The organism is Pseudomonas spirodelae, from assembly GCF_034653255.1.
GTDB classification, from domain to species: Bacteria; Pseudomonadota; Gammaproteobacteria; order Pseudomonadales; family Pseudomonadaceae; genus Aquipseudomonas; species Aquipseudomonas spirodelae.
On the sequence record NZ_JAYEET010000058.1, the window covers coordinates 1 to 55,969 of the forward strand.

Annotated in this window: 54 protein-coding genes and 1 tRNA gene (1 of these 55 cut by a window edge); 41 read left to right on the forward strand and 14 right to left on the reverse strand. The window is 58.6% G+C overall.

Translation table 11 applies throughout. From position 1 onward, the window contains the following. The coding region (locus tag SOP97_RS19770; protein WP_322950554.1) for an IS66 family transposase at window positions 1-430 on the forward strand (430 nt) is incomplete at its 5' end. Window positions 431-874: 444 nt separating this feature from the next. Here SOP97_RS19770 and SOP97_RS19775 read toward each other — a convergent pair. The 3 genes from SOP97_RS19775 to SOP97_RS19785 form a co-directional block, all read right to left on the reverse strand. Next, entirely contained in the window at window positions 875-1,867 is a 993-nt protein-coding gene (locus SOP97_RS19775; protein ID WP_322950555.1) for a hypothetical protein, read from the reverse strand. A gap of 100 nt (window positions 1,868-1,967) precedes the next feature. Further along, a complete protein-coding gene (locus SOP97_RS19780) occupies window positions 1,968-3,176 on the reverse strand; it encodes a tyrosine-type recombinase/integrase (protein ID WP_322950556.1) in 1,209 nt (402 codons plus the stop codon). 207 nt (window positions 3,177-3,383) lie between these two features. After that, window positions 3,384-3,468, reverse strand: a tRNA-Leu gene (locus SOP97_RS19785). 111 nt (window positions 3,469-3,579) lie between these two features. Here SOP97_RS19785 and queA point away from each other — a divergent pair. The 6 genes from queA to SOP97_RS19815 all read left to right on the forward strand — a co-directional run bounded on the left by queA (window position 3,580) and on the right by SOP97_RS19815 (window position 9,632). Continuing rightward, the gene (gene queA / locus SOP97_RS19790; RefSeq protein ID WP_322950557.1) at window positions 3,580-4,629 is read left to right on the forward strand and encodes a tRNA preQ1(34) S-adenosylmethionine ribosyltransferase-isomerase QueA; all 1,050 of its coding nucleotides are present in this window, start codon (window positions 3,580-3,582) and stop codon (window positions 4,627-4,629) included. A gap of 14 nt (window positions 4,630-4,643) precedes the next feature. Then, the gene (gene tgt / locus SOP97_RS19795) at window positions 4,644-5,759 is read left to right on the forward strand and encodes a tRNA guanosine(34) transglycosylase Tgt (protein WP_274087003.1); all 1,116 of its coding nucleotides are present in this window, start codon (window positions 4,644-4,646) and stop codon (window positions 5,757-5,759) included. A gap of 39 nt (window positions 5,760-5,798) precedes the next feature. Further along, window positions 5,799-6,134, forward strand: coding sequence for a preprotein translocase subunit YajC (gene yajC, locus SOP97_RS19800; protein ID WP_090248652.1), 336 nt, complete (start codon window positions 5,799-5,801; stop codon window positions 6,132-6,134). Window positions 6,135-6,196: 62 nt separating this feature from the next. Next, window positions 6,197-8,065 carry a protein translocase subunit SecD gene (gene secD, locus SOP97_RS19805; RefSeq protein ID WP_322950558.1) on the forward strand — a complete coding sequence of 623 codons (1,869 nt, stop codon included), beginning with the start codon at window positions 6,197-6,199 and terminating at the stop codon, window positions 8,063-8,065. A 9-nt stretch (window positions 8,066-8,074) separates the two neighbouring features. Then, the gene (gene secF, locus SOP97_RS19810) at window positions 8,075-8,980 is read left to right on the forward strand and encodes a protein translocase subunit SecF (RefSeq protein WP_274086976.1); all 906 of its coding nucleotides are present in this window, start codon (window positions 8,075-8,077) and stop codon (window positions 8,978-8,980) included. Window positions 8,981-9,104: 124 nt separating this feature from the next. Then, window positions 9,105-9,632 (forward strand): glycine zipper 2TM domain-containing protein, encoded by a 528-nt coding sequence (locus SOP97_RS19815; protein ID WP_322950559.1) that lies wholly within the window; start codon window positions 9,105-9,107, stop codon window positions 9,630-9,632. Between the two features lie 52 nt (window positions 9,633-9,684). Here the strand turns inward: SOP97_RS19815 and suhB are convergent, their stop codons facing one another. Next, complete coding sequence (gene suhB, locus SOP97_RS19820) at window positions 9,685-10,500, reverse strand: type III secretion system regulator SuhB (RefSeq protein ID WP_274086974.1); 816 nt, start codon at window positions 10,498-10,500, stop codon at window positions 9,685-9,687. Window positions 10,501-10,644: 144 nt separating this feature from the next. Here suhB and trmJ point away from each other — a divergent pair, with 144 nt between their 5' ends. The 20 genes from trmJ (at window position 10,645) to SOP97_RS19920 (ending at window position 28,390) form a co-directional block, all read left to right on the forward strand. Continuing rightward, a complete protein-coding gene (gene trmJ, locus SOP97_RS19825) occupies window positions 10,645-11,424 on the forward strand; it encodes a tRNA (cytosine(32)/uridine(32)-2'-O)-methyltransferase TrmJ (RefSeq protein ID WP_322950560.1) in 780 nt (259 codons plus the stop codon). After that, window positions 11,417-12,193 carry a serine O-acetyltransferase gene (gene cysE / locus SOP97_RS19830; protein WP_322950561.1) on the forward strand — a complete coding sequence of 259 codons (777 nt, stop codon included), beginning with the start codon at window positions 11,417-11,419 and terminating at the stop codon, window positions 12,191-12,193. The genes trmJ and cysE overlap by 8 nt, the downstream gene beginning before the upstream one ends. A gap of 139 nt (window positions 12,194-12,332) precedes the next feature. Then, window positions 12,333-12,824: a Fe-S cluster assembly transcriptional regulator IscR gene (gene iscR, locus SOP97_RS19835; protein WP_274086971.1), complete on the forward strand. Its 492-nt coding sequence runs from the start codon at window positions 12,333-12,335 to the stop codon at window positions 12,822-12,824. A 48-nt stretch (window positions 12,825-12,872) separates the two neighbouring features. Beyond that, window positions 12,873-14,087: an IscS subfamily cysteine desulfurase gene (locus SOP97_RS19840; protein ID WP_322950562.1), complete on the forward strand. Its 1,215-nt coding sequence runs from the start codon at window positions 12,873-12,875 to the stop codon at window positions 14,085-14,087. Between the two features lie 47 nt (window positions 14,088-14,134). Further along, a complete protein-coding gene (gene iscU, locus SOP97_RS19845; RefSeq protein ID WP_090239371.1) occupies window positions 14,135-14,521 on the forward strand; it encodes a Fe-S cluster assembly scaffold IscU in 387 nt (128 codons plus the stop codon). 12 nt (window positions 14,522-14,533) lie between these two features. Continuing rightward, entirely contained in the window at window positions 14,534-14,857 is a 324-nt protein-coding gene (iscA, locus tag SOP97_RS19850) for an iron-sulfur cluster assembly protein IscA (protein WP_274086969.1), read from the forward strand. A 7-nt stretch (window positions 14,858-14,864) separates the two neighbouring features. Then, a complete protein-coding gene (gene hscB, locus SOP97_RS19855; protein WP_322950563.1) occupies window positions 14,865-15,386 on the forward strand; it encodes a co-chaperone HscB in 522 nt (173 codons plus the stop codon). Between the two features lie 40 nt (window positions 15,387-15,426). After that, window positions 15,427-17,292 carry a Fe-S protein assembly chaperone HscA gene (gene hscA / locus SOP97_RS19860; protein WP_322950564.1) on the forward strand — a complete coding sequence of 622 codons (1,866 nt, stop codon included), beginning with the start codon at window positions 15,427-15,429 and terminating at the stop codon, window positions 17,290-17,292. Window positions 17,293-17,294: 2 nt separating this feature from the next. Continuing rightward, window positions 17,295-17,636: an ISC system 2Fe-2S type ferredoxin gene (fdx, locus tag SOP97_RS19865; protein ID WP_322950565.1), complete on the forward strand. Its 342-nt coding sequence runs from the start codon at window positions 17,295-17,297 to the stop codon at window positions 17,634-17,636. 14 nt (window positions 17,637-17,650) lie between these two features. Then, window positions 17,651-17,851, forward strand: coding sequence for a Fe-S cluster assembly protein IscX (gene iscX, locus SOP97_RS19870; RefSeq protein WP_274086965.1), 201 nt, complete (start codon window positions 17,651-17,653; stop codon window positions 17,849-17,851). A gap of 92 nt (window positions 17,852-17,943) precedes the next feature. Next, on the forward strand, window positions 17,944-18,375 hold the full coding sequence (ndk, locus tag SOP97_RS19875) for a nucleoside-diphosphate kinase (protein ID WP_274086964.1): 432 nt from the start codon (window positions 17,944-17,946) through the stop codon (window positions 18,373-18,375). Between the two features lie 23 nt (window positions 18,376-18,398). Next, on the forward strand, window positions 18,399-19,547 hold the full coding sequence (gene rlmN, locus SOP97_RS19880; protein ID WP_322950566.1) for a dual-specificity RNA methyltransferase RlmN: 1,149 nt from the start codon (window positions 18,399-18,401) through the stop codon (window positions 19,545-19,547). Between the two features lie 13 nt (window positions 19,548-19,560). Continuing rightward, the gene (pilW, locus tag SOP97_RS19885; RefSeq protein WP_274086962.1) at window positions 19,561-20,319 is read left to right on the forward strand and encodes a type IV pilus biogenesis/stability protein PilW; all 759 of its coding nucleotides are present in this window, start codon (window positions 19,561-19,563) and stop codon (window positions 20,317-20,319) included. Next, window positions 20,319-21,299 carry a RodZ family helix-turn-helix domain-containing protein gene (locus SOP97_RS19890; protein WP_322950567.1) on the forward strand — a complete coding sequence of 327 codons (981 nt, stop codon included), beginning with the start codon at window positions 20,319-20,321 and terminating at the stop codon, window positions 21,297-21,299. Before pilW ends, SOP97_RS19890 begins: the two co-directional genes overlap by 1 nt. Window position 21,300: 1 nt before the next feature. Beyond that, the gene (ispG, locus tag SOP97_RS19895; protein ID WP_274086960.1) at window positions 21,301-22,410 is read left to right on the forward strand and encodes a flavodoxin-dependent (E)-4-hydroxy-3-methylbut-2-enyl-diphosphate synthase; all 1,110 of its coding nucleotides are present in this window, start codon (window positions 21,301-21,303) and stop codon (window positions 22,408-22,410) included. A gap of 18 nt (window positions 22,411-22,428) precedes the next feature. After that, entirely contained in the window at window positions 22,429-23,718 is a 1,290-nt protein-coding gene (gene hisS, locus SOP97_RS19900) for a histidine--tRNA ligase (protein WP_322950568.1), read from the forward strand. 100 nt (window positions 23,719-23,818) lie between these two features. Further along, window positions 23,819-24,400 carry a tetratricopeptide repeat protein gene (locus SOP97_RS19905; protein WP_322950594.1) on the forward strand — a complete coding sequence of 194 codons (582 nt, stop codon included), beginning with the start codon at window positions 23,819-23,821 and terminating at the stop codon, window positions 24,398-24,400. Next, window positions 24,393-25,544 carry an outer membrane protein assembly factor BamB gene (bamB, locus tag SOP97_RS19910; protein ID WP_322950595.1) on the forward strand — a complete coding sequence of 384 codons (1,152 nt, stop codon included), beginning with the start codon at window positions 24,393-24,395 and terminating at the stop codon, window positions 25,542-25,544. The genes SOP97_RS19905 and bamB overlap by 8 nt, the downstream gene beginning before the upstream one ends. Window positions 25,545-25,669: 125 nt before the next feature. Further along, window positions 25,670-27,142, forward strand: coding sequence for a ribosome biogenesis GTPase Der (gene der / locus SOP97_RS19915; RefSeq protein WP_274086958.1), 1,473 nt, complete (start codon window positions 25,670-25,672; stop codon window positions 27,140-27,142). A gap of 99 nt (window positions 27,143-27,241) precedes the next feature. Further along, complete coding sequence (locus SOP97_RS19920; RefSeq protein WP_322950569.1) at window positions 27,242-28,390, forward strand: pyridoxal phosphate-dependent aminotransferase; 1,149 nt, start codon at window positions 27,242-27,244, stop codon at window positions 28,388-28,390. A 144-nt stretch (window positions 28,391-28,534) separates the two neighbouring features. Here SOP97_RS19920 and SOP97_RS19925 read toward each other — a convergent pair whose 3' ends face one another. From SOP97_RS19925 to xseA, 5 genes are all read right to left on the reverse strand, one after another. Further along, window positions 28,535-29,821: an OprD family porin gene (locus tag SOP97_RS19925; protein WP_322950570.1), complete on the reverse strand. Its 1,287-nt coding sequence runs from the start codon at window positions 29,819-29,821 to the stop codon at window positions 28,535-28,537. A 257-nt stretch (window positions 29,822-30,078) separates the two neighbouring features. Continuing rightward, window positions 30,079-31,749 (reverse strand): 2-isopropylmalate synthase, encoded by a 1,671-nt coding sequence (gene leuA / locus SOP97_RS19930; RefSeq protein WP_274086955.1) that lies wholly within the window; start codon window positions 31,747-31,749, stop codon window positions 30,079-30,081. Window positions 31,750-32,067: 318 nt separating this feature from the next. Beyond that, window positions 32,068-33,324: a mechanosensitive ion channel family protein gene (locus SOP97_RS19935; protein WP_274086954.1), complete on the reverse strand. Its 1,257-nt coding sequence runs from the start codon at window positions 33,322-33,324 to the stop codon at window positions 32,068-32,070. Between the two features lie 103 nt (window positions 33,325-33,427). Then, window positions 33,428-34,252 carry a peptidoglycan DD-metalloendopeptidase family protein gene (locus SOP97_RS19940; protein ID WP_322950571.1) on the reverse strand — a complete coding sequence of 275 codons (825 nt, stop codon included), beginning with the start codon at window positions 34,250-34,252 and terminating at the stop codon, window positions 33,428-33,430. Window positions 34,253-34,303: 51 nt separating this feature from the next. Beyond that, a complete protein-coding gene (gene xseA / locus SOP97_RS19945) occupies window positions 34,304-35,683 on the reverse strand; it encodes an exodeoxyribonuclease VII large subunit (RefSeq protein WP_322950596.1) in 1,380 nt (459 codons plus the stop codon). Between the two features lie 114 nt (window positions 35,684-35,797). Between xseA and SOP97_RS19950 the strand changes: the two genes are divergently transcribed. The 5 genes from SOP97_RS19950 (at window position 35,798) to tadA (ending at window position 41,648) form a co-directional block, all read left to right on the forward strand. Beyond that, window positions 35,798-36,349, forward strand: coding sequence for a sugar ABC transporter ATPase (locus SOP97_RS19950; RefSeq protein ID WP_322950572.1), 552 nt, complete (start codon window positions 35,798-35,800; stop codon window positions 36,347-36,349). Window positions 36,350-36,466: 117 nt separating this feature from the next. Further along, on the forward strand, window positions 36,467-37,936 hold the full coding sequence (gene guaB, locus SOP97_RS19955) for an IMP dehydrogenase (protein ID WP_322950573.1): 1,470 nt from the start codon (window positions 36,467-36,469) through the stop codon (window positions 37,934-37,936). A gap of 92 nt (window positions 37,937-38,028) precedes the next feature. Then, window positions 38,029-39,609 (forward strand): glutamine-hydrolyzing GMP synthase, encoded by a 1,581-nt coding sequence (guaA, locus tag SOP97_RS19960; protein ID WP_322950574.1) that lies wholly within the window; start codon window positions 38,029-38,031, stop codon window positions 39,607-39,609. 189 nt (window positions 39,610-39,798) lie between these two features. Continuing rightward, complete coding sequence (locus SOP97_RS19965; protein WP_322950575.1) at window positions 39,799-41,166, forward strand: multicopper oxidase family protein; 1,368 nt, start codon at window positions 39,799-39,801, stop codon at window positions 41,164-41,166. After that, window positions 41,166-41,648: a tRNA adenosine(34) deaminase TadA gene (gene tadA / locus SOP97_RS19970; protein ID WP_322950576.1), complete on the forward strand. Its 483-nt coding sequence runs from the start codon at window positions 41,166-41,168 to the stop codon at window positions 41,646-41,648. The genes SOP97_RS19965 and tadA overlap by 1 nt, the downstream gene beginning before the upstream one ends. On the opposite strand, the gene mltF is transcribed toward tadA, so the two are convergent. After that, window positions 41,645-43,105, reverse strand: a complete 1,461-nt coding sequence (gene mltF, locus SOP97_RS19975) for a membrane-bound lytic murein transglycosylase MltF (protein ID WP_274086947.1) — start codon at window positions 43,103-43,105, stop codon at window positions 41,645-41,647. The two genes, tadA and mltF, sit on opposite strands and share 4 nt — an antisense overlap. A gap of 212 nt (window positions 43,106-43,317) precedes the next feature. Here mltF and purL point away from each other — a divergent pair, with 212 nt between their 5' ends. The 3 genes from purL (at window position 43,318) to SOP97_RS19990 (ending at window position 47,966) form a co-directional block, all read left to right on the forward strand. Continuing rightward, entirely contained in the window at window positions 43,318-47,214 is a 3,897-nt protein-coding gene (gene purL, locus SOP97_RS19980) for a phosphoribosylformylglycinamidine synthase (protein ID WP_322950577.1), read from the forward strand. Between the two features lie 18 nt (window positions 47,215-47,232). Then, window positions 47,233-47,502 carry a CDGSH iron-sulfur domain-containing protein gene (locus SOP97_RS19985; RefSeq protein ID WP_322950578.1) on the forward strand — a complete coding sequence of 90 codons (270 nt, stop codon included), beginning with the start codon at window positions 47,233-47,235 and terminating at the stop codon, window positions 47,500-47,502. 146 nt (window positions 47,503-47,648) lie between these two features. Then, window positions 47,649-47,966 (forward strand): YqfO family protein, encoded by a 318-nt coding sequence (locus tag SOP97_RS19990; protein WP_322950579.1) that lies wholly within the window; start codon window positions 47,649-47,651, stop codon window positions 47,964-47,966. A gap of 41 nt (window positions 47,967-48,007) precedes the next feature. On the opposite strand, the gene SOP97_RS19995 is transcribed toward SOP97_RS19990, so the two are convergent. Both SOP97_RS19995 and SOP97_RS20000 read right to left on the reverse strand, forming a co-directional pair. Next, on the reverse strand, window positions 48,008-48,511 hold the full coding sequence (locus SOP97_RS19995; RefSeq protein ID WP_274086944.1) for a L,D-transpeptidase family protein: 504 nt from the start codon (window positions 48,509-48,511) through the stop codon (window positions 48,008-48,010). Window positions 48,512-48,526: 15 nt separating this feature from the next. Next, the gene (locus tag SOP97_RS20000; protein ID WP_274086943.1) at window positions 48,527-49,084 is read right to left on the reverse strand and encodes an NUDIX hydrolase; all 558 of its coding nucleotides are present in this window, start codon (window positions 49,082-49,084) and stop codon (window positions 48,527-48,529) included. Window positions 49,085-49,255: 171 nt separating this feature from the next. Here SOP97_RS20000 and SOP97_RS20005 point away from each other — a divergent pair, with 171 nt between their 5' ends. From SOP97_RS20005 to SOP97_RS20025, 5 genes are read left to right on the forward strand one after another with little or no spacing between them, the layout of a single operon-like run. Continuing rightward, window positions 49,256-49,861: a CoA pyrophosphatase gene (locus tag SOP97_RS20005; protein WP_322950580.1), complete on the forward strand. Its 606-nt coding sequence runs from the start codon at window positions 49,256-49,258 to the stop codon at window positions 49,859-49,861. A 21-nt stretch (window positions 49,862-49,882) separates the two neighbouring features. After that, on the forward strand, window positions 49,883-50,407 hold the full coding sequence (locus tag SOP97_RS20010; protein WP_274086941.1) for a gamma carbonic anhydrase family protein: 525 nt from the start codon (window positions 49,883-49,885) through the stop codon (window positions 50,405-50,407). After that, entirely contained in the window at window positions 50,407-50,595 is a 189-nt protein-coding gene (locus SOP97_RS20015; RefSeq protein ID WP_274086940.1) for a DUF1289 domain-containing protein, read from the forward strand. The genes SOP97_RS20010 and SOP97_RS20015 overlap by 1 nt, the downstream gene beginning before the upstream one ends. Before the next feature lie 34 nt (window positions 50,596-50,629). Further along, on the forward strand, window positions 50,630-51,811 hold the full coding sequence (gene purT / locus SOP97_RS20020; protein ID WP_322950581.1) for a formate-dependent phosphoribosylglycinamide formyltransferase: 1,182 nt from the start codon (window positions 50,630-50,632) through the stop codon (window positions 51,809-51,811). Next, a complete protein-coding gene (locus tag SOP97_RS20025; RefSeq protein WP_322950582.1) occupies window positions 51,808-52,548 on the forward strand; it encodes an SGNH/GDSL hydrolase family protein in 741 nt (246 codons plus the stop codon). Before purT ends, SOP97_RS20025 begins: the two co-directional genes overlap by 4 nt. Here the strand turns inward: SOP97_RS20025 and SOP97_RS20030 are convergent. Next, window positions 52,514-53,803 (reverse strand): HlyC/CorC family transporter, encoded by a 1,290-nt coding sequence (locus SOP97_RS20030; protein ID WP_322950583.1) that lies wholly within the window; start codon window positions 53,801-53,803, stop codon window positions 52,514-52,516. The two genes, SOP97_RS20025 and SOP97_RS20030, sit on opposite strands and share 35 nt — an antisense overlap. A gap of 10 nt (window positions 53,804-53,813) precedes the next feature. Further along, window positions 53,814-54,614, reverse strand: coding sequence for a cytochrome C assembly family protein (locus SOP97_RS20035; protein WP_322950584.1), 801 nt, complete (start codon window positions 54,612-54,614; stop codon window positions 53,814-53,816). A gap of 156 nt (window positions 54,615-54,770) precedes the next feature. Between SOP97_RS20035 and ffh the strand changes: the two genes are divergently transcribed. Beyond that, window positions 54,771-55,969, forward strand: partial view of a signal recognition particle protein gene (gene ffh, locus SOP97_RS20040; RefSeq protein ID WP_322950585.1) — the 5' portion only. It continues 175 nt past the right edge of the window; 1,199 of the gene's 1,374 nt are visible here — the first part of the coding sequence; the start codon lies at window positions 54,771-54,773; its stop codon lies beyond the right edge, outside the window.

The window sequence follows — 55,969 nt, forward strand, 5'->3', positions numbered from 1 at the left end:
GGACATGAGCGATGAAGAACGCTGGCGAATACGGCAAGAAAAGGCATCACCGATACTCGGCGCGCTGCATGACTGGATGCTGGCCCAGCGCGATCTTGTGCCCAATGGATCAGCAACGGCAAAAGCCTTGGATTACAGCCTCAAACGCTGGGTAGCGCTGACGCGCTACCTGGAAGATGGAGCCGTACCCATTGATAACAACCAGGTCGAGAACCAGATCCGGCCATGGGCACTGGGGCGCTCGAACTGGTTGTTTGCCGGGTCGCTACGTAGCGGCAAAAGAGCAGCGGCGATCATGAGCTTGATCCAGTCGGCCCGCATGAACGGACATGATCCGTATGCCTATCTCAAAGACGTGCTGACACGGCTGCCGATTCAGCGAGCCAGTGAGATCGGCCAACTGCTGCCGCATCAGTGGGCATCAAGCTGAGTCACGCAAGCTAGACTGGCGGTGACGATCAGATACTACTCATTGACTTTTTTGGGCGTCACTCCGTCAGCAAATAGCAGTCGGAATATGGGCAAGTTGAACGAGGCTCTAAGCCACCAAAACCCACCAGTAACCACACTGGTGTATCACCCCAAACAGCCTACCCGTAATAGTCTCGCACTGATTTTTATGCGTGCAGCGTGTGATACAGAGTAAGCGTGCAGCCTGTGATACAGGCTACCCGTTCAGCGCGTGATACAGCGTTGGAATGTGTCTTGGCTGGACGCTTACGGTGGGGGTAGCGTGTGCGGCCATGGGTAAGCCCTCCGGGGCATTGCAAAGCGTTGTGGGTAATCAACGCTGCAATGCTGCTCGGGCTGCCCATAAGTGGTCATTGCAACTGCAAAACGGATTTTTGCAATTGCAAAATATCGAAGTGGGTTTTTACCGCTTCACGCTCTTAGCTTTGGTTGATACGGCTTCTCTGGCCTCAGCTTTTGCCTGGGCTACCTTGTCCGCGTCTGCTGCTGTAGCTCTCGCTTCGGCAAACAGCTTGGTTAGCGCGCTTACGCTTGCTCCCCGCCACCCCCTTGCTTCGATTCTTTCTGCCGCCGAGCCTTGCTGATAGCGGGGCCGGCTATCATCTAAGAGCAACTCAAGAAGGCCCGCAATTGCCAGCAGGTGCGATGGCTTAGCTTCACTCTCCAGTCGGCCTAACTCTGCTTGAAGACGGCCAGCCTCAGCCTGAGTTTCTAGTCTGCATTCAAGTTCAAGTTTATGGTTCTGTTCCCAATACTCAGCTTTCGACTCGGCGTTTAGTATGGTTTCTTCATATGCTTCTTGCGCGCCCATTAACTGATCAAGAGTTCTCTGTAGTCGCTCATTCTCAGCCACAGCATCATTTATGAATCGCTCGCGTGCTTCTGCATCTAATTGCTTTCGCGTTTCCAGCATTTTGGAGTGCTTTTCTAGCTCCCATTGTGACTTCAGTTCTTCCAGGCTTGAGGGGCTGGGTTGTTCTTGTAGAGCATTCATCTTGGCGGCAAGTGCTTGGATATCGGTGCTTTTGAACCTCGGGTGTTGGTCGCGCACTAAAGTTCTTGCTGTCCACTCGGACTCTAGTCTTTCAGGGCTCAGCTCCTTATCGATAACCCACGCATATCCGGCTAACTCTAGGTCTCTCTCGTAATAATCTGCGAAGTATTGCAGCACTAATGGATTTCTAGTTTTTTGCATTCCAGAGCCGCTGACATCCATAACAGAAAAGTCCTCAAGCCACCCAGTCAGCTGCGCCCCGTCCACATAGACAGCGCACTGCCCCGCATCGCAGAGCCGTAAAATATCTAGGTATGTGACTGGTGTTTTCGTCAAATCCTGAAGCCAATCAATTGCCTGCTCTTTGTTCAACCATTCCAGCAGCCGGTATACCTTTTCCATTCCTTGCACCCTCCCAGGCGCTCCCGTGTTGAATAAATCGGCTGGTCAGGCGGATGGGAAGTCCGCTTTTCTCCCCGTCGGGATAGGCCAGCCAAAACCGTTAAGCCTTGCGCTTGATGCTCACCACGTTAGCGCCAGCGCATAGGGCGTCTATCGAATCTGCCCACGCTTGCATCATTTCCCGGCGCTGCTCCAGGTAGGCGGCGTGGTTGTAAGTGTCGCGCATCTCGTCGTCATCGCCGTGGGCAAGCTGGCGCTCGATCCAATCCCGGTTGTAGCCGCGCCCATTAAGTTCGGTGCTCAGCAGGTGGCGGAAGCCGTGGCCGGTTTGCCGGCCTTTATAGCCGGTGTCAGCCAATGCCTTGTTGATGGTGTTTTCACTCATTGGGCGGTTGGTGTTGTTGCGCCCAGCAAATACCAAGGCATAACCCCCGGTGACTTCTTGAAGCTGGCGCAGGATGGCAACGGCCTGGCGTGGCAGTGGTACCGAGTGGTCGCGTCGGGCTTTCATGCGCTCTTTCGGGATCGTCCAAGTGGCGGCCTCAAGGTCGAACTCGGCCCAGGGTGCGGCGCGCAATTCACCAGGGCGCACAGCCGTCAGCACCAGCAGGCGGATGGCGTGGCGGGTCAGGGTATTGATGTTGGCTGCTTCGATCTTGCTCAGCAGTTCGGGTAACTCTGCACAGGTGACGTGCGGATGGTGCCGCGTTGCTGGTGCGTGAGCTGCGATCACGTCCAAGTCAGTTGCTGGGTTTGCCTCTACCGACCCTTGTGCCAGGCCAAAGCGGAAAATCTGACTTAGCCATTGGCGGGTTTTCTTGGCGACGTTGTGCGCCCCTCGTGATTCGATCTTGCGGATTAGTGCTACCAGCTCAGGGCGGGTAATGGCCTTGACGGGGCGGTGGCCAAGGGCGGGCAGTAAATCAGACTCCAAGTAAGCAGCGGCCTTGTCGGCTGTGGACTTTGCCCAGCGTGGCGAGCGGTAAGCGTGCCACTCACGCGCCAGTTCCTCGAATGTCTGCGCCTCAAGTGCTTGCGCCTGTTTAGTGGCTTGGCGTTCTGCGCCTGGGTCGGTGCCTTCGTCCAGCAGTAAGCGGGCGTCATCACGCTTGCGGCGGGCGGCGGCCAAAGGCACGGCAGGGTAGGCACCCAAGGAAAGCATTTTAGCTTTGCCGTTGAAGCGGTAGCGGTAGCGCCACAGCTTGGAGCCGGTTGGGGCGACCTCTAAGCACAGGCCGTTGCTGTCGGCTAAGCGATACAGCTTGTCCTTGGGCTTGGCTGTTTTGATTGCGGAATCGGTCAGCGGCATGGTGCCCCCGTGTGAGCCATGCCGGGCGGCGTTTGGCGGCTCAGGTGTGAGTAGATTTATCGACCAAACTCGATCTACTCACAAATCTACTCACAATCCAGTGGGCTTACAAGGTAACGGTAGGGAACTGCGGGCAACAAAAAACCGGCTCAAGTGGCCGGTTCTCTAGGGTTTCAGGTCGTTTCGGTACGTCCTGAGATGTTTGTATGGTGCCCCGGGGGAGACTCGAACTCCCACTTCTTTCGAAAACGGATTTTGAATCCGCCGCGTCTACCGGTTCCGCCACCGGGGCACAATGGCGGCGGAGTATAGAGATGGTATTTGCATTGGTCAATGCATTGCGTGTTCAGAATGTGCGATTTCCGGTAAGCTTTGCCGCCCTTCAAGATGACCCTCTCTAGCCATGCGTGTTGCCGACTTCAGTTTTGAGCTGCCAGACGCTCTGATTGCCCGCCATCCTCTTGCTGAACGCCGCGCCAGCCGCTTGCTAGTGCTCGATGGGCCGACGGGTGAGTTGGCGCACAAACAGTTCAGCGACCTGCTGGATTATCTTCGTCCCGGCGATTTGATGGTGTTTAACAACACGCGGGTGATTCCGGCGCGGCTGTTCGGGCAGAAGGCTTCGGGCGGCAAGCTGGAAGTCCTGGTCGAGCGGGTGCTGGACAGCCATCGTGTGCTGGCCCATGTGCGTTCGAGCAAGTCGCCCAAGCCCGGTTCGACCATTCTGATTGATGGTGGTGGCGAGGCTGAAATGGTTGCCCGTCACGATGCCTTGTTCGAGCTGCGTTTCAGCGAAGAAGTGCTGCCGCTGCTGGAGCGGGTCGGGCATATGCCGTTGCCGCCTTATATCGATCGCCCGGATGAGCAGGCTGACCGTGAGCGTTATCAGACGGTGTATGCCGACCGTGCCGGTGCCGTGGCTGCGCCGACCGCAGGGCTGCATTTTGATCAGGCGCTGTTGGCGGCGATTGCCGAGAAGGGCGTTGAGCGCGCCTTTGTCACGCTGCACGTAGGGGCGGGGACGTTTCAGCCGGTGCGGGTTGAGCGCATCGAAGACCACCATATGCACACCGAGTGGCTGGAGGTCGGCCAGGATGTGGTTGATGCTGTGGCGGCTTGTCGGGCGCGCGGTGGGCGAGTAATTGCTGTCGGCACCACCAGCGTGCGCTCACTGGAAAGCGCGGCGCGCGATGGCGTGCTTAAGGCCTTCAGTGGCGATACCGATATTTTTATCTACCCAGGCCGGCCGCTGCATGTGGTCGACGCGCTGGTGACCAACTTCCATTTGCCGGAGTCGACCCTGCTGATGCTGGTGTCGGCGTTTGCCGGTTACCCGGAAACCATGGCGGCTTATCAGGCAGCGATTGCCGGCAAGTATCGTTTTTTCAGTTACGGTGATGCCATGTTTATCACCCGCAACCCCGCACCGCGCGGGCCAGAGGAACAGTTATGACGCGCACGTGCCGCATGTCTTTCGAATTATTGGCGACCGAGGGCAAGGCGCGTCGTGGCCGGCTGACCTTCCCGCGTGGCGTGGTGGAGACCCCTGCGTTTATGCCGGTGGGCACCTATGGCACGGTCAAGGGCATGCTGCCGCGTGATATCGAGGCGATTGGCGCGCAGATCATCCTCGGCAATACCTTCCACCTGTGGTTGCGCCCTGGCACGGAAGTGATCAAGCAGCACGGCGACCTGCATGACTTTATGCAGTGGCAAGGGCCGATCCTCACCGACTCCGGCGGCTTCCAGGTGTTCAGCCTCGGCGCCATGCGCAAGATCAAGGAGGAGGGCGTGTACTTCGCTTCGCCGGTCGATGGTGCCAAGGTGTTTATGGGGCCGGAAGAATCGATGCAGGTACAGCGCGATCTGGGCTCCGACATCGTGATGATTTTCGATGAGTGCACGCCGTATCCGGCCGAATTTGACGTGGCCAAAAAGTCGATGGAGTTGTCCTTGCGTTGGGCCAAGCGCTCGAAAGAGGCCCATGGCGAGAATACTGCAGCGTTGTTTGGCATCGTTCAGGGCGGTATGCATGAAGAGCTGCGTAAGGTTTCTCTAGAGGGGTTAGAGCAGATCGGCTTTGACGGTTATGCGATTGGCGGGTTGTCAGTCGGTGAGCCAAAAGACGAGATGATCAAAGTCTTGGATTACCTGCCTGCGCAGTTGCCAGCTGATAAGCCGCGCTACCTGATGGGCGTTGGCAAACCAGAAGATCTGGTCGAAGGCGTGCGCCGCGGTGTGGACATGTTCGACTGCGTGATGCCGACCCGTAACGCGCGCAACGGCCACCTGTTTGTTGATACGGGCGTGCTGAAAATCCGCAATGCCTTCCATAAGCAGGACAATTCGCCGCTGGATCCGACTTGCGATTGTTACACCTGCAAACATTTCTCCCGCGCCTATCTGCATCACCTGGATAAGTGCGGCGAAATGCTGGGTAGTATGCTCAATACAATCCATAACTTGCGGCATTATCAGGTGCTTATGGCTGGTTTGCGCGAGGCTATTCAACAGGGTACATTGGCCGCCTTTGTCGATGCCTTCTATGCCAAGCGCGGGCTACCAACGCCGCCTCTGGACTGATTTCCCAACCTTTTAAAGACCTTTTAACAGGAGTGTTATATGAGCTTTTTTATCCCCGCTGCGTTCGCTGAAGGTGCCGCACCGGCTGCCGGTCCTGCTGGTAGTGGTTTTGAGTGGGTGTTTCTGGTCGGCTTTCTGGTCATCTTCTATCTGATGATCTGGCGTCCACAGGCCAAGCGTGCGAAAGAGCACAAAGGGCTGATCAGTGGCCTGCAGAAAGGCGACGAAGTGGTTACCAGCGGCGGTATCGCTGGCAAGGTGTCGAAGGTTTCCGATGACTTCGTGGTAATCGAAGTATCCGACACCGTCGAGCTGAAGATTCAGAAAGTGGCGATTGCCGCTTCGCTGCCTAAAGGCACGCTGAAAGCGATCTAAGCCACACACCTTTACCATTCGACGGGGCGCTTAATGCGCCCCGCGTCATAACGGGCGGCGTCATGCTCAACAAATTTCCCCTCTGGAAGTACCTGCTGATTCTGGCTGTGCTGGCAATCGGCTTTCTTTATTCTGCGCCCAATTTGTACCCGGATGATCCGGCGATCCAGATCAGTGGCAACAGCTCCGCCATGCGCGTCGAGCAGGCCGACCTAGAGCGTGCTAAGCGTGCGCTGGAAGCGGCAGGTATCAGTGTAAAAGCAGTCAGTGTGGCGAATCAGGGTCGTGCTGGTTTGCTGCGTTTGAACAGTGCTGAAGATCAACTGCCCGCCAAAGAGCTGGTGCGTAAAGCGTTGAGCGATGAATTTGTGGTGGCCTTGAACCTGGCGCAGACCACGCCGGATTGGCTGCGTAACCTGGGCGGTAGCCCGATGAAGCTCGGCTTGGACTTGTCCGGTGGTGTGCACTTTCTGATGGAAGTCGACATGGATAAAGCCCTGGATGCGCGCCGCAAGGTTTATGAGGGCGAGGTCAAGAGCCTGCTGCGTAAAGAGCGTGTGCGTTATCGCAGCCTGCCTGAGCTCAATGGCGCCATTCAGCTGGGTTTTGTCGATGAAGCGGCGCTGGAGAAAGCTCAGCAGCTGATTCGCAAAGACTTTAACGATTTTGATATGACCACTGTGCAGCGTAGTGAGCTGCAGGTGCTGCGTTTGTCGCTAACTCAGGCCAAGCTGGTCGAAATTCGCGAATACTCGATCAAGCAGAACCTGACCACGGTGCGTAACCGGGTCAATGAGCTGGGTGTGGCTGAGCCACTGGTTCAGCGTCAGGGTGCCAACCGCATCGTGGTTGAGCTGCCGGGTGTGCAGGATACCGCTGAAGCCAAACGTATTCTCGGCAAAACCGCCAACCTGGAATTCCGTCTGGCCGCCGAGCCGGATGCTGCCAGGGCGGCAACTGAAAGTTTTGAATTCCGTCAGGAGGGTCGTCCACCAGCGTTGCTGGAGCGTGATCTGATCATCACGGGTGACCAGGTCACCGATGCGCAGGCCAGTTTCGATGAGAATGGCAGCCCGCAGGTAAACATCCGTCTGGATGGTCGCGGTGGTGACCTGATGAATCGCGCGACTCGCAACAACGTCGGGCGCAGCATGGCGGTGATCTTTATCGAGCAGAAGCCGGTGACGCGCTACGTGCGTCAGGTGGTCGATGGCGTCGAGAAAGAAGTCGAGCTGCAGACCTTCGTTGAAGAGAAGAGAATCATCAGCCTGGCTACTATTCAGTCGCCGCTGGGTAGCCAGTTCCGCATCACTGGTCTGGATGGTCAGGGCGAGTCTTCTGAATTGGCCCTGCTGCTGCGTGCTGGCGGCCTGGCTGCGCCGATGTACTTCGCAGAAGAGCGCACCATTGGCCCGAGCCTGGGTGCTGACAACATTACCAAGGGCGTGAATGCGTCGCTGTGGGCAATGCTGTTTGTTTCGCTGTTTATCATTGCCATCTACCGCGCTTTTGGGGTGTTGGCGACTATTGCGCTGGGCCTGAACATGGTGCTGTTGCTGGCGCTGATGTCGTTGCTCAGCGCCACGCTAACCCTGCCAGGTATTGCCGGTATCGTGCTGACCATGGGTATGGCGGTGGACGCCAACGTGCTGATCTTCTCGCGTATTCGTGAGGAAATTGCCAATGGCATGTCGATCCAGCGCGCTATCCATGAAGGCTTTGACCGGGCGTACTCGGCGATTGTCGATGCCAACCTGACCACGCTGTTGGTCGGCGGCATTCTGTTTGCCATGGGCACGGGGCCGGTTAAAGGCTTCGCGGTGACCTTGTCGCTGGGCATCATCACATCGATGTTTACCGCCATTCTGGTCACGCGTTGCATGGTCAACCTGACGTGCGGCGGGCGTGACTTTAAGAAGTTGTGGATTTAAGGGGCTGTGATGAAACGTACGATCAACTTCATGGGGGTGCGCAATATTGCGTTCGCCCTCACCGTGGTCCTGACGCTGCTGTCACTGGCGAGTCTGTTTACCAAAGGCCTGAACCTTGGCTTGGACTTTACTGGTGGTACGCAAATCGAGTTGAGTTACGAGCAGCCGGCCGACCTCGGTAAGATTCGTGAGCAGCTGGCCGGTGCCGGCTATGCCGATGCTGTGGTGCAGAGCTTTGGTGCCACCACCGATGTAGTGGTGCGCATGCAGGGCAATAATCCTGAGCTGGGTAACAACGTGGCCACGGCGCTGCGTCAGGCCGGTGAACAGCTTGAGGTGAAGAAGGTTGAGTTCGTCGGTCCGCAGGTCGGTGAAGAGCTGCGCGATCAGGGCGGTCTTGGCCTGTTGTTGGCGTTGGGTGGGGTGATGCTCTATCTGGCCTTCCGCTTTCAGTGGAAGTTCGGTGTGGCAGCGATTATCTCGCTGGTTCACGACGTGATTGTCACCCTTGGTGTCCTGTCGTTCTTCCAGATTACCTTCGACCTGACTGTGCTGGCGGCTCTGTTGGCGATCATTGGCTACTCGCTGAACGACACCATTGTGGTGTTCGACCGGGTGCGCGAGAACTTCCGGGTGCTGCGCAAGGCGACGTTGATTGAGAACATCAACATCTCCACCACGCAGACCCTGCTGCGTACCATGGCGACGTCCATCTCAACCTTGCTGGCCATCGGTGCGCTGCTGCTGTTTGCTGGCGACAACCTGTTCGCCTTCTCGGTAGCGCTGTTTGTCGGTGTGGCGGCGGGTACTTACTCGTCGGTCTATATCGCTAACGTGGTGCTGGTATGGCTCGATCTGACGGTCGATGACCTGATTCCGCCGGTGGTGGAAGAAGAGGTCGATGAGCGCCCCTGAATCTGTGGGTTTCATCGCAAAAGTTTGAATGGGCCGGGCGGGTGTTGAACTTGCCCGGCTTTTTTATGCTCCAAGGCAAGGATTAAGGCGCATTGCGCGCTAGGCAGCGGTTTAGGAGGTTTGTATGAATAAGTCTTTGTTGGTCGGCGCCGTGTTAGGTGCAGTGGGTGTAACGGCGGGCGGAGCGGTGGCCACTTATAACGTCGTTACTGCGCCAAAATATGCGGAAGTGCTGGCAGTGAAGCCGGTAAACCAAACCATTAAAACCCCGCGTGAAGTGTGTAAAGACGTGACGGTTACCCGTCAGGCAGCGGTCAAGGATCAGCACAAAATTGCCGGTACGGCGATTGGTGCTGTGGTTGGTGGCTTGCTGGGTAATCAGGTGGGCGGAGGTAATGGCAAGAAGTTGGCAACGGTCGCCGGTGCGGTAGGTGGTGGTTATGCCGGTAATAAGGTGCAGGGCAATATGCAGGAAAACGACACCTACACCACCACTGAAACGCGCTGTAATACGGTCACTGACACCAGTGAGAAACTGGTGGGCTATGACGTTAAATACGAACTGGACGGTAAGATCAGTCAGGTGCGTATGGCCAATGATCCGGGTCAGCGGATCCCGGTGCGTGATGGTCAGTTAGTGCTGGTGGAGTAAATTCCCAGGCAATAAAAAAGCGCCCTAGGGAGCTTTTTTATTGCCTGGGCTGTTAGCGCTTCAGTGAAGCTGACAGGTGCGGCTGAATGGCCGTCAGGACTGCTTTGAAGCACTTTGTGTTACCGGCAACGATTTGGCCTTTTTCAAGGAATTCGTGGCTGCCGCTGAAATCGCTGACCAGGCCGCCTGCTTCTTGAATCAGCAGGGCACCGGCGGCCATGTCCCACTCGGACAGGCCAAACTCCCAGAATGCATCAAAGCGACCCGTGGCAACGTAGGCCAAGTCCAGGCTTGCTGCCCCGCCGTGGCGTAGGCCGGCAGCCTGGCCAACCAAGCTGCGGAACATGCCGATGTAGTTCTCGAGGTTGTCCATCTGGTTATCGCGGAACGGGAAGCCGGTGCCGAGCAGTGCGCCTTCCAGGCCCTTGCGATTGCCAACGCGCATGCGGCGGCCGTTGAGGGCAGCGCCACGGCCGCGGCTGGTGGTGAATTCTTCTTGGCGTACGGGGTCTATGACCACTGCGTGTTCAAGGCGGCCACGGTATTTGCACGCGATGCTGACCGCGTAGTGCGGAATGCCGCGGATAAAATTAGCGCTGCCATCCAGTGCGTCGATGATCCACACATAGTCGGCGCCTTCACCGCTGCCTGCGCTCAGGCCGCTTTCCTTGCCGAAGATGCCGTGAGTCGGGTAGGCCTTGCGCAGTGCCTGGATGATCAGCTGCTCGGCGGAGCGATTAAGCTCGGTCACGTAATCCTTGGCTTCTTTCTCGTCGACCGAGATGACGTCCAAGCGTTCGGTCGAGCGGAAAATCATTTCGCCGGCGCTACGGGCTGCGCGCAGCGCTATATTCAGCATGGGCTGCATGGATGTTCACCTGGGTCGTTAAAGAAAGCCGGCCATTCTAGCAGAAAAGCCGGGCGGTTGAAGTACAACCTGAGCCTTGCGTGGCGTAAGGTGGGTTGCTTCTGTAAGATTTGCCTCTCTAAGCCTTGTCTGTGAGCGTTTGCGTTGCTAGAAAATATTCGCGTTGTTTTGGTCAACACCAGTCACCCAGGCAATATCGGCGGCGCGGCGCGGGCCATGAAAAACATGGGGCTGTCGCAGTTGGTGCTGGTTGATCCGCAGGATTTCCCGAGCGCCGATGCGGTGGCCAGGGCTTCGGGCGCAAGCGATGTGCTCGATGCGGCGCAGGTGGTGGGTACGCTGGAAGAAGCGCTGGTGGGTTGCAGTTTGGTGCTCGGTACCAGCGCGCGTGATCGGCGTATCCCGTGGCCACTGCTGGATCCGCGTGAGTGTGGCGTGGCGGCGTGCGAGCAGGCGCAGCAAGGTGCGCAGGTGGCGTTGGTGTTTGGGCGTGAGTATGCCGGGCTGACCAATGATGAGCTGCAGCGCTGTCACTTTCACGTGCACATACCTTCTGATCCTGAATTCAGCTCGCTGAATCTGGCTGCGGCGGTGCAAGTGTTGGCCTATGAAGTGCGGATGGCCTGGTTGGCGGCGCAAAATCAGCCGACTAAAACGCTAAAGCTGGAGGCTACGGCCATACAGAGTTCGCTGCCGGTCACGGCGGATGAGCTGGAATCGTTTTACACCCATCTTGAGCAGGCGCTGGTTGAGATTAAGTTTCTCGACCCGTCCAAGCCGCGACATTTGATGAGTCGCCTGCGCCGTTTGTATGGGCGTAGCGAGGTCAGCAAGCTGGAAATGAATATCTTGCGCGGCATCTTGACGGAAACCATCAAGGCGGCGCGTGGCGAGCACCCTGGGCAGGAGAAAGCAGATGTTTGAGCGCATGCGAGAAGATATACAGAGCGTATTTCATCGTGATCCGGCGGCGCGTAATGGCTTTGAGGTGGTCACCTGCTATCCAGGGTTGCATGCAGTCTGGCTGCATCGCGTGGCGCACGCGCTGTGGGGTAGTGGCTGGAAGTGGTTGGCGCGCGTGGTGTCGAACTTCGGGCGCTGGATGACCGGCATCGAGATCCATCCGGGTGCGAAGATCGGTCGGCGCTTCTTTATCGATCACGGCATGGGCATTGTCATTGGTGAGACTGCCGAAATCGGCAATGACGTCACTCTTTATCAGGGGGTGACGTTGGGCGGCACCAGTTGGAATAAGGGTAAGCGCCATCCGACGCTGGAGGATGGTGTGGTGGTCGGTGCTGGGGCCAAGGTGTTAGGGCCGTTCACCGTCGGCGCGGGGGCCAAGATTGGTTCTAATGCCGTGGTAACCAAAGAAGTGCCGGCGGGTGCGACGGCGGTTGGTATTCCGGGGCGAATTATCGTCAAGGCGGATGATGAGCAGGAGGCCAAGCGCAAGGCGATTGCAGAGAAGCTGGGCTTTGATGCTTATGGTGTGGGCCAGGATATGCCTGACCCGATTGCGCGCGCTATCGGTCAGTTGCTTGATCACCTGCATGCGGTCGATGGGCAGTTAGAAGGAATGTGTGGCGCGCTCAAGTCCCTGGGTAGTGATTACTGCTCCAAGGGTTTTCCTGAGCTGCGCAATGAGGATTTCGAGAGTGTGGTCAAGGACGCAGACAAGCCTGCGGCTTGATGGCGCAGGGGTGCGCTTTTTTGCTAAACTGCGCGCCCCTCATGCGGCTTAATCCCGACAAGAGTGCTAGGTCTTATAGTTGACTTAAATACTCGGGAATTGCATAATCGCTGCATATTGCGACCACGCGGTAACCCTCATGCGACTAACAACCAAAGGCCGTTATGCCGTCACCGCCATGCTTGATCTGGCGCTGCATGCGCAGAGCGGGCCGGTGTCCCTGGCTGATATTTCCGAGCGGCAGGGCATTTCCCTGTCTTACTTGGAGCAGCTGTTTGCAAAGCTGCGTCGCGGCAACCTGGTTTCCAGTGTGCGCGGGCCGGGCGGCGGTTATCAGTTGTCACGCGGTATGCAGGGCATTCAGGTGGCTGAGGTGATCGATGCGGTCAATGAGTCCGTCGATGCCACGCGCTGTCAGGGGCAAGGCGATTGCCATGCGGGTGATACCTGTCTAACCCACCATCTGTGGTGTGACCTTAGCCAGCAGATACATGAATTTCTCAGTGGCATCAGTCTCGCTGACTTGGTGACCCGTCGTGAAGTACAGGAAGTTGCCCAGCGCCAGGATCAGCGCCGTTGCAATGGCAGTACGCCTTACTTAGATAAGATTGAAACGTCCGCCGTCGATTGAGCGCTAGGCGCTGGCTAGCTGGCCTGATACCTGATTAGGAGAGAATTGATGAAGTTGCCGATTTACCTCGATTATTCCGCCACCACGCCGGTTGATCCGCGTGTTGCGCAAAAAATGAGCGAATGCCTGCTGGTTGACGGTAACTTCGGCAACCCAGCGTCGCGCTCCCACGTGTTCGGCTGGAAGGCTGAAGAAGCGGTAGAGAATGCCCGTCGTCAGGTGGCTGATCTGGTCAATGCTGACCCGCGCGAGATTGTTTGGACCTCCGGTGCTACCGAATCCAACAACTTGGCGATCAAAGGCATTGCCGACTTCTACAAGAGTAAAGGCAGGCACCTGATCACCTCGAAGATCGAGCACAAAGCGGTGCTCGACACGATGCGTCAGCTTGAGCGTGAAGGCTTTGAGGTCACTTACATCGAGCCGGGTGAAGACGGTCTGATTACTCCGGCTATGATCGAGGCTGAGTTGCGTGATGACACTATTCTGGTGTCGGCCATGCACGTGAATAACGAGATCGGCACCATCAACGACATTGCTGCGATTGGTGAGTTGACCCGTTCGCGTGGTGTGTTCTTCCATGTCGACGCGGCGCAGTCCACCGGCAAGGTAGCAGTCGATCTGCAGTCGTTGAAAGTCGATCTGATGTCGTTCTCTGCACACAAAACCTATGGTCCTAAGGGCGTTGGTGCGCTGTACGTGTGCCGTAAGCCGCGCGTGCGTCTGGAAGCCCAGACCCATGGCGGTGGTCACGAGCGCGGCATGCGCTCCGGCACCCTGGCAACCCACCAGTGTGTGGGTATGGGCGAGGCTTTCCAGATTGCCAAGCAAGAAATGGCTCAGGAAAACCAGCGCATTCTGGCTTTGCGTGATCGCTTCTTTAAACAGGTTGATGGTCTTGAAGAGCTGTATATCAACGGCAGCATGACCGCTCGTGTGCCACACAACCTCAACCTCAGCTTCAACTATGTTGAGGGCGAGTCGCTGATCATGGCGCTTAAGGATCTGGCGGTTTCGTCCGGCTCGGCCTGCACCTCGGCTTCCCTGGAACCGTCCTACGTATTGCGAGCCCTGGGCCGTAATGACGAGCTGGCGCACAGTTCCATTCGCTTTACCTTCGGCCGCTTCACCACTGAGGAAGAGGTCGATTACGCCGCGCAGAAGGTTTGTGAGGCGGTCACCAAGCTGCGCGAATTGTCGCCGCTGTGGGATATGTACAAAGACGGTGTCGACATCTCCAAGATCGAGTGGGCGGCGCACTAAGTAGTCGCCGAGCAAGAGCGACTCTCTGATGAGGAAGGAATACCAGCATGGCTTACAGTGAAAAGGTCATTGACCACTACGAGAACCCGCGCAACGTCGGCAAGATGGACGCAGAAGACCCAAGCGTAGGCACCGGCATGGTCGGCGCGCCGGCTTGCGGTGACGTGATGCGTTTGCAGATCAAGGTTAACGAGCAGGGCGTCATTGAAGACGCCAAGTTCAAGACCTATGGCTGCGGTTCGGCCATTGCCTCCAGCTCCCTCGCCACTGAGTGGATGAAGGGCAAGACCCTGGACGAAGCGGAAACCATCAAGAACACCCAGCTGGCTGAAGAATTGGCCCTGCCTCCGGTGAAAATTCACTGCTCGGTCCTCGCGGAAGATGCCATCAAGGCAGCCGTGCGCGACTACAAGCAGAAGAAAGGCTTGCTCTAAGGAGGTTTGTCGATGGCTATCAGCATGACCGAAGCAGCGGCTCAGCATGTGCGTCGTTCGCTTGATGGGCGTGGCAAGGGTGAGGGCATCCGTTTGGCTGTTCGCACCACGGGCTGCTCAGGCTTGGCCTATGTGCTGGAGTTTGTCGATGAGACTGCTAGCGAAGATCAGGTGTTCGAGAGCTTTGGGGTCAAGGTGATCATCGACCCAAAAAGCTTGGTTTATCTCGATGGCACAGAGCTCGACTTCGTTAAAGAAGGGTTGAACGAAGGCTTCAAGTTCAATAACCCCAACGTGCGCGGCGAATGTGGCTGCGGCGAAAGCTTCAACATCTGAGGCGCCCGTGGGTACTCCTTGTCACTTTGCGTTGTTTGATCTAAAGCCTGGTTTTCGTTTGGATCTTGAGTTGCTGGCCAGCCGCTATCGCGAGCTGGCGCGGCATGTCCATCCGGACCGTTTCGCCGATGCTTCCGAGCGCGAACAGCGCGTGGCGCTGGAGCAGTCTGCCAGCCTTAACGAAGCCTATCGAACGCTGAAAAATCCGCCGCAGCGCGCGCGCTACCTACTCGCGCTGAGTGGGCCTGAATTGCCGCTGGAAGTGACCGTACAAGACCCGAGCTTCCTGTTGCAGCAGATGCAGTGGCGCGAAGAGCTGGAAGATCTGCATGGCAGTGCAGACCTGGCTGGGGTTGCGCAATTCAAACGGCGGTTGAAAGTGGCTCAGGATGAGCTGAATGAAAGTTTTGCCGTTTGTTGGGACGATGCCTCGCGGCGTGAAGAGGCCGAGCGCCTGATGCGCCGCATGCAGTTTCTCGACAAGCTCTCTCACGAGGTTCGCCAGCTGGAAGAGCGCCTCGACGATTAACGCTGGTGCGCCGCACCCGATACCTAAGCATTGATTACTCATGGCCTTACTGCAGATCGCTGAACCCGGACAAAGCCCTCAGCCCCACCAGCGCAGGCTGGCGGTGGGGATTGATCTGGGTACCACCAATTCGCTAGTCGCCGCTGTGCGTAGCGGGCTCTCTGAACCTCTGGCTGATGCCGCAGGGCAGGTCATTCTGCCGTCCGCGGTGCGCTACCACGCTGATCGTGTTGAGGTTGGCGAGGATGCCAGGGCGGCAGCTTCGGGCGACCCGTTGAATACCGTGCTGTCAGTCAAGCGCCTGATGGGGCGTGGCTTGGCCGACGTTAAGCAGCTGGGTGAGCAGTTGCCTTACCGCTTTGTCGGTGGTGAGTCGCACATGCCGTTTATTGAAACGGTGCAGGGGCCGAAAAGTCCGGTCGAAGTTTCCGCCGAGATTCTCAAAGTGCTGCGTCAGCGCGCCGAGGCGACGCTGGGTGGCGAACTGGTCGGTGCGGTGATCACCGTGCCGGCCTATTTTGATGACTCGCAGCGCCAGGCCACTAAAGACGCGGCGCGTCTGGCAGGGCTGAATGTCCTGCGTTTGCTCAACGAGCCGACTGCGGCGGCAGTTGCCTATGGGCTCGACCAGCACGCTGAAGGCGTGGTGGCGATTTATGACCTGGGCGGCGGCACTTTCGATATTTCCGTGCTGCGCCTGACCGGTGGTGTGTTTGAAGTGCTCGCCACGGGCGGTGATAGCGCGCTGGGTGGTGATGACTTCGACTACGCCATTGCTGGCTGGATTGTGCAGCAGGCGGGCGTGTCGGAAGACCTGGATCCGGGGCAGCAGCGCTTGTTGCTACAGACCGCCTGTGCAGCCAAAGAAGCGTTGACCAATAACGCGACTACCACGCTCAGCTATGTCGGCTGGCAAGGTGAGCTGAGTCGCGAGCAGCTTGATGCGCTGATTGAGCCCATGGTCGCGCGCAGCCTTAAAGCCTGCCGCCGTGCGGTGCGTGATGCGGGTATTGAGCTGGAAGAAGTCGAGGCCGTGGTCATGGTCGGTGGTTCGACCCGCGTACCGCGCGTGCGCCAGGCCGTCGCCGAATTATTCTCCCGTGAGCCGCTGGCCGATATCGATCCCGATCAGGTGGTGGCCATTGGTGCAGCAATCCAGGCGGATGCTTTGGCAGGTAATAGGCGCGGTGACGGTGAAGAACTGCTGCTGTTGGACGTGATTCCGCTGTCGCTGGGCCTGGAGACCATGGGCGGGCTGATGGAAAAGGTGATTCCGCGCAACACCACCATTCCCGTGGCGCGCGCCCAGGACTTCACCACTTACAAAGATGGCCAGACAGCCATGATGATCCATGTGCTGCAGGGTGAGCGCGAGCTGATCAGTGACTGCCGTTCCCTGGCGCGCTTCGAGTTGCGCAGTATTCCGCCTATGGTGGCCGGTGCGGCGAAAATTCGTGTGACCTTCCAGGTCGATGCTGACGGCCTGCTCAGTGTGTCAGCCCTTGAGTTGGCGTCGGGTGTTGAGGCGAGTATCCAGGTCAAGCCGTCCTACGGCCTGACGGATGGCGAGATTGCCCGCATGCTGCAGGACTCGTTCAAAAACGCCAGCGACGACAAAGTGGCGCGCGTATTGCGCGAGCAACAAGTCGATGCCCAGCGTTTGCTGGAGGCGGTGGAGGCCGCTTTGTTGGCGGATGGTGAGCGCTTGCTGGATGCTGATGAGCGAGTGGCCATTGAGGCGCAGATGCAGCAATTACGCGACTGCATGGCGGCCAACGATGGTCTGGCCATTGAGCAGCAAACCAAGCGATTGACCCAGATAACCGATGCCTTTGCGGCGCGTCGTCTGGATGCCACGGTCAAAGCCTCGCTGGCTGGCCGTAGTCTTGATGAGATTGAGGAATAAGCATGCCGCAGATTATCTTTCTGCCCCACGCTGTACTGTGCCCAGAAGGTTTGGTGGTTGAAGTGGCACCCGGCACATCGGTGCTTGAGGTTGCGCATGAGCATCACATCGAGATCGAAAGTGCCTGCGGGGGCGTCTGTGCCTGCACCACGTGTCATTGCATTATCCGTGAAGGCTTTGATTCGCTGGCTGAGGCGGATGAGTTGGAAGAAGACATGCTCGACAAGGCTTGGGGCTTGGAGGCGCAATCACGGCTGTCCTGCCAGGCCATCGTGGGTGATGAAGATATCACTGTCGAAATTCCTAAATACTCGCTCAATCATGCCGCAGAAGCGCCGCACTGATTCAAGGAGCTGTTATGACGCTGAAATGGGCTGATGTTCTGGAAATCGCTATTCAGTTGGCTGAGTCCAAGCCGGATGTCGATCCGCGTTACGTTAATTTTGTCGATTTGCATAAATGGATTCTGGCGCTGCCCGAATTCAGCGACGATCCGACTCGCGGTGGCGAGAAGGTGCTGGAAGCCGTTCAGGCTGCCTGGATCGAAGAGGCTGACTGAGTCGCCCTGTACGCTGTTAGGCAATCCCAATAAACCCGCGTATAATTCGCGGGTTTAATTTTTCGCTTTAACCACTGTTTCTGGAGTTTCACATGGCTGTTCAACGCACTTTCTCCATCATCAAGCCTGACGCTGTTGCTAAAAACGTTATCGGCGAAATCACCAGCCGTTTCGAAAAAGCCGGCCTGCGCGTCGTCGCTTCGAAAATGCTTCAGCTGTCTGAGCGCGAAGCTGCTGGTTTCTACGCTGAGCACAGCGAGCGTGGCTTCTTCAAAGACCTGGTTGCTTTCATGACTTCCGGCCCCGTTATCGTTCAGGTTCTGGAAGGCGAAAACGCTGTTCTGGCTAACCGTGATCTGATGGGCGCTACCAACCCTAAAGAAGCTGCTGCCGGCACTATCCGTGCTGATTTCGCCGTTTCCATCGACGAAAACGCTGTCCACGGTTCGGACTCCGAAGCTTCTGCTGCTCGCGAAATCGCTTACTTCTTTGCGTCCACTGAAGTTTGCGCTCGTATTCGCTAAGCGAATTGAGTGAGGGTGAAGCCATGATCGCATTGACCGGTAAAACTAATCTGTTGGGTCTGACCCAGGCAGAAATGGAACAATTCTTCGAACAAATCGGGGAAAAACGTTTCCGCGCCGGTCAGTTGATGAAGTGGATTCACCACTTTGGCGTCGATGACTTCGATGCCATGAGTAATGTCAGCAAGGCCTTGCGCGAAAAGCTCAAGGCCTGTGCTGAAATCCGCGGCCCGGAAGTGGTCAGCGAAGATATTTCCACTGATGGCACGCGCAAGTGGGTAGTGCGGGTGGCGTCAGGTAGCTGTGTTGAAACTGTTTATATACCCCAGGGCACGCGCGGCACTTTGTGTGTTTCGTCGCAGGCCGGTTGTGCGCTGGATTGCAGTTTCTGTTCGACCGGTAAGCAAGGCTTTAACAGTGACCTTACTGCTGCGGAAATCATCGGTCAGGTGTGGATTGCCAATAAGTCGTTTGGCAGTGTGCCGGCGAAGATTGACCGGGCGATCACCAACGTGGTGATGATGGGCATGGGCGAACCGTTGTTGAATTTTGACAATGTGGTCGCTGCCATGAAACTCATGATGGATGACCTCGGCTATGGCATCTCCAAGCGCAAGGTGACGTTGTCCACCTCGGGCGTAGTGCCGATGATAGATAAGCTGGGTGAGGTCATCGACGTGTCGTTGGCGCTGTCGCTGCATGCACCCAATGATGAGCTGCGCAGCCAATTGGTGCCGATCAACAAGAAGTACCCGCTGGAAATGCTTTTGGCAGCCTGTAAGCGTTATGTTTCTCGGCTGGGTGAGAAGCGCGTGCTGACCATCGAGTACACCCTGCTTAAGGATGTAAACGATAAGATTGAGCACGCTGAGGAAATGATCGCACTTCTCAAAGATGTGCCTTGCAAGATCAACCTGATTCCGTTTAATCCCTTCCCTCACTCGGGGTACGAGCGGCCTAGCAATAATGCGATCCGCCGTTTCCAAGACCTGCTGCATAAAGCCGGGCACAATGTCACCGTGCGTACCACGCGCGGTGAGGACATTGACGCAGCCTGTGGCCAATTGGTTGGCCAGGTCATGGACCGTACCCGCCGTAGTGAACGTTATATCGCTGTGCGTGAATTGAGTAGCGAGGCCGAAACGCCGAGTGCCGCCGCCAATCGAACCTAAGGGGAGGATACCCATGACCTTGCGACCCGCGTTATTGCTGTTGGCCGCTAGTCTGTTAGCCGGTTGTGTCACAACCGGTACTGTTGATCCGATGAAAACCGGCAAGGGCCGTGAAGAAGCGCGGGATGCCTATGTACAACTGGGCATCGGCTACCTGCAACAAGGTCAAACCGAGCGCGCCAAGGTGCCGCTGAAAAAAGCCTTGGAGCTCGACTCGTCGAATGCCGATGCGCATGCCGCACTGGCGTTAGTGTTCCAGATAGAAATGGAGCCCAAGCTGGCCGATGAGCACTTTCGCAAGGCCATTTCGCAGCGTCGTGATGATGCGCGCTTACTGAACAACTACGGCAGCTTTCTGTATGAGCAGCAGCGTTACCAGGAAGCACTGGAGCGCTATACCGAAGCCGCTCAGGACAACCTTTATCCCGAGCGTTCGCGGGTGTTCGAAAACCTCGGTTTGACTTCATTGCAGCTGCAGCAGCGTGAGCAGGCCAAGGCTTATTTTGAACGCTCACTGCGTTTGAATAGCCGCCAGCCGCGGGCGTTGATGGAGATGGCGCAGTTGTCCTACGAGGACAAACAATACGTGCCTGCTCGTAGCTATTACGAAGCCTATATGTCCTTGGCACCGCAGAATGCCCGCAGCCTATTGTTAGGCGTGCGTTTGGCGAAGATTTTCGAGGAGCGCGACAATGCCGCGAGTCTCGGTTTGCAGTTGAAGCGACTTTATCCGGGCACGCCGGAATATCAGCAATACCTGTCGGAGCAATGATGAAAGCGGCGCATCCTGAAGGGCTAGCAGTTCCCCGTATCAATCCGGGTGAGACGTTGCGCGAGGCTCGCGAGAGCCGTGGTTGGGCCGTGGCAGAGGTCGCTGCGCAGTTGAATTTGACCTCGCAACGCTTGAGTCAGATTGAGCAAGGTGCCTTCGACAAGTTACCAGGGCATACCTTTGCGCGTGGTTATGTGCGCGCTTACGCCAAGTTGTTGGAGCTTGATCAGAATCGTCTGGTGATGGAGTTCGATCAATTCACCGGTAGCGATGCCGCAGGCAGCAGCGTACACAGTCTGGGGCGCATTGAAGGGCCGGTGAGCTACTCGCAGCGTATTTTGCGCATGGTCAGTTTTGTGTTGTTGCTTGCCCTGGCTGGCTTGAGTTTCTTCTGGTGGCAGGAAAAGACTGAACGCCAGGCTGAAGACCTTGCCACTCAAAGCCTTGAGCATGTTGAAGTAGACGGCGCTGACGGCACCACACAGATTCATCCTTTGGATGAGCCCGAGGATCAGGCCGTGGAAGCGGCCCAGATGGAGGCGGAAACAGTTTTGCCGCTGCCGTCTGAAGATACTCCCGCCTTACCAGAGCCTGGCGTTGCTGAAACGCCCAGCGAGAATGTGCCGGTGCAAGAGTCGCTTCCGCCAGTCGCCGCCGCTGCCGCTCCGGTCACTGTAGAGGCATTGCCTGCTGTATCCGCTGAACCTGCGCCTACGCCGGTTCAGGCTGGTGCGGGCGAAGCCGTGGTCAGTTTGACCTTTATTGCAGATTGCTGGACGCAGCTAACCGATGCTAATGGCAAGGTGCTGTTCAGCGCCCTCAAGCGTAAGGGCGACAGCCTGCAGTTGACGGGTAAGGCACCTCTGGAGCTGCGCCTGGGCTATGCCCGTGGTGCGCAGGTCAGCCTCAATGGCAGCCCGGTTGATGTGGCGCCTTTTATCTCTGGTGAGACCGCGCGTCTGAAGTTGGGTGGGCAGTAACATGCATGGTGAATCTCCAATTAAACGTCGTATTTCACGCCAAATCTGGGTCGGTTCGGTGCCGGTTGGCGGCGATGCGCCGATAGCCGTGCAGAGCATGACCAACAGCGATACCAACGATGTGGCCGCGACCGTGGCGCAGATTCGTCGCCTGGAAGATGCCGGCGCGGACATTGTGCGGGTTTCGGTGCCGGATATGGATGCAGCCGAGGCCTTCGGCCGGATCAAGCAGCAGGTCAAGGTACCGCTGGTGGCTGATATCCACTTCGATTACCAGATCGCCTTGCGTGTGGCAGAACTCGGAGTTGATTGTCTGCGCATCAATCCGGGCAACATCGGCCGTGAAGACCGTGTGCGTGCGGTGGTTGAGGCCGCGCGTGATCGAGGCATCCCGATTCGCATTGGGGTCAATGCGGGCTCGCTGGAAAAAGACCTGCAGAAGAAATATGGCGAACCGACGCCCGAGGCCTTGGTCGAGTCGGCATTGCGCCATGTCGAGCACCTCGATCGCCTGAACTTCCCCGACTTCAAGGTCAGCGTAAAGGCTTCCGACGTGTTTATGGCCGTGGAAGCCTACCGACTGCTGGCCAAGCAAATCGAGCAGCCGTTGCATTTGGGGATTACCGAAGCAGGCGGCCTGCGCTCCGGTACAGTCAAATCCGCGGTAGGCCTGGGCATGCTGTTGGCCGAAGGTATTGGCGACACTATCCGCATTTCCTTGGCCGCTGATCCTGTTGAAGAGATCAAGGTTGGCTACGACATCCTCAAATCGCTGCGCCTGCGTTCCCGTGGCATCAATTTTATCGCCTGCCCAAGTTGCTCGCGGCAGAACTTCGATGTGGTGAAAACCATGAACGAGCTGGAGCAGCGCGTCGAAGACCTACTGGTGCCGCTGGATGTGGCGGTGATCGGTTGTGTGGTCAACGGTCCCGGTGAAGCCAAAGAGGCGCATATCGGCCTGACTGGCGGCTCGCCTAACCTGATTTATATCGATGGCAAGCCGGCGCTCAAACTGGGTAATAACAACCTGGTCGATGAGCTGGAAAAGCTGATCCGCCAGAAAGCGGCCGACAAGGTCGCCGCTGACGCCGCCGTTATCGTGCGTAGCTAACACCGTTAAGGAATTGAATTGAGCAAGCCCCTGCAAGCCATCCGTGGCATGAACGATATCCTGCCCGAGCAGACTCCGCTTTGGCGCTACTTCGAAGGCACTGTGGCCAATCTGCTGGATGGCTATGGCTATCGGCAGATACGTATGCCGATCGTCGAGTTCACCGAGCTGTTCAAGCGCTCCATCGGCGAAGTCACCGATATCGTTGAAAAAGAGATGTACACCTTCGACGACCGCAATGGTGATTCCCTGACCCTGCGCCCGGAAGGCACTGCGGCGTGCGTGCGCGCGGTACTTGAGCATGGCCTGTCCGGCGGCGGGCAAACCCAGAAGCTTTGGTACATCGGCCCGATGTTCCGTCACGAGCGGCCGCAGAAAGGTCGTTATCGCCAGTTTCATCAGATTGGCGTGGAAGTGTTCAATATTGACGGCCCGGACATCGATGCTGAGTTGATCGTCTTGACCTGGCGCCTTTGGGGCCTGCTGGGTATTCGTGATGCGGTGAAGCTTGAGCTCAACAGCCTCGGCACCAGTGCAGCCCGTGCGGTGTACCGGGATGCGTTGGTCGAGTTTCTCTCGGCGCATGCCGATCAGCTGGATGAAGACAGCCGCCGCCGTATGGGCAGCAATCCACTGCGTGTACTCGACAGCAAATCGCCAGAAACCCAGGCGGTATTGGTTAATGCGCCGAAACTGGCGGATTACCTTGATGAAGAGTCACGGCTGCATTTCGAAGGGCTGAAGGCCCGTCTGGATGCTGCGGGCGTGCCGTACGTAATCAACCCCAAGCTGGTGCGCGGCCTGGATTACTACAGCAAAACCGTATTCGAGTGGGTCACCGATCAGCTCGGTTCTCAGGGTACCGTTTGTGCTGGTGGCCGTTACGATGGCCTGGTTGAGCAGATGGGCGGTAAGCCGACGCCGGGCGTGGGTTTTGCCATGGGCATCGAACGCTTGGTGCTGTTGCTCGAAACTCTAGGTAAAGTACCGGCTGAAATCGCCCGCACGGTTGACGTTTACCTGTGTGCTTTCGGTGAGGCGGCTGAATTGGCCGCTTTGGCCTTAAGCGAGCGTCTGCGTGATCAGTTGCCAGGCTTGCGTCTGCAAGTGAATGCCGGGGCCGGTAGCTTCAAGAGTCAGTTCAAGAAAGCCGACAAAAGCGGCGCGTTGTACGCCTTGATCTTGGGTGAAGACGAATTGGCCCAGCAAGTGGTAGGTTGCAAGCCGTTGCGTGGTCAGGGCGAGCAGCAAAGTATTGCGTGGTCGGCATTGGCCGATCATCTGGCGAACTGCGCCAATCAGGCCTGAGCGTCTGTTTAGTGATTTAGCGAAAAGGAGTGTTGGGGTGGTTTCGCGTACTGATGATGAAGATCTGGCGGTAATCAAGGACTGGTGGCAGCAAAATGGTATGCCATTGCTGACTGGCGTTGTGCTGGCGTTGGCGGTGGTGTTCGGCTGGCAGGGTTGGCAGAAGTACCAGAGCAATCAGGCGCAAGGCGCTTCATTGGTGTATCAACAGCTGCTTGAGGCTGCTTTGGACCCTAGTGGCAAGCCGGATGCCGGTAAAGTTGCAGCGCTGGCTCACACCCTGAAAAGTGATTACGCCGGGATTCATTACGCCCAGTACGGCAGCCTGTTCGTCGCCAAAGTAGCTGTTGAAGCGGGCAAGCTGGACGACGCCGCTAGCGAGCTGCAGGCGATTGTTGATAAGCCGGCTGATGACAGCCTGGCTGAGTTGGCCCGTCAGCGCCTGGCGCGCGTGTTGGCCGCTCAGGATAAGGCTGACGATGCGCTGAAGCTGCTGGATGCCAAGGTTGCGCCGGCCTTTATCGCCAGCCGTGAAGAGCTCAAGGGCGACTTGTTGGTGCAGCTCGGCCGTGCCGATGATGCACACGCTGCCTACGAAAAAGCCAAAGCAGCACTCTCTGAAGAGGCAGCTGTCGGTGGTTTGCAAATGAAGCTGGATGATCTGGCAAAAGGGGATGCGTGACGTGATGCGCTGGAAGAATGCCGCACTGCTGGCCCTGGCCGTTTTGGCTGTAGGTTGCAGCAGCAATAGTAAGAAGGAACTGCCCCCGGCCGATCTGCCCAAGTTTGAGGAAGAGGTCAGCCTGCAAAAAGAATGGAGTCGCTCGATTGGCGAGGGCCAGGGCGAAACCTTCAACATGCTAACGCCTGCGATTGACGGTGAGCAGATCTATGCCGCTGACGTTGAAGGCCTGATCGTCGCCATGAACCGCATGACCGGCAAGGTTCTTTGGAAAACTGAGCTGGAGCTTCCAGTTTCCGGTGCCGTCGCTGCAGGCTATGGCCTGGTCGTGGTCGGGACTTTGAAGGGCGAAATCATCGCCCTCGATACGGCTAACGGTGAAGAAAAGTGGCGCGCTCGTGTCACCAGCGAAGTGCTGGCTGCGCCTGCGTTGAACGGTGATGTGGTGCTGGTACAGACCCAGGATGACCGCCTGATTGCTTTTGATGCCGACAGCGGTAACCAGCGCTGGATATTCGAAAACACGCCGGCGGTACTCACGCTGCGTGGCACCGGCAGCCCGGTACTGACCAATCGTCTGGCCGTTGCTGGCTTGTCCACTGGCAAGGTGATTGCGCTGGATGCGCAGCGCGGTATTCCTGTCTGGGAGCAGCGCGTAGCCGTTCCGCAGGGCCGCTCCGAGCTGGAGCGCGTTGTTGATATCGACGGCGGTCTGCTGCTTTCGGCCGGTACGCTTTATGCGGTCAGCTATCAAGGTCGTGTGGCCGCGATGGACCTGGAAAGCGGTCGTATCCTTTGGCAGCGTGAAGCCTCCAGCTCCGTTGGCGTTGCCCAAGGGTATGGCAGTGTTTATGTAAACCTGGCCAGCGGTACCGTTGAAGGTATCGATGAGCGTTCTGCGTCAGCACTGTGGAACAATGACGCACTGGCTCGCCGCCAGCTGTCTGCGCCGGAAGTGTTCTCCAGTTACGTAGCATTTGGTGACCTGGAAGGTTACCTGCATCTGGTGAGTCAGGTGGATGGCCGCTTTGTCGGCCGTACACGTATCGACAGTAATGGTCTGCGTGCGCGTCCATTGGTGGCGGGTGGCTGGCTGTATGCCTTTGGCAATAGCGGCAAACTGGTGGCGTTGACCATCAAGTAACCGTCTGTCGCTTTGGCTATGCTTTGCAGCACTTGAGGCTGTAAAGCATGGCCAGCGCAATGAATTCCGGCCGCTGCTCGTGCAGCGGCTTTTGTATTTTCTGAAATAACGAAGTGGAGAGCCTAATGGTTCCCGTAATTGCCCTGGTGGGCCGCCCGAACGTCGGCAAGTCCACCCTGTTTAACCGCTTGACCAAGTCCCGTGACGCGATTGTCGGCGACCTGTCTGGTCTGACCCGTGATCGCCAGTACGGTGAGGCCAAGTGGCAGGGGCGCACCTATATCGTCATCGACACCGGTGGTATTTCCGGTGACGAAGAAGGCATCGACGCCAAGATGGCCGAGCAGTCCCTGCAGGCCATTGAAGAAGCCGATGCCGTGCTGTTCCTCGTGGATGCTCGCGCAGGGTTGTCCGCCTCTGACCAGATGATTGGCGAGCACCTGCGTCGTCGTAACAAACGCAGCTTCTTGGTGATCAACAAAGTCGACAACATTGACGCCGACCTGGCCCGCGCTGAGTTTTCCAGCATGGGCATGGGCGAGTCGTTGGCGATTGCCGGCGCCCATGGTCGCGGTATCACCCAGATGCTCGAAGCGGTGCTGGGCTCCTTCCCCAAGGATGCCAACGAGCTGCAAGAGGGTGAGGAAGAGGAAGAAGTGCTGGAAGGCCAGGAAGCCAAGCGCATTCCCGGCCCAAGCGAGAAGGACGGTATTAAACTGGCGATCATCGGCCGGCCCAACGTCGGCAAGTCGACCCTAGTCAACCGCATGCTCGGCGAAGAGCGGGTCATCGTGTATGACCAGGCGGGCACCACCCGCGACAGTATCTATATCCCGTTCGAGCGTGATGACGAGAAGTACACCCTGATCGACACAGCCGGCGTACGCCGCCGCGGCAAGATCTTTGAGGCGGTGGAAAAGTTCTCGGTGGTGAAAACCCTGCAGGCGATCCAGGATTCCAACGTCGTGGTGTTCGTCATGGATGCCCGCGAAGGCGTGGTGGACCATGACCTCAACCTGCTTGGTTTCGTGTTGGAAAGCGGCCGTGCGCTAGTCATCGCGCTTAACAAGTGGGATGGCATGGAGCCGAGCGAGCGCGACTATGTGAAGGTCGAGCTGCAACGCCGACTGTTCTTCGTCGACTTTGCCGATATCCACTTTATCTCGGCGTTACACGGCACCGGCGTGGGTAACCTGTACAAGTCGGTGCAGGCTTCGTTCAAGTCGGCGATCACCCGCTGGCCGACCAACCGCCTCACGCAGATTCTCGAAGATGCTGTTGGCGACCACGCGCCGCCCATGGTCAACAATCGCCGGATCAAGCTGCGTTATGCCCACCTCGGTGGTGCCAACCCGCCGCTGATCGTAATCCACGGTAATCAGGTCGAGTCCGTTCCCAAGTCCTATATCCGTTACCTGGAAAACACCTACCGCCGCGTACTCAAACTGGTCGGTACGCCGATCCGTATCGAGTTCAAGGGTGGTGAAAACCCGTATGAGGGCAACAAGAATACCCTCACCGATCGCCAGGTGAACAAGAAGCGCCGCCTGATGACTCACCACAAAAAGGCTGAGAAAAAGCGTAAAGACAAGCGCTAAGCTTGGATTGAAACGCTCTATATAAAGGCACCTTCGGGTGCCTTTTGCGTATTGGGGTGATCGGCTATTCTGCGCCATCACCAGCCGGATGCCGCCTCGATGATTATCAGCAAGTTGCCGAATGTCGGCACCACCATCTTTACCCGCATGTCTCAGCTCGCCGCGCAAACCGGCGCGCTCAATCTGTCACAGGGCTTCCCCGACTTTGACGGCCCGCAGGCGCTGCGTGATGCGGTCGCTCGGCATATTGCCGCCGGAGATAACCAGTACGCGCCGATGACCGGCTTGCCCGCGCTGCGCGAGCAGGTGGCGGCGAAGATCGCTCGCAGTTATGGCCGAGAGGTCTGCGCCGACAGCGAGGTCACTATTACGCCGGGGGCCACTCAGGCGATCTTCTGCGCGGTGCAGGCACTGATCCGTCCGGGTGATGAAGTCATCGTGTTTGATCCCTGCTACGACAGTTATGAACCCGCGGTCGAGTTGGCCGGTGGGCGCTGCGTGCATGTGCCGCTGGCTTTGCCGGGCTTCGGCATTGACTGGCAGCGGCTGCAGGACGCGCTGAGTAGCAGGACGCGATTGATCATTCTCAATAGTCCGCATAACCCCAGCGGCGCTTTGATCAGCCAAGCGGCGCTGGATCAACTCGCTGCGCTGATTCGAGGGCGCGATATTTATCTGATCAGCGATGAGGTTTACGAGCACCTGGTGTTTGATGGCGCAAAACATGTCAGCGTGGTGGCCCATGAAGAGCTGTATCAGCGGGCGTTTGTGGTCAGCTCGTTCGGCAAGAGTTACCACGTGACTGGCTGGAAAACCGGTTATGTGGTGGCGCCGCCTGCCTTGAGTGCGGAGCTGCGCAAGGTGCATCAATACGTCAGCTTCTGTGGCGTGACGCCGCTGCAATGGGCGCTGGCGGACTATATGGCCGAACATCCTGAGCATGTCGACGAGCTGCCTGCCTTTTACCAAGCCAAGCGCGATTTGTTTTGTGAGCTGCTGACCGGCTCGCGTTTTAGTTTTACCCGCGCTGCCGGTAGTTTTTTCCAGTTGCTCGACTACTCGGCTATCCGCCCTGATCTGGATGATCTGGCCATGGCCGAGTGGCTGACCCGCGAACATGGCGTGGCGGCAATCCCGGTGTCAGTGTTTTACCAGACTCCACCCAAGGATCTGCGTGTGGTGCGTTTGTGCTTTGCCAAGCGCGAAGAGACCTTGCGCCTGGCGGCGGAAAAATTAGCCGCAATCTAAGCCTGCTATCGGTGCGCTAGTTAAACCGTGTGCTGCCTAGCAACGGTTTGCTCGTTACTGCGCTAAGCACCCACAAAAAAGCCCGAACCAGTCGGGCTTTTTTGTGAGCTCACAGCCTTGTATCAGGCTGCGCTTAGCGGCTGATCAGAACACGCTGATCGGATAGTCAACGAAGACGCGTACTTCATTACCGCCGATGTTGTACTCGCTCGATTTCTGCGACACACGTAGGAACGAGCTGCGCAATTTAATGCTCAAGTCTTTGGCTACACCGCTCTGCACCACGTACTTGAACTGGTTGAAGATTTCGCGCTCGCTGCCGCCGGTGCTGGTGGACGTGGTGATGTTAGAGCCGTGCACATACGCCACGTTGTAGCTCAGGCCGGGGATGCCGAACGTGCTGAAATCCAGGCCATAACCCAACTGCCAGCTGCGCTCATCTTCAGCGTTAAAGTCAGACCAGTAGGAGTTGGCCAGGTAGATGGTATTACCGCCGTCGCCCGGACTGTTGCGGTGGTTCTGATAGCCGCCGTAGGCATAACCCAGGCCGCTGTCGCCGGTGCTGCGCTGGTGGGCCAGGGTGAACGAGTGTGCCCCCATGGTGTAGATAGCCGCCAAGCTCCAGATTTTGTTGTCCTGGCCGTCAGCATCTTTCTGCTCGGCGTAGGACTTGTCCAGCTTGGTGCGGTAGCCGTTAAAATCCAGGGTCAGAGAGCGCTCGGCCGCCAACGGGAAGACGTAATTCAGGTTGACGTACTGCTTCTTCAGCACATCTTCAACGTCAGACGCGTAAAGCGCTGCGCTGAACTGCTCACTGAACTGGTAGCTGCCGCCCAATACGTTGATCGATTTCAAACCACCGCTGTCACGGCCTTCAGCGCTTTTGCGCGATTCGGCGGTAAAGCGGCCGGCGTTGAGTTCCAGGCCCTCGATCTCGCTGGAGGTGATCAATGTGCCGGTGTAGCTTTCCGGCAGCAGGCGCGAGTTGTCGTGGTTCAGCACCGGCAAGGCCGGCATCTGCTCACCGTAGGTCAGCACGGTGTTGGATGCGCGGAATTTGACCGCTGCGCCGGCTTTGGACAAGTCGTTGGCGGCGCTACCGCTGTCACCCTGCTTGAAGAAGTCGATGCCGCCAGCGCCTGAGCGGCCCTTGCCGCCGTCTAGGCGCAGACCATACAGCGCAAAGGCATCCACGCCGACGCCGATGGTGCCTTGGGTGAAGCCCGAGGAGAACGTGCCAATCGCCGCTTGGCCCCACTCGGCTTTATCCTGGTTTTGGTCTTTGTAGTCACGGCTTATGTAAGCATTACGCAGCAGCACATTGAGGCTGCTGTCTTCAACAAAGCCATTAGAGGCTGCCTGTTCATTGGCCATGGCCTGAGTGGCACTCAGTATTCCCAGGGCAATCAGCCCCATCCGGTTAGTCAGCATGTTGTGTTTCCTTGTCATGTGTTGAAAGTGCGCTGTCAGGGTTTTGCCAAACAGGCGCACAAACGCTCCCGGCACCCATCGAATAGACGTTGGGATAGGTTTGGCTGGGATCGCTGTTATTTTGATTTTATGGGTATAGCCACAGGCGCAGGCGCGGAGCCTAATCGCGCCCTCAGAGCGCTGTCAATTTCATCAGGCGCACTACACTGGACATCAAGCGGCTAAAAGCAATTAGCCGCCCCTGTGCGCCGCTTGCCTTAGGCGGCTTGTTCGGCGGCCTGACCGAGGGCGCGATTCAGTGCACTAAACAGCGCACGGAAGCTGGCTGTGGTCAGGTTCTCGTCGATGCCTACGCCATGCAGGGCGCGGCCGCCGTTAACCCGTAGCTCGATATAAGCGGCTGCCTTGGCATTGGTACCCGCGCCGATGGCGTGCTCGGAGTAGTCCATGATCTCCACAGCCACCGGCAGGCCGGCGACCAGGGCTTCCAGCGGGCCTTTACCGATACCGCGCCAGTGCAGGGTTTCACCTTCGCTGACGATTTCTACATCGACCGCGCTGGTGCCGTTTTCTTCCTGCAGGCGATGGCCTTTGAGGGCATAGGGCGTGGTGGCTTGCAGGTATTCGCTGTCGAGCAACTTGTAGATTTGTGCGGCGGTCATTTCCAGGCCGAGGCGGTCGGTTTCTTTTTGCACCACCTGGCTGAACTCGATCTGCATGCGGCGCGGCAGGTTAATGCCGTATTCCTGTTCGAGCAGGAAGGTAATACCGCCTTTGCCGGATTGGCTGTTCACGCGAATCACCGCCTCGTAATCGCGGCCGATATCGGCTGGGTCAATCGGCAAGTAAGGCACTTCCCAAACAGCATCGGCCTGCTGCTGGGTGAAGCCCTTACGGATCGCATCCTGGTGCGAGCCAGAGAACGCGGTGTGGACCAAGTCGCCGGCATACGGGTGACGCGGATGCACGGGGATCTGGTTGCAGTCCTCGACCACCTTACGCACGGCGTCGATGTCGGAGAAGTCTAACTGCGGGTTCACGCCCTGAGTGTAGAGGTTCAGCGCGACGGTGACCAGGCAGACGTTGCCGGTGCGCTCGCCGTTGCCGAACAGGCAACCTTCGACGCGATCCGCGCCTGCCATGACCGCGAGCTCAGTGGCCGCAACGCCAGTGCCGCGGTCGTTGTGGGTGTGCACGCTGATCAATACGCTGTCACGCGTATCGATATGGCGGCCAAACCATTCAATTTGGTCGGCGTAATTATTCGGCGTGGCACACTCGATGGTCGCCGGCAAGTTGAGGATCAGCGGGTTGGCCGGGGTCGGCTGGAACACCGCGATGACGGCATTGCACACCTCGACGGCAAAGTCGGTTTCAGTGCTGCTAAAGACTTCCGGCGAGTACTCAAAGCCCCATTGGGTGTCTGGTTGCGTGGCGGCCAGACGCTTGATGGTCTTGCCGGCGGCCACGGCGATGGCTTTGACGCCCGCTTTGTCTTGGTTGAAGACGATCTTGCGGAAGCTCGGTGCGCAGGCGTTGTAGTAATGCACGATGGCTTTCTTCGCGCCCTTGAGCGACTCGAAGGTGCGCTCGATAAGGTCATCGCGCGCCTGAGTCAGCACTTGGATGGTCACGTCATCGGGGATGTGGCCCCCTTCGATCAGCTCGCGGACGAAGTCGAAGTCGGTCTGCGAGGCGGAGGGGAAGCCCACTTCGATTTCCTTCAAGCCAACCTGCACCAGGCACTTGAAGAAGCGCATCTTCTTCTCGGCATCCATCGGCTCGATCAGCGATTGGTTGCCGTCGCGCAGGTCAGTGGAGAGCCAGATAGGCGCTTTGTCGATGACCTTGTCCGGCCAGGTGCGGTCCGGAATGGCAATCGGGGTGAACGGGCGGTACTTGCTGGACGGGTCTTTAAGCATGCTCATGGGGCAATCCTTGTAGCGCGGCGGCAATCGGCGAGCCGGGCGAAATTCAAAAGAGGGGTGTGCGCTGGCGTCAGCTATTAGCCACGCAGTCGCTGGCTGACCAAGCAGAGGTTGGCGTGTTGGCGCAGCAGGATAAGGGTGTGATGGGCATTCATAGCGCCAACCCTAATCTTTGAGGGGAAAGCTGGCAAGCAAGGTGAATAAATTGGTGTTTATAAGCATTTTTAGCGCGTTTAAATGGTTTTAATGCTGATAAAAGTCGCTGTGCTTGGTGTCAATTGCGGGCGGCTGCGGTGCGTGCAACCGCCCGTTTTGCGGTCAGTGCTGGGCCGTAGCCAGCAGGCTTGGTTTCAATTCGCGCATATCCGCGCCACTTGGGTGTTGGAAAACCCGCAAACCAAATTCCGGAAGAATGGCCAGCAGGTGATCGAAGAGGTCGGATTGGATCGCTTCGTAGCGCGACCAGGCCGTGGTGTTGGTGAAGCAGTAGAGCTCCAGCGGCAGGCCGTCCGGCGTAGGGCTGAGTTGCCTTACCAGTTGGGTCATCTCCTGATTAATGCCGGCATGCTGGCGCAGGTAATGTTCAACATAGGCGCGGAAGGTGCCGATGTTGGTGACGCGTCGGGTGTTCGCCGGCTCCTGGCTGGCCTCGGCCAACTCAGCGTTCCAGCTGTGCAGCTCGCTTTGTTTGTTGCGCAGGTAATTGCCGAGCAGCAGGAAGCGTTGCAGGTGAGCGATTTCATCGGGGCTGAGAAAGGTGATGCTGGTCTGGTCGAGAAACAGGCTGCGTTTGATCCGTCGCCCGCCACACTCCTGCATGCCGCGCCAGTTCTTGAATGGGTCGCTGATAAAGCGTTTGGTCGGGATGGTGGTGATGGTTTTATCCCAGTTCTGCACCTTTACGGTGTGCAGGGCGATGTCGATGACATCGCCATCGGCGTTCAGTTGCGGCATCTCAACCCAGTCGCCCACGCGGATGATGTCGCTGGAGGAGATCTGTACGCTGGCCACCAGTGACAACAGGGTGTCTTGAAAAATCAGCATCAACACCGCGGCCATGGCGCCAAGACCCGACAGCAGAATCAACGGTGAACGGTCGATCAGGCTGGCGACCATCAGGATGGCGGCAATGGCAAAGAGCAGGATCTTCACCACCTGCACGTAGCCCTTGATCGGTTTTAAGTGGGCGTTCGGGCGCTTTTCGTAGGCGCTGTTCAGCAGCGTCAATACACCGCTGATTGCCAGAGCAATAGTCAGCACGATAAACGCGCTGCAGACATTGCGTGTTGCCGTGACGACGGCCCCCGGCAGGTGGGGGACGAGGGTGATGCCGGCGGAAATAATCAGCGCCGGCACGATGTTGGCGAGCCGCGCGGTGATGCGTGAGTCCCGCAGGGTGCCGTCCTGGCCAATGGGCGTGGCCTTCAGCGCCCGGTAGAGGCCGCGCAGCAGCACGCGTTTGACCATCCAGTTGGCCAGCCAGGCCGCAATGATCAGCAGGGTTAAGCCGGTCAGGCTGTAAAGCTCGGGGTAATTCTCAAGCCAGTTCTGGGCGTTGTTGTAGAAGTCGCTCATGCCGCTCCTCTAAGGTCTCAGCGTATGGGTCAGCGTGGCCACCTTAACAACTGCGCTGTTGTCAGGCCGGCGGGGTTGGTTGCTGAACGTGTCTGGCAGGTTGTTAGGGGGTGAAGGCGCCGATGAAAATCGCCGGGTCAACGCGGGCATCGTTCAAGCTGACGTTCCAGTGCAGGTGTGGCCCGGTGGCGCGGCCAGTGGCGCCAACTTTACCGACCACGCCACCGCGTGGCAGTTCAGCGCCGAGCTTCACGTCGATGGCTGAGAGGTGGCAGAACATGCTGATCAGCCCTTGGCCGTGGTCGACAAACACGGTTTTGCCATTGAAGAAGTAATCGCCAAGCAGAATCACTTTACCGGCGGCCGGGGCCTTGATCGGCGTGCCGCGGCTGGCGGCGAAGTCCAGCCCGGAGTGCGGGTTGCGTTCCTCGCCATTAAAGAAGCGGCGCAAACCGAAGGGGCTGGAGAGTGGCCCGTTGACCGGTTTGTCGAACAGCAGGTTGCTCGGCTGGCGTGGGCTGAATTGCTGGTAGGCGTGGGTTTGCTCGGCGAGTTCGCGCTGAATGCGTTTGAGATTGGCCGCGTTCGGATTGACCTGCTGCTGGTTTTTCAGGGTGATGCGTTGTTCGCGGTAGTGCTTGCTTGCGACCTGGAAGCTCAGCGTCTGGTTGCCGTTGACGCTGATCTGCTGGCTGCCGGGCTTGACGCTGAGCGGCACGCCGACAATGGCGATCCAGCGCTGTTGGTCTTCTTTAATCACCAGTACCGGTTTGTTCTGGTAACGCACACTGGGCGCCGTTTCTCCCGTGCCCAAATCGACTACTGCGACGCCACCGGGCACCGGTTTATTCAACAGGCGGCTGATAAAGCCCTCGGCATAGACGGGTAGGGTGAGGCAGACCAGGACTAGCAGGGTGAATAGGCGCATTGAATATCCCTAGGGTGGATAACGCGAAGCTTATCCACCTGCATAAAAAGCTCAGTCGAGCAGCGAGAGGGTGACCGGTTGCACATGATTGTCTTCGACGCGCACAGCCAACTCGCCGTTGCCCAGGCGCGCCTTTAAGCGTTGCCCTGGCTGGGTGTCGGCGGCGTTGCGGATGGCGCGGCCGCGCTCATCGAGCAAGATGCTGTAGCCGCGGCCGAGGGTCGCCAGTGGGCTGACCGCATGCAGCGTTTGCACCTGGCTATGCAGTCGCAGGTGTCGCGCCTTGAGGCCTTCACGCATGCTGCGTTGCAAGCGTTCTGCCAGCGCTTGCAGGCGTTGTTCAAGCAGTTTGAGGTTGCGCTCCGGGTGCAGGCTTAGCAGTCGGGTTTGCAGATGGCTCAGGCGTTCGCGGCGGTTTTTCAGTTGGCGCTCAAAGGCGCGGCTGAGGCGCATGTCCAGGTCATCCACGCGCTGGGCGTGCTGACGCAGGCGTTCACCCGGATGGCGCAAGCGCCGTTGCAAGCCCTCCAGGCGCATGCGTTCGCGTTCCAGTCGGTGTTGCATGCGCAAGTTGAGGCGGCGCTTGAGGTTATGCAGGCGCTGCACCAGTTCGCTGCTGTCGGGGGCCAGTAACTCAGCGGCGGCCGAGGGCGTTGGTGCGCGCACGTCGGCGACAAAGTCGGCGATGGATACATCGGTTTCATGGCCCACGGCGCTGACGATGGGCGTGACGCAGGCAGCAATGGCGCGGGCCACCGGCTCTTCGTTAAAACACCAGAGGTCTTCCAGCGAGCCGCCACCACGGGCCAGGATCAGCGCATCAAAGCCTTTTTTATCGGCGATGCCGAGGGCGCGGACAATCTGCGCGGTGGCTTCGCGGCCTTGCACGGCAGTCGGGATCAGGGTCAGTTCGACCTGCGGGGCGCGCCGGCGGAATACGCTGATGATGTCGCGGATCACCGCGCCGGTCGGCGAGCTGATAATGCCGATGCGTTTCGGGTGGGCTGGCAGGGCGACTTTATGCTCGGCCGAGAACAACCCTTCAGCGCTGAGTTTTTCCTTCAGCGCCTCGAACGCCAGGCGCAGCGCACCGTCGCCGGCAGGCTCTACGGCGTCGAGAATCAGTTGGTAGTCGCCACGGCCTTCAAACAGCGAGACCTTGCCGCGTACTTTCACGGCCAAACCGTCACGCAGCGCCTGACGCACTTTGGCGGCGTTCTGTCGAAACAGCGCGCAGCGCACCTGGGCCTGGCTATCTTTAAGAGTGAAGTAGATATGCCCGGACGCCGGCTTGGCCAGGTTGGAGATTTCACCTTCCACCCAGATACCGCCGAATACATCTTCCAGCAGCAGGCGTGCACGGTTGTTCAGTTGGCTGACGCTGAGCACCTCGCGGTCGAGGTTCAGGCGTTGGAAGGGGTCTTTAATCATGGCCGGCATGATAAAGGCTTTGCCCTGGCTGGCCATAGCGGATTGACCTTGACCGTTACGGTCAGCCGATTAAGCTGCGCGCCCTAAGTCTTCTTACAGGTTAAACGAGCCTTTATGAGTGAGCAGCAAGCCATCATAGTGCCGCAGATTTCCAGCTTTCCTGGCCATGAGGCGCGGGCGCGGTTGATCGTGCGTTGGCTGGTCAAGCAGAACATCATCGAAGAGCAGCTAAGCACCTGCGGGCGCACCTTCAAGCATATGGGCTACGGCATTGCCGAGGGCGCGCGGCGTGTAGTCGAGCGTCCCGAGTTGTTGCCGTTCGGCCAGGCCGTACATGGCATGGAAATTATCTACAAGCGCTGTATCTATACGCCGACGGCGGGCTTTCTTGAGGAGGCGGGCTGTGCGCAGTGCCGCAAGGAAGTGGGCGAAGCCTTGTTCGACAGCCTGGATGAGTGGATGCCAGGGCATACCGATAACTTCACCTGCCCGCGCTGTGGTCATGAAGATGACATCAACGGCTTTTTATTCCTGCAGCCCTGCGGCTTTTCCAATCTCGGGTTTATTTTTAACAACTGGGCAGATGCCGGCTTTAAAGCCAGTTTTCTCGACGAGTTCGCTGCGCGGCTTGGCTATCCGGTGTCGTTGGTGCGGGTTGATTTGTAGGGCGCGGCCCTCCGTGCTCGAAGATTCGAGTGGGTTTGCCAATACTTTGCGTTGAGTGCAGGGGGGCGTCTGAGTATAATGGCGCGCTTCCAATTTTCCCGTCCGGGAGCCCCCGCCATGCTGCGTATCAGTCAAGAAGCTCTTACCTTCGACGACGTTCTACTTATTCCAGGTTATTCCGAAGTTCTGCCGAAGGATGTCAGCCTTAAAACGCGCCTGACCCGTGGTATCGAACTGAATATTCCCTTGCTCTCTGCTGCTATGGATACCGTCACTGAAGCCCGTCTGGCAATTGCCATGGCTCAGGAAGGCGGCATCGGCATCATTCACAAAAACATGACCCCCGAGCAGCAGGCGTTCGAAGTGCGCAAGGTCAAGCGTTACGAGTCCGGTGTGGTCAAGGACCCGATCACCATCGAGGCCGACGCGACTGTGGGCGATTTGTTCGACCTGACTCGGCAGAACAACATCTCCGGCGTACCGGTGCTGCACCACGGTGATCTGGTCGGCATCGTCACCAGCCGTGATGTGCGCTTCGAAACCAACATGAGCGCCAAAGTGCGCGATGTAATGACCTCGAAAGAGCGTCTGGTGACGGTGAAAGAGGGTGAAGACACTCAGACCGTACGCAAGCTGCTGCACAAACACCGCATTGAGCGCGTGCTGATTGTCGATGACCAATTCCGCCTCAAGGGCATGATGACCGTCAACGACATCGAAAAAGCCAAAGCTTACCCGCTAGCCAGCAAGGACGACCAAGGTCGTCTGCGCGTTGGCGCGGCGGTCGGCACTGGCGCTGATACCGAAGATCGCGTCACTGCGCTGGTGCATGCCGGTGTTGACGTGATCATCGTTGACACGGCCCACGGCCACTCCAAAGGCGTGATCGACCGTGTGCGCTGGGTCAAGCAGACCTTCCCTGAAGTCCAGGTGATCGGTGGCAACATTGCCACGGGTGATGCGGCCAAGGCGCTGGCCGAAGCCGGCGCGGATGCAGTCAAGGTCGGTATCGGCCCAGGCTCGATCTGCACCACGCGTATTGTCGCAGGTGTCGGTGTGCCGCAAATCTCCGCCGTCGCCAACGTCGCTGCCGCATTGGCCGGCACCGGTGTACCGCTGATTGCCGATGGCGGTATCCGCTTCTCCGGTGACCTGTCGAAAGCCATCGTGGCCGGTGCATCCTGCGTGATGATCGGTTCGATGCTCGCTGGTACTGAAGAGGCGCCGGGTGAAATCGAGCTGTTCCAGGGCCGCTCCTATAAGGCCTATCGCGGCATGGGTTCGTTGGGTGCGATGGCGCAGGCGCAGGGCTCCTCGGATCGCTACTTCCAGGACTCATCCGCAGGTGCCGAGAAGTTGGTGCCGGAAGGTATCGAAGGCCGCGTGGCTTACAAGGGCGCTATGGGCGCAATCGTCCATCAGCTGATGGGCGGCCTGCGTGCCTCGATGGGCTATACCGGTTGCGCGACCATCGAAGAGATGCGCAGCAAGCCTGAGTTTGTGCGTATCACCGGCGCTGGCATGGCTGAGTCCCATGTACACGATGTACAGATCACCAAAGAAGCCCCGAATTATCGCGTGGGCTGATTACTGATCAGTTGATATAAAGCACGGGGCTGTCACTGTTGTTTTACAGGGCAGCCCCGAGTCATTTGTGAATTCCGCTACGAGAGACGGCCATGGCTCATCAAGATATCCACGCGCACCGCATCCTGATTCTGGATTTCGGCTCCCAGTACACTCAGCTGATCGCTCGCCGCGTACGCGAGATCGGCGTGTATTGCGAGTTGCACCCGTTCGACATGAGTGACGATGACATCCGCGCCTTCGCTCCGCGCGGGGTCATCCTCGCCGGTGGTCCGGAGTCGGTGCATGAGGCCAACAGCCCGCGCTGCCCTCAGGCCGTGTTTGACCTTGGCGTACCGGTCTTCGGTATCTGCTACGGCATGCAGACCATGGCCGAGCAGCTGGGTGGCAAGGTCGAAGGCTCCGAGCTGCGTGAATTCGGTTACGCCCGCGTTGACGTGGTCGGCAAGAGCCGCCTGCTCGATGGCATCGAAGACCATGTCGACGCTGACGGCTTGTTCGGCCTCGACGTGTGGATGAGCCACGGTGACAAAGTCACCAAGCTGCCGCAGGATTTCCACATCCTGGCCAGCACCCCGAGCTGCCCGATTGCTGGCATGTTCAACGACGCTCTTGGCTATTACGGTGTGCAGTTCCACCCGGAAGTGACCCATACCAAGCAGGGCGGTCGCATCCTCTCGCGCTTTATCCTCGACATCTGCCAGTGCGAAGCCCTGTGGACCCCGTCGAAGATTGCCGAAGACGCCATCGCCCAGGTGCGTGCGCAGGTTGGCAGTGCCAACGTACTGCTCGGTTTGTCCGGTGGTGTCGATTCGTCGGTGGTGGCGGCATTGCTGCACAAGGCGATTGGCGATCAGCTGACCTGCGTGTTTGTCGATAACGGCCTGCTGCGTCTGCACGAAGGTGAGCAAGTGATGGCCATGTTCGCCGAGAACATGGGCGTCAAGGTGATCCGTGCCAACGCCGAAGAGCAGTTCTTGAACAACCTGGCCGGCGAGTCCGACCCGGAGAAGAAGCGCAAGATTATTGGTCGTACCTTTATTGATGTTTTCGATGCCCAGTCCAACAAGCTGGACAACATCAAGTTCCTCGCCCAGGGCACCATCTACCCGGACGTAATCGAGTCGGCTGGCGCGAAGAGCGGCAAGGCTCACGTGATCAAGTCGCACCATAACGTCGGTGGCCTGCCAGAGGAAATGAACCTCAAGCTGGTCGAGCCGCTGCGCGAACTGTTCAAGGATGAAGTGCGTCGTCTGGGTCTTGAGCTCGGCCTGCCGTACGACATGGTTTACCGTCACCCATTCCCCGGCCCAGGCCTGGGCGTGCGCATCCTCGGTGAAGTGAAGAAGGAATACGCTGACCTGCTGCGTCGCGCCGACCACATCTTTATCGAAGAGCTGCGCAAGGCCGACTGGTACCACAAGGTCAGTCAGGCGTTCGTGGTGTTCCAGCCAGTTAAATCGGTGGGCGTTGTCGGTGATGGCCGTCGTTACGCCTGGGTTGTCGCCCTGCGCGCCGTGGAAACCATCGACTTCATGACTGCACGTTGGGCGCACCTGCCCTACGAGCTGCTGGAAACGGTTAGCGGCCGCATCATCAATGAGATCGAAGGCATCTCCCGCGTCACCTACGACGTGTCGAGCAAGCCGCCAGCGACTATCGAGTGGGAATAATCCCGCGAGTGAGTTGAAACGCCACAAAGGCAGCGCGAGCTGCCTTTGTCGTTTCTGTGGGTGCGGCAATCGCGCGCGCCGCGAGGCTCGCCTTGCTGTGGGTGTAAATGAGAAGATATTGCAACTAGCTGCCTGAAATGCATCGGGCGGCCTACTGCTCCGGAGTGGATCCGGATCACGGGAGCGAATATGGCGTTTACTCGCAGGCAGGTTCTGGCTGGTCTTAGCGCATTGGGCGTCGCCGGGCTTGGTGTCGGTGGCGTGCGTTACTGGCTGGGGCGTGCAGAAAACCAGGCGAGCCATGATTACGAGTTGATTGCCGCGCCGCTGGATGTCGAACTGGTGCCTGGGCACATCACCCCGGCCTGGGGCTATGCCGGGCAAGTGCCGGGGCTGGAAATTCGCGCGCGTCAGGGTGACTGGTTGCGGGTGCGTTTTATCAATCATCTGGACGAGCCGACCACGATTCACTGGCATGGCATCCGCCTGCCGCTGGAGATGGATGGTGTGCCCTATGTCTCGCAGCTGCCGGTGCTGCCGGGCGAGTATTTTGATTACCGTTTCAAGACTGAAGATGCCGGCAACTTCTGGTACCACCCGCACCTGAGCAGCGCCGAGCAGCTTGGGCGCGGTCTGGTCGGCCCGTTGATTGTCGAAGAGCGCGAGCCCACCGGCTTTGCCCATGAGCGCACCCTCAGCCTGAAAACTTGGCATGTCGATGAGCAGGGTGCTTTCACTGCATTCAGCGTGCCGCGTGAGGCGGCGCGTGAGGGCACGCGTGGTCGGCTCACCACAATCAATGGCAAACCCGTCCCTGTGCTTGAGTTGCCTGCTGGGCAGGTAGTGCGGCTGCGGGTGTTGAATCTGGATAACACCGTGACCTACAGGCTCAACCTGCCGGGCGCCGAGGCGCGCTTGTATGCGCTGGATGGCCACCCGATTGAGCCGCGGCCTTTGGGTAAGGAATATTGGTTAGGGCCGGGGATGCGTATCGACCTGGCGGTGCGTGTGCCTGAGGCGGGTGTGGAGTTGTCGCTGCGCAATGGTCCGCTGCGCTTGGCGACGCTGAAAAGCGTGGCCAGTGTTGAGGCTGCCGGCGCGTGGCCGGCGCAGCTGCCGGCTAATCCTGTGGCGGAGCCTGACCTTGAGCGCGCCGAGGTGCTGCGGTTTAACTTTGAGTGGTCGGCGCGCTTGGTCAGTGAGGGGGATAACGGCCCGGCCAAGTACTGGCAGATCAACGGTCAGGCCTGGGATATCAACGACAAGACCTGTGCTGATCGGCCGATTGCCAGTCTGAAGAAAGATGGTCACTACATCTTCGAGCTGCGCAATATGGCGCAGTACCTGCACCCGATTCACTTGCACGGGCTGGCATTCAAAGTCATCTCATCCAACCGCAAGAAGATCATTCCGTATTTCACCGACACCTATTTGCTGGGCAAAAATGAAGTGGCGCGTATCGCGTTTGTCGCTGATAACCCGGGAATCTGGATGTTCCATTGCCATGTGATTGACCACATGGAAACCGGCCTGATGGCCGCGATTGAGGTGGCCTGATGCGCCGTCCATTGATTGTTGACCGCAGCCAGGATGCACACTTTATGCGTGAGGCGCTGGCGCTGGCCGCCGAAGGTGCGGCGCTGGGCGAGGTGCCGGTCGGCGCGGTGCTGGTGCAGGGTGGGGTGATTGTCGGGCGCGGGTTTAATTGTCCGATCTCCACCCATGACCCGAGTGCGCATGCCGAAATGGTGGCGGTTCGCGCTGCCGCGCAGGCCGTGGATAACTACCGGCTGCCGGGCAGTACGCTGTATGTGACGCTGGAGCCGTGCAGCATGTGCGCCGGTTTAATTGTGCATGCGCGGGTGCAGCGCGTGGTGTTTGGCGCAACTGAGCCCAAGGCGGGTGTGGCGTTGAGCCGAGGCGAGTTCTTTAATCAGGCGTTTCTCAACCACTGGGTGTTGGTTGAGGGTGGGGTGTTGGCGCAGGAGTGCGGCGAGGTACTGAGTGCCTTCTTCAAGGCACGGCGCGAGCAGCGTTAAAGCGGCGGCGTCTGCTGAATGGGCTGGCTTTTATCGATGCCCGGTACGTGTTGGTTGCTTTCGGCGATTTGCGAGCCTTCCAGCTGCGGCTGGGTTACCCAGGTGAGAATGTCGTAGTAACGGCGAATGTTGCGTACAAAATGCACCGGCTCACCGCCGCGGGCATAGCCGTAGCGGGTCTTGCTGTACCACTGCTTCTGCGCCAGGCGCGGCAGGATTTTCTGCACATCAAGCCACTTATTCGGGTCGAGCCCTTCGGCTTCGGTGAGCTTGCGGGCGTCTTCCAGGTGCCCGCCACCGACGTTGTACGAGGCCAGGGCAAACCAGGTGCGGTCGGGTTCTAGAATGCTTTCGGGCAGCTGGTTCTTCACGTGCACAATATATTTGGCGCCGCCTTGAATGCTTTGCTTGGGGTCTAGGCGATCCGAAACGCCCATGGCCTGGGCGGTGCGCAACGTCAGCATCATCAGCCCACGGACGCCGGTTTTCGAGGTTGCGGTGGGTTGCCAGAGTGATTCCTGATAGCCCATGGCGGCGAGTAAGCGCCAGTCCACCTGATTGACCTTGGCGGCTTCGCGAAAGTATTTTTCGTAACGAGGCAGGCGCTGCTGCAGGTGTTTGGCGAAGGTGTAGGCGCCAACATAGCCGAGTACATCAACGTGGCCGTAGTAGCGGTCCTTCAGGCGCTTTAGGCTGCCATTTTTTTGCGAGCGCATGATGAAGACATTGATTTCATCGAGCAGGCTATTGTCCACGCCGGGTGCGGTAGCCCATGCCAGGTTCTGCGAATCGCCAAAGTCAAAGGCCACGCGTACGTTGGAAAAATAGACTTGGTTCATGGCCAGCTCGTTAGAGTCGACCAGGGTTAGATCGATTTGCCCCTCATCAACCATGCGCAGCAGGTCGACGACTTCAATGGCGGCGGATTCTTCGTAGGTCAGCTCAGGCAGTTGCAGTTTGAGCGCTGCCAGCTGTTCGGCATGGCTGCTGCCTTTGAGTACCAGGATGCGCTTACCGACTAAGTCACTGGGGCGAGTCGGGCGTTGTTCGCCGTTGCGGTAGATCACCTGCGGCGTGACTTCGAGGTAGGGCAGGGAGAAGCGTGCGTACTGTTGCCGTCCGTCGCTTTCTACCAAGCCGGCAGCGGCCAGAGCCGGACCGTTAGGTTTGTTCAGGCTGGTAAACAGGTCGTCGAGGTTGTCGGCGGTTTCGATCTTTAGCTCAACGCCCAGGTCGTCGGCAAAGCGTTTTACCAGCTCGTATTCAAAGCCGGTTTCGCCGTTACGGTCCTGGAAGTAGGTGGCCGGGCTGTTACGGGTGATCACCCGCAGTACACCCTCCGCCTGAACGCGCTCGAGTGTGCTGGGTTCTTCAGCACAGCCGCCGAGCACCAGGAGGATTCCGATCACCGACAGCCAGCAGGCGCGGCGCACACGGAACGCAGATTGGGCAAACATTGGCGCAGTATACGCAAAGCATGGGTCGCGCCATATATCGACAGCGGAAGGCTTCTCTGCTAGCAAAATGGTACAGGTGGTGAGGCATTTAAGCGGGTGCCTGGCTTTGTCATGTGGCGCTAACAGAGGCAGGCCTTCGCGGGTGCCGTTGGCGACGCTTTAGGCTAGAATACACGGCCTCAAAGTACACCCCTTCCCAGAGGCTGTCCCCGATGTTGATCCTGCGCGGCGCTCCCGCCCTTTCTGCTTTCCGTCACGGCAAATTGCTTGAACAACTGACCAGTAAGGTTCCTGCGGTCACCGGTCTGTATGCCGAGTTCGCGCACTTCGCCGAAGTGTCCGGTGTTCTGAGTGCCGACGAAGAGCAGGTATTGGCCCGTTTGCTGAAATATGGCCCGAGTGTGCCGGTGCAGGAGCCAACTGGCCGCCTGTTCTTGGCCATTCCGCGCTTTGGCACCATTTCGCCATGGTCGAGCAAGGCCAGCGACATCGCTCGTAACTGTGGCCTGGCGAAGATTCAGCGCATTGAGCGTGGCCTGGCGTACTACGTCAGCGGCGAGCTAAATGCCGCCGAGGCGCAGCTGGTAGCTGATCTGCTGCATGACCGCATGACTCAGTTGGTGCTGGATAATCTCGAAGGCGCCGCCGCACTGTTCAGCCATGCGCAGCCCAAGCCGCTGACCGCGGTGGATATTCTCGGTGGCGGTCGCGCTGCGCTGGAGCTGGCGAACGTCGAGCTGGGCCTGGCCCTTGCCGAAGACGAAATTGATTACCTAGTAACAAGCTTCAATGGACTGGGGCGCAACCCGCACGACATCGAACTGATGATGTTCGCCCAGGCTAACTCCGAGCATTGCCGCCACAAAATCTTCAATGCCAGCTGGGATATTGATGGCCAGAGCCAGGAGAAATCCCTGTTCGGCATGATCAAAAACACCTACCAGATGCACAGCGACGGTGTGTTGTCGGCTTATAAGGATAACGCCTCGGTGATCGTCGGCAACGTCGCCGGGCGCTTCTATCCGGACCCAGAAACCCGTCAGTACGGCGCGGTACAGGAGCCGGTGCATATCCTGATGAAGGTGGAAACTCACAACCACCCAACAGCGATTGCGCCGTTCCCGGGGGCTGCCACTGGTTCCGGTGGCGAGATCCGTGACGAAGGTGCCACCGGCCGCGGCGCCAAGCCAAAGGCAGGGCTCACCGGCTTCACCGTCTCCAACCTGCAAATTCCGGGTTTCGAGCAGCCGTGGGAAGTGCCGTACGGCAAGCCTGAGCGCATCGTTACCGCGCTGGATATCATGATTGAAGGTCCGCTGGGTGGCGCGGCGTTCAATAACGAGTTCGGTCGTCCGGCTCTGACCGGTTACTTCCGCACCTTCGAGCAGGCGATCCAGACCCCGCGCGGTGAAGAAGTGCGCGGTTACCACAAGCCCATCATGCTCGCGGGCGGCATGGGCAACATCCGCGCCGAACATGTGCAGAAAGGCGACATCACCGTCGGCGCCAAGCTGATCGTGCTCGGTGGCCCGGCCATGTTGATCGGCCTGGGCGGCGGCGCTGCTTCGTCGATGGCCACTGGTACCAGCTCTGCAGACCTGGATTTCGCCTCGGTGCAGCGCGAAAACCCGGAGATGGAGCGTCGCTGTCAGGAAGTTATCGACCGTTGCTGGCAGCTGGGTGAGAGTAATCCGATTGCCTTTATCCACGACGTCGGTGCCGGCGGTTTGTCCAACGCCTTCCCTGAGTTGGTTAACGATGGCGGTCGTGGCGGCCGCTTCGAGCTGCGCAACGTGCCGAATGATGAGCCGGGCATGGCGCCGCACGAGATTTGGAGTAACGAATCCCAAGAGCGCTACGTGCTGGCGGTGGATGCTGCCAATTTCGAGCGTTTCAAAGCCATCTGTGAGCGTGAGCGCTGCCCGTTTGCCGTAGTCGGTGAGGCCACTGAAGAAGCTCACCTGACCGTGACTGACAGCCACTTTGGCAACAATGCCGTGGACATGCCGCTTAACGTGCTGCTGGGCAAAGCCCCGCGCATGCACCGCTCGGCCACGCGTGAAAATGAGCTGGGTGATGACTTTGATGCCAGCACCCTGGCGATCGATGAAGCGGTCACCCGCGTTCTGCATCACCCGGCGGTGGCCAGCAAGAGCTTCCTGATCACCATCGGCGACCGCACCATTACCGGTTTGGTGGCGCGTGATCAGATGGTTGGCCCTTGGCAGGTACCGGTGGCTGACTGCGCCGTTACTGCCACCAGCTTTGATGTGTACACCGGTGAGGCCATGGCCATGGGTGAACGCACCCCGCTGGCGCTGCTGGATGCGGCTGCATCCGGGCGGATGGCGATTGGTGAAACCCTGACCAACCTGGCGGCTTCGCGGATTAATGCCATCAGCGATATCAAGTTGTCGGCCAACTGGATGTCCGCTGCGGGCCATCCGGGTGAAGACGCGCGCCTGTACGACACCGTTAAAGCGGTGGGCATGGAGCTGTGTCCGGAGCTGGGTATCACCATTCCGGTGGGCAAAGACTCGATGTCGATGAAGACCCAGTGGACGGACGCGGGTGCTGACAAGAGCGTGACCTCGCCGCTGTCCTTGGTGGTGACCGGCTTTGCGCCGGTCAGCGATATTCGCAAAACCCTGACCCCGCAACTGCGTATGGATAAGGGCGAAACTGATCTGATCCTGATCGACCTCGGTCGTGGGCAGAACCGTCTGGGGGCGTCGATCCTCACCCAGGTTTATAGCAAGCTCGGCAGCCAGACCCCGGATGTCGACGACGCCGAAGACCTCAAGGCTTTCTTTGCAGTGATTCAGGGCTTGAACGCCGACGGTCACATCCTGGCTTACCACGACCGTTCTGACGGTGGTTTGCTGGTTACTGCCCTGGAAATGGCGTTTGCCGGTCATTGCGGCCTCAACCTGTACCTCGATGCATTGGCTGCCGAAAGTGCTGAGCTGGCGGCTGTGCTGTTCAACGAAGAGTTGGGCGCAGTGATTCAGGTGCACCAGGACGCCACGCCGGAGGTGCTGGCGCAGTTTAGTGCGGCGGGTCTGGGTGACTGCGTGGCGGTGATCGGTCAGCCGGTCAACAGTGATGACGTGGCGATCAACTTTAGTGGTCAGCCGGTCTTCGCTGGCCAGCGCCATCTACTGCAGCGTCAGTGGGCGCAGACCAGCTATCAGATCCAGCGTTTACGCGATAACGTTGAGTGCGCTGACCAAGAGTTTGATGGCTTGCTGGAGGAAGATAACCCCGGTATGTCGGTCAAGCTTGGCTTCGATGTCAATCAGGACATCAGCGCGCCGTATATCCGTAAGGGTGTGCGTCCGCAGATCGCTGTACTGCGTGAGCAGGGCGTTAACGGTCAGGTGGAAATGGCGGCTGCCTTCGATCGCGCCGGCTTCAATGCGATTGATGTGCACATGAGTGACATCCTCAGCGGTCGCGTCAGCCTGGACGCCTTCAAGGGCCTGGTTGCCTGCGGCGGCTTCTCCTACGGCGACGTACTCGGCGCCGGCGAAGGCTGGGCTAAGTCAGTATTGTTCAACAGCCGGGCGCGTGATGGTTTCCAAGCCTTCTTCGAGCGCAAGGACAGCTTCGCCTTGGGCGTGTGTAACGGTTGCCAGATGATGAGCAACTTGCACGAGCTGATCCCGGGCAGCGAGTTCTGGCCGCACTTCGTGCGCAACCGTTCGGAGCAGTTCGAAGCGCGTGTGGCGATGGTGCAGGTGCAAGAGTCAGCCTCGATCTTCTTGCAGGGCATGGCCGGTTCGCGCATGCCAATCGCCATCGCTCACGGTGAAGGCCATGCCGAGTTTGAGAGCGAGGAAGCCCTGCTCGAAGCCGACCTGTCCGGCTGCGTGGCGATGCGCTTTATCGACAACCACGGCAAGGTCACTGAAACCTACCCGGCCAACCCTAACGGTTCGCCGCGCGGGATTACCGGCCTGACCAGTCGCGACGGTCGCGTGACCATTATGATGCCGCACCCGGAGCGCGTCTTCCGCGCCGTACAGAACTCCTGGAAACCGGATGACTGGCAGGACGATGCGGGCTGGCTGCGGATGTTCCGCAACGCGCGTGTGTGGGTGGATTGATCCACGTGGCGCGGGCTTATGTTGAGTAAGCCTGCGCCCGTTTTACCTGAGGTGCGCCAGGTTAAACCTGGCGATACCTTACAGCTGTGCCGCTGCGGGCGTTCGTCCCAGCTTCCTGATTGTGTTTGTGCGTGCCCCGAAAAACTTGAACTGCTGCCTGAGCGTGAGCAATTCCTGCTGCTTTGCCGTTGCGGTTTGTCGCACCGTCTACCCTATTGTGATGGCAGTCATCATCCGCCGGTAAGGAGTCTTAAAGACCGTTGGTGGCGATTTTGGCGTGGGGTTTAACTGGTGTGGTGCCGTTGCTGTTTGCGCTGATGTGTTGAGCGCCTCTGATTTTACGGGCGTAGGTTGCGCCGATTCAGTCAGTAAAAACGCTCATGCGCAGTGGTCTTGTCGCCACGCTTTTATATGCCTTTGCGGGGGAGACCCTAATGTACAAGCTGTGCTTTTATGTGCCTGAAACGCACCTGGAATGCGTTAAGAGTGCGGTGTTCAGCGCCGGTGGCGGACGCATTGGTCACTATGACCAGTGTTGCTGGCAAATCTTGGGGCAGGGCCAGTTTCGTGCGCTGGACGGCAGTCAGCCATTTCTCGGCCAGTTGGGGCGGGTCGAGCAGGTCATGGAATGGAAAGTCGAGATGGTCGTGGCTGATGAGCTGATTCATGCGGCGGTTAAGGCCATGAAACAGCAGCATCCATACGAAACGCCGGCCTTTGAGGTGTGGCGGCTGTCTGATATTCAGTTCTAAGGCGTAAAAAGGCACCGCGAAGGTGCCTTTTCATCTGGTGGTCAGGGCCTGATTTCGATCAGTGTGCCGTCCTTAACCAGGCTCCAGATTTCGCGCATATCAGTGTTCTTCATGGCGATGCAGCCTTCGGTCCAGTCCAAGGTGTGGAAGAACCACTCGGGGTATTCCTCATCCAGCGGCGTGCCGTGGATCATGATCATGCCGCCGGCCGATATGCCCTTGGCGCGGGCTTGCGCCTGGTCGCGCGCGTTTGGGTAGGAGATGTGCATGGAGAGGTTGTATTTGTCGCTAGTCTTACGCCAGTCGATCCAATAAAAACCCTCTGGGGTACGCATGTCGCCTTCGTATTGTTTGGCGCCTTCAGGCTTTTTGCCCAGTGACATGCGGTAGGACTTGAGGGTGTCGCCACGGCTGATCAGGTGCAGCGTGCGTTCGGATTTAACCACCAAGACCTTATCGATGATTTTGCCGTTAAGTGTCGGGGTGGTGCTGGCTTGGCCAGTCAGAGTAGCGGTCAGGCAGAGTAGGGCGAACAACCAGCGCATCGTATTTTCCATGAATCAAAAGGCTTTCTTGTAATGTGCGCGCAAGGCTTCAAGCGGCTCGTTGCGGACCGGGTAGTGCTGCGTAAGGCGGTCGGCGAAGTAGCATTCTAAGGTACGCCCGATGGTCGGGAAAGCCAGCTCTGACCAGGGGATGTTCTGCTCATGGAAAAGCTCAACTTCAAGGCTTTCTTCGCCGGGGGCAAAGTTCAGGTCGACCAACTCTGCGCGAAACAGCATGTACACCTGGTTAATGTGCGGCAGGTCAAACAGAGTGTAGAGACTGAGGTCGCGCACCCGGGCGCAGGCTTCTTCATGGGTTTCGCGGGCGGCGGCTTGTTCGAGGGTTTCGCCGTTTTCCATAAAGCCGGCCGGCAGGGTCCAGTAGCCCCGTCGTGGCTCGATGGCGCGTCGGCACAGCAGCACTTGTTCGCCCCATACCGGCAGGCACCCGGCTATGATTCGCGGGTTCTGGTAGTGCACCATCTGGCATTGCGCGCAGACGTGGCGCAAGCGGTTGTCACCCTGCGGGATGTGGTAACTGATCGACCCGCCACAGTTGCTACAGAACTTCATGCCAGATCCTCGTTGCGTATGGGCTATCTTGGCGTGCGCAGCGGGTGCTCGGCAAGCGTTTGAAGGCAGGCTTATCGAGCGCCTGAATGATGGCAGTCGGCGGCGTGGGGCTTGGGCCATGCGCTGCTTTCGTGCCATCATCGGCGGCAGAATAAAACACCGAGAATCCCCATGCTGGAAGAGTTGCTCCTTCGCATGCGTGGCTATAGCCCGCAGGATATGCCGATCGACACACGCTACCCTGAGGCTGCAGTGCTGGTGCCCATCACCCGCAGTGACGAGCCGGAAGTGGTGCTGACGTTGCGCGCCAGCGGCCTGTCCACCCACGGTGGCGAAGTGGCCTTTCCCGGTGGGCGGCGTGATCCGGAAGATGCGGATTTGGTGCAGACTGCTTTGCGCGAGGCCGAGGAAGAAATTGGCCTGCCGCCTGGGCTGGTCGAGATCATTGGGCCGCTCAGTACCTTGGTCTCGCGTCATGGTATTCAGGTCACGCCTTATGTCGGTCTGGTGCCGGATTTTGTCGAGTACAAGCCCAATGATGGCGAGATTGCCGCCGTGTTTGCCGTGCCGCTGGCATTCTTTCGTGATGACCCGCGGGAAACCACTCACCGTATCGATTACCTCGGTCGCAGCTGGTATGTGCCGAGTTACCGCTACGGCGAATATAAAATCTGGGGGCTGACGGCGATCATGTTGATCGAGTTGGTCAACCTGGTGTTCGACGATGTGCATATCGATATGCGCCAGCCGCCCGAGCACTTCATCAAGCTCACATGACCGTGGGATGAGGAATAACGCATGAAATATCGATTGGGCCAGTCCCACGTAGACGCCCATGCCGATAGCTGGGTCGCGCCTAATGCCACCCTGGTCGGCAAGGTCAAACTTGAGCCGGGCGCAAGCGTGTGGTTCAACGCCGTGTTACGCGGTGACAACGAGCTGATTCATGTCGGTGAGAACAGCAACGTGCAAGACGGCACGGTGATGCATACCGATATGGGCTTCCCGCTGACTATTGGCACTGGCGTAACCATCGGCCATAACGCCATGCTGCATGGCTGCACGGTGGGCGATTACAGCCTGATCGGCATCAATGCGGTGGTGCTCAATGGCGCAAAAATCGGCAAGTACTGCATCATCGGCGCCAATAGCCTGATCGGTGAAGGCAAGGAAATTCCCGATGGTTCGCTGGTCATGGGCTCGCCGGGCAAAGTGGTGCGTGAGCTGACCGAGGCGCAAAAGAAAATGCTTGAAGCCAGCGCCGCGCATTACGTGCACAACGCTCAGCGTTACGCCCGCGACTTGTCAGAGCAGGATGACTGATGGAACAGGAGCGTCCGGTTGCCTCACCCTGCGTGCATGTCTGTGCACTGGATGATCAAGACCTGTGTATCGGCTGTCAGCGCTCAGTCGCCGAAATTACCCGTTGGGGCCAAATGGACAATGCTGAGCGCCGCCAGGTGCTGCTGCATTGCCATGAGCGCGCCCAGGCCCAAGGCATCTTGTTGTAATACCGCCTTCTATTTGTTCGTTTGAGGATTTTCCATGCCCCGTATCGGAACCCCTTTGTCGCCGAGTGCGACCCGTGTGCTGTTGTGCGGCTCTGGTGAGCTGGGCAAGGAAGTGGCGATTGAGCTGCAGCGCTTGGGCGTTGAAGTGATTGCCGTGGATCGTTACGCCAATGCGCCAGCCATGCAGGTGGCGCACCGCAGCCATGTGATCGACATGCTCGACGGTAACGCGTTGCGTGCAGTGATCGAGCTGGAGCAGCCGCACTACATCGTGCCGGAAATTGAGGCCATTGCTACCGCGACCCTGGTTGAGCTGGAAAACGAAGGCTTCACCGTGATTCCCAGTGCTCGCGCCGCGCAGCTGACCATGAACCGCGAAGGCATTCGCCGCCTGGCCGCCGAAGAGCTGGGCTTGCCGACCTCGCCGTATCAGTTTGCCGACTCTTTCGAGCAGTGCCAGGCAGCGGTTGCGGCTATTGGCTTTCCCTGCCTGATCAAACCGATCATGAGTTCCTCCGGCAAGGGCCAGTCGGTCCTGAAGAGCATTGATGACCTGCAGCCGGCCTGGAATTACGCCCAGGCGGGTGGGCGCGCCGGCAAAGGGCGGGTGATCGTCGAGGGCTTTATCGATTTTGATTATGAAATCGCGCTACTCACTGTGCGCCACAGTGGCGGCACCACGTTCTGCGCGCCGGTCGGGCACCGTCAGGTCAAGGGTGATTACCAGGAATCCTGGCAGCCACAACCGATGAGCGCCAAGGCGCTGGCTGAGGCCGAGCGCATTGCCCTGGCGGTCACCGGCTCACTGGGTGGTCGCGGGTTGTTTGGCGTTGAGTTGTTCGTTAAAGGTGATCAGGTGTGGTTCTGCGAAATCTCTCCGCGCCCGCACGACACCGGTTTGGTCACGCTGATTTCTCAGGACCTGTCCGAGTTCGCCCTGCATGCGCGTGCCATTCTCGGCTTGCCAATCCCTGCGATTCGCCAGTTTGGCCCGTCGGCGTCTGCAGTGGTCTTGGTTGGGGGCGAGTCGCAGCAGGTCAGTTTTGGCAATTTGGCAGCCGCTCTAGCCGAGCCAGATACCGCCCTACGCTTGTTCGGCAAACCAGAAGTCAGCGGTCAGCGGCGCATGGGTGTGGCGTTGGCGCGTGATGAATCATTGTCGGCGGCGCGGGCCAAGGCTACGCGTGCGGCGCAGGCGGTTCAGGTCGAACTGTGAGCGCTTGGCGCGCCGGTGCATGGTGGCTAGGTTTTACGCTGCTGGCACCGGTGGCGCTGCCGTTGGCTGTATATACGCGGCGTAAAGCGCTGCGTTTACCGCCAGCAGCCGGATTGTCGCGTGGTGTGGCGGGCCAGGCGTTGCCGGGCGAGCCGTTGCGCCTGCTGGTGCTGGGTGAATCGACCGTTGTCGGCGTAGGGGTTGATCAGCTGCAGGCGGCGTTAGTCGGGCAGCTAGCCTCGGCGTTGGCGGCACGTGAAGGTCGGCCGGTAGCCTGGCAGGCTTGTGGCGAGAACGGTATTACCGCTGAGCAAGCGCGTGAGCGCTTACTGCCGCAAGTGCTGGATCAGTCCTTTGATCTGGCGCTGTTGGTGTTTGGTGTTAACGACACCACGCATTTGACCTCGTTGGCGCATTGGGAGGTGGCGCTCGGCAGCATGGCTGAGGCGCTGGCGGCGCGCGGAACCACGGTGGCGTTTAGTAGCGTGCCGCCGCTGCAGCATTTTACTGCGTTGCCCTGGCTGTTGCGGCGCTTGCTTGGTCTACGCGCAGGTTTGCTGGATACGCGCTTACGTCAGTTGGCGGTGAGCGTAGGGGCGAGCCATCACACGGTTGACCTGGAATTTTCTGCCGAGTACCTGGCGCGTGATGGTTATCACCCGTCAAGTCTGGGCTATCGCGTGTGGGCGCAAGGGTTGGCCGTCAGTCTTGCGCCGGCGGCCCGCTGTGCGCCTTAGGCTTGGCCTGCCAGGCGCGTACGCTTTTTACCCGGTTCTCTGAGGACTGCAGAATCTCCAGGCGGTACGGGCCAATCTTCAGGCATACGGCGCTGTCGGGGATGCTTTCCAGGGCTTCGGTTACCAGGCCGTTGAGGGTCTTGGGGCCATCGCAAGGCAGGTGCCAGTCCAGCGCCTTGTTGATTTCACGGATATAAGCGGCGCCATCGATCACCTGAGTACCGTCTTCCTGGGGGTGAATATCCGGGCTGCGCAGGGTGTCTTGATTGCTGAAGTCGCCAACGATTTCTTCGAGGATGTCTTCCAGGGTGACGATGCCGATCACGTCGCCGTATTCATCGACGACGATACCAATCCGACGCTTCTGCTTCTGAAAGTTGATCAGCTGCGTCGACAGCGGTGTGCCTTCCGGGACGAAATACGGTTCGTTGCAGGCTGCCAGTAGCGCCTCTTTGCTCAGCTCGTTGTGCGACAGCAGGCGGGCAATCTGACGCATGTGCACGATGCCTTCGATCTGGTTGATGTCCGTACGAAACACCGGCAGGCGCGTGTGCGTGGTGTTGGTCAGCAGGCTGATGATGCTTTCGAGGTCGTCATCAAGGTTGATGCCGGTGACTTCGTTGCGCGGGATCATGATGTCATCCACCGTCACCCGCTCAAGGTCAAGGATGCCGAGCAGCATGTTCTGGCGGTTTTTCGGCATGCCAACGGCGGACTCGCGCACCACGCTGCGTAGCTCTTCGGTGGACAGGCTGTCGCTGGCGCGCAGTGAAGGGTCGACGCCAAGCAAGCGCAGCAGCCCATTACTGATCGTGCTGGTCGTCCAGACCACCGGGTAAAGCAGGCGCTGCAGCAACTGCAGCACGCGGCTGGCGGGAAACGCCACCAGCTCTGGGCGCAGGGCAGCCAATGTTTTGGGAGTGATTTCACCAAAAATCAGCACCACGATGGTCAGACCGGCAGTGGCAATCGCGATCCCGGCTTCGCCCCACATGTCGACGGCCAATACCGTGGCGATGGAGGCGGCGAGAATATTGACCACATTGTTGCCAACCAGAATGGTGCCGAGCAGGCGATCTGGACGGCTTAGTAGGGCAGTCACGCGCTTGGCACCTTTATGCCCTTCCTTGGCCATGTGCTTGAGGCGATAGCGATTGAGGCTGAGCATGCCGGTCTCCGAACTGGAGAAGAATGCCGAGCAAAGAATCAAAAAAATCAGCAGCCCAAGCAGGTAGCTGGATTGAAGGTCGTCCACGGAAGGGGTCTCAGATGTGCAGGATAAATTCGCGAACCAGCTTGCTGCCAAAATAGGCCAGCATCAGCAGGCAGAAGCCCGCCAGGGTCCAGCGAATGGCTTTATGGCCACGCCAGCCGAGTTGGTGGCGGCCCCACAGGAGTACGGCAAAGACCACCCAGGCAAAGCACGAGAGGATGGTTTTGTGCACTAGGTGCTGAGCAAACAGGTCGCTGATAAACAGTGCGCCAGACAGCAGCGAGAGTGACAGTAACGCCCAGCCAGCCCAGAGGAAGCTGAATAGCAGGCTTTCCATGGTTTGCAGCGGAGGGAAGTTTTTGATCAGTCCGGAGGGGTGTTTGTGCTTGAGTTGGTGATCTTGCAAGAGCAGCAGCAGTGACTGGAACACCGCAATGGTGAGCATGCCATAGGCGGTAATCGACAAAAGGATGTGGGCAATTATACCCGGCGCCTCGTTGATAGCCTGGGTGGTGCCGCTGGGCATGAACTGGGCGAGCAAGACGGTGATCACCCCCAGTGGGAATAGCAGCAGTAGCAGGTTTTCCACCGGTATACGCGCGCAGGCCAACAGGGTCAGCAGAATAACGGCGGCGGCAATCAGGCTGGCGGCCTTAAAGAAGTCCAGCGACAAGCCGCTGGCATCAAACATCTGCAGAAACAGGCTGCTGCCGTGCAGAAGCAAAGCCAATGTGCCGAGTGCAATCAGCAGGCGCTTGTTGGATGTGCTGCGCTGTTGCAGGCGCAGGCCTTGATAGAGTGCGGCGCCGGCGTAGAGGCAGGCAGCAGCGAGGCTGGGTAGCAGTGGGTGCATAAATCCTTGTCAAGCAAACCCGAAAGGCGGCCAGTGTGGCATACATCCTGTGCGCCACGAAAGCGTCTGGCGGTGTCGGTGCTCTGCAGTCTTCGCTATAATCCGCGACCTGTTGCAAGCCCACCCTCGGTTCGCTTGAGCCTGAAAGGAACGCGCATGTTCGAAAATCTGACTGACCGCCTCTCGCAGACCCTGCGAAATGTCACTGGCAAAGCCAAGCTGAGCGAAGACAACATCAAGGACACCCTGCGTGAAGTGCGCATGGCCTTGCTTGAGGCTGACGTTGCCTTGCCAGTGGTTAAGGACTTCGTCAATAAGGTCAAAGATCGCGCGGTCGGCACCGAAGTGTCGAAAAGCCTGAGCCCGGGTCAAGCGTTCGTGAAGATCGTCCGCGCCGAGCTCGAAGAGCTGATGGGCGCCGCCAACGAAGACTTGGCGCTGAATGCCGTTCCGCCTGCTGTCGTGCTGATGGCGGGTCTACAGGGTGCGGGTAAGACCACCACGGTCGGCAAGTTGGCGCGCTTCCTTAAAGAGCGCAAGAAAAAGACCGTGCTAGTGGTGTCGGCGGACGTGTACCGCCCGGCGGCGATCAAGCAGCTGGAAACCCTGGCTCACGATATTGGTGTGACCTTCTTCCCCTCCGACCTCAGTCAGAAGCCGGTGGATATCGCCGAGGCGGCGATCAAGGAAGCCAAGCTCAAGTTTATTGATGTGGTGATCGTCGATACCGCCGGTCGTCTGGCTATTGATGCCGAGATGATGGCGGAGATCCAGGCGCTGCACGCGGCGATTAATCCGGTTGAAACCCTGTTCGTGGTCGATGCCATGACCGGTCAGGACGCCGCTAATACCGCCAAGGCCTTCAATGATGCGCTGCCGTTAACCGGCGTAGTGCTGACCAAGGTCGACGGTGATGCCCGCGGCGGTGCGGCGTTGTCTGTTCGGCACATCACCGGTAAGCCGATCAAGTTCATCGGTATGGGTGAGAAAACCGAGGCGCTGGAGCCTTTCCATCCAGACCGTATTGCTTCGCGCATCCTCGGTATGGGCGATGTGCTCAGTTTGATCGAGCAGGCCGAGCAAACCCTGGACCGCGAAAAAGCCGACAAGCTCACCAAGAAGCTGAAGAAGGGTAAGGGCTTCGACCTCGAAGACTTCCGTGATCAGCTGCAGCAAATGAAGAATATGGGCGGTCTGGGTGGATTGATGGACAAGCTGCCACAGATGGGCGGTGTCAATCTGGCGCAAATGGGTAATGCCCAGGGCGCGGCTGAGAAACAGTTCAAGCAAATGGAGGCGATCATTAACTCTATGACGCCTCAAGAGCGCCGTGATCCTGATGTGATCAGTGGTTC

Bases quoted from the DNA above. Each gene is read 5' to 3' on its own strand.
- xseA (WP_322950596.1), bottom strand. From the start codon at position 35,683: ATGATTAAAGACCCCTTCCAACGCCTGAACCTCGACCGCGAGGTGCTC.
- yajC (WP_090248652.1), top strand. From the start codon at position 5,799: ATGAGCTTTTTTATCCCCGCTGCGTTCGCTGAAGGTGCCGCACCGGCT.
- tadA (WP_322950576.1), top strand. From the start codon at position 41,166: ATGCGCCGTCCATTGATTGTTGACCGCAGCCAGGATGCACACTTTATG.
- pilW (WP_274086962.1), top strand. From the start codon at position 19,561: ATGACCTTGCGACCCGCGTTATTGCTGTTGGCCGCTAGTCTGTTAGCC.
- SOP97_RS19920 (WP_322950569.1), top strand. From the start codon at position 27,242: ATGATTATCAGCAAGTTGCCGAATGTCGGCACCACCATCTTTACCCGC.
- iscA (WP_274086969.1), top strand. From the start codon at position 14,534: ATGGCTATCAGCATGACCGAAGCAGCGGCTCAGCATGTGCGTCGTTCG.
- SOP97_RS19965 (WP_322950575.1), top strand. From the start codon at position 39,799: ATGGCGTTTACTCGCAGGCAGGTTCTGGCTGGTCTTAGCGCATTGGGC.
- purL (WP_322950577.1), top strand. From the start codon at position 43,318: ATGTTGATCCTGCGCGGCGCTCCCGCCCTTTCTGCTTTCCGTCACGGC.
- SOP97_RS20005 (WP_322950580.1), top strand. From the start codon at position 49,256: ATGCTGGAAGAGTTGCTCCTTCGCATGCGTGGCTATAGCCCGCAGGAT.
- SOP97_RS19905 (WP_322950594.1), top strand. From the start codon at position 23,819: ATGCCATTGCTGACTGGCGTTGTGCTGGCGTTGGCGGTGGTGTTCGGC.
- iscU (WP_090239371.1), top strand. From the start codon at position 14,135: ATGGCTTACAGTGAAAAGGTCATTGACCACTACGAGAACCCGCGCAAC.
- leuA (WP_274086955.1), bottom strand. From the start codon at position 31,749: ATGAGCATGCTTAAAGACCCGTCCAGCAAGTACCGCCCGTTCACCCCG.
- tgt (WP_274087003.1), top strand. From the start codon at position 4,644: ATGTCTTTCGAATTATTGGCGACCGAGGGCAAGGCGCGTCGTGGCCGG.
- iscX (WP_274086965.1), top strand. From the start codon at position 17,651: ATGACGCTGAAATGGGCTGATGTTCTGGAAATCGCTATTCAGTTGGCT.
- rlmN (WP_322950566.1), top strand. From the start codon at position 18,399: ATGATCGCATTGACCGGTAAAACTAATCTGTTGGGTCTGACCCAGGCA.
- iscR (WP_274086971.1), top strand. From the start codon at position 12,333: ATGCGACTAACAACCAAAGGCCGTTATGCCGTCACCGCCATGCTTGAT.
- secD (WP_322950558.1), top strand. From the start codon at position 6,197: ATGCTCAACAAATTTCCCCTCTGGAAGTACCTGCTGATTCTGGCTGTG.
- cysE (WP_322950561.1), top strand. From the start codon at position 11,417: ATGTTTGAGCGCATGCGAGAAGATATACAGAGCGTATTTCATCGTGAT.
- mltF (WP_274086947.1), bottom strand. From the start codon at position 43,105: ATGTTTGCCCAATCTGCGTTCCGTGTGCGCCGCGCCTGCTGGCTGTCG.
- SOP97_RS19935 (WP_274086954.1), bottom strand. From the start codon at position 33,324: ATGAGCGACTTCTACAACAACGCCCAGAACTGGCTTGAGAATTACCCC.
- SOP97_RS20015 (WP_274086940.1), top strand. From the start codon at position 50,407: ATGGAACAGGAGCGTCCGGTTGCCTCACCCTGCGTGCATGTCTGTGCA.
- bamB (WP_322950595.1), top strand. From the start codon at position 24,393: ATGCGTGACGTGATGCGCTGGAAGAATGCCGCACTGCTGGCCCTGGCC.
- queA (WP_322950557.1), top strand. From the start codon at position 3,580: ATGCGTGTTGCCGACTTCAGTTTTGAGCTGCCAGACGCTCTGATTGCC.
- fdx (WP_322950565.1), top strand. From the start codon at position 17,295: ATGCCGCAGATTATCTTTCTGCCCCACGCTGTACTGTGCCCAGAAGGT.
- SOP97_RS19840 (WP_322950562.1), top strand. From the start codon at position 12,873: ATGAAGTTGCCGATTTACCTCGATTATTCCGCCACCACGCCGGTTGAT.
- purT (WP_322950581.1), top strand. From the start codon at position 50,630: ATGCCCCGTATCGGAACCCCTTTGTCGCCGAGTGCGACCCGTGTGCTG.
- hscA (WP_322950564.1), top strand. From the start codon at position 15,427: ATGGCCTTACTGCAGATCGCTGAACCCGGACAAAGCCCTCAGCCCCAC.
- SOP97_RS19815 (WP_322950559.1), top strand. From the start codon at position 9,105: ATGAATAAGTCTTTGTTGGTCGGCGCCGTGTTAGGTGCAGTGGGTGTA.
- SOP97_RS19985 (WP_322950578.1), top strand. From the start codon at position 47,233: ATGTTGAGTAAGCCTGCGCCCGTTTTACCTGAGGTGCGCCAGGTTAAA.
- SOP97_RS19990 (WP_322950579.1), top strand. From the start codon at position 47,649: ATGTACAAGCTGTGCTTTTATGTGCCTGAAACGCACCTGGAATGCGTT.
- SOP97_RS20010 (WP_274086941.1), top strand. From the start codon at position 49,883: ATGAAATATCGATTGGGCCAGTCCCACGTAGACGCCCATGCCGATAGC.
- ispG (WP_274086960.1), top strand. From the start codon at position 21,301: ATGCATGGTGAATCTCCAATTAAACGTCGTATTTCACGCCAAATCTGG.
- guaB (WP_322950573.1), top strand. From the start codon at position 36,467: ATGCTGCGTATCAGTCAAGAAGCTCTTACCTTCGACGACGTTCTACTT.
- SOP97_RS19890 (WP_322950567.1), top strand. From the start codon at position 20,319: ATGAAAGCGGCGCATCCTGAAGGGCTAGCAGTTCCCCGTATCAATCCG.
- SOP97_RS19925 (WP_322950570.1), bottom strand. From the start codon at position 29,821: ATGCTGACTAACCGGATGGGGCTGATTGCCCTGGGAATACTGAGTGCC.
- SOP97_RS20000 (WP_274086943.1), bottom strand. From the start codon at position 49,084: ATGAAGTTCTGTAGCAACTGTGGCGGGTCGATCAGTTACCACATCCCG.
- secF (WP_274086976.1), top strand. From the start codon at position 8,075: ATGAAACGTACGATCAACTTCATGGGGGTGCGCAATATTGCGTTCGCC.
- SOP97_RS19780 (WP_322950556.1), bottom strand. From the start codon at position 3,176: ATGCCGCTGACCGATTCCGCAATCAAAACAGCCAAGCCCAAGGACAAG.
- guaA (WP_322950574.1), top strand. From the start codon at position 38,029: ATGGCTCATCAAGATATCCACGCGCACCGCATCCTGATTCTGGATTTC.
- der (WP_274086958.1), top strand. From the start codon at position 25,670: ATGGTTCCCGTAATTGCCCTGGTGGGCCGCCCGAACGTCGGCAAGTCC.
- SOP97_RS20035 (WP_322950584.1), bottom strand. From the start codon at position 54,614: ATGCACCCACTGCTACCCAGCCTCGCTGCTGCCTGCCTCTACGCCGGC.
- SOP97_RS19775 (WP_322950555.1), bottom strand. From the start codon at position 1,867: ATGGAAAAGGTATACCGGCTGCTGGAATGGTTGAACAAAGAGCAGGCA.
- SOP97_RS19940 (WP_322950571.1), bottom strand. From the start codon at position 34,252: ATGCGCCTATTCACCCTGCTAGTCCTGGTCTGCCTCACCCTACCCGTC.
- SOP97_RS19950 (WP_322950572.1), top strand. From the start codon at position 35,798: ATGAGTGAGCAGCAAGCCATCATAGTGCCGCAGATTTCCAGCTTTCCT.
- suhB (WP_274086974.1), bottom strand. From the start codon at position 10,500: ATGCAGCCCATGCTGAATATAGCGCTGCGCGCAGCCCGTAGCGCCGGC.
- ndk (WP_274086964.1), top strand. From the start codon at position 17,944: ATGGCTGTTCAACGCACTTTCTCCATCATCAAGCCTGACGCTGTTGCT.
- SOP97_RS19995 (WP_274086944.1), bottom strand. From the start codon at position 48,511: ATGCGCTGGTTGTTCGCCCTACTCTGCCTGACCGCTACTCTGACTGGC.